Source organism: Phytoactinopolyspora mesophila (assembly GCF_010122465.1).
GTDB classification, from domain to species: Bacteria; Actinomycetota; Actinomycetes; order Jiangellales; family Jiangellaceae; genus Phytoactinopolyspora; species Phytoactinopolyspora mesophila.
Genome location: NZ_WLZY01000009.1, coordinates 57,672 through 115,342 on the forward strand (window position 1 = coordinate 57,672; position 57,671 = coordinate 115,342).

Here is a 57,671-nt window from a genome sequence, read left to right on the forward strand (position 1 = left end):
GGGACGGTCTCGGCGACGTCGTCGAGGGCGGCATCGATATCGGCGCGGGCTCGCGCCACCTGCTCCGAGGTGGGCGGATCGTCGGCGAAACAACGCTCGGTGAGCCGGACCGAGCCGATGTCGACGCTGCGCGCCGCCTCCGGCTCTTCGGTTCCGTGCACGAACTCCGTCGAGCCCCCGCCGATGTCGACGACAAGATAAGGACCGGGCACTTCGGAGCCCAGGTCACGGGTCGCTCCGGTGAACGACAGCCAGGCCTCCTCATCACCCGACACGACCTCGGGATCGACACCCAGCACCGACCGGACACCTTCGACGAACACGTCGGCGTTCGCGGCATCGCGGGTGGCGCTTGTGGCGACCATCCGGACCTTCTCGACTCCCCAGTCGTCGATGACCTGGACGTACTCGCGCAAGGCGACGATGGTGCGCTCCAACGCCTGCTCCCCCAACCGACCGGTGCGATCCACGTCCTGCCCGAGCCGGACGATCCGCATCTGCCGGTCCAGATCATGCTGGCCGCCGTCGCCGGGATCGAGTTCGGTGACCAGCAACCGGATCGAATTGGTACCGCAATCGAGCGCCGCCACCCGCCTCATGCCGGACGCCAGGTGCATGTCTCGGCTGTCCAGGGCTTGTCGAGGGTGGCCATCCGCTCCAGGGTCAGGTCGCCCAGGGGGTTGACGCCGGGGCCCACCGCGAGACTGTGCGCGGCCAGCACGTGCAGGCATTTCACTCGGGACGGCATTCCGCCGCCCGACACGCCGGCGATCTCCTCGACGTGCCCGATGTGCTCACGCCTGGCCAGGTAGTCGTCATGCGCGGCCCGGTATGCCTCCGCCAGTTCGGCGTCCGCGGCCAGTAGCCCAGCCATCTCGGTCATCACGCTCACCGACTCGAGTGTCGACGCGGCCGCAACCGCCCGCGGGCAGGTCAAATAGAAGAGCGTCGGAAACGGGGTGCCGTCGGGCAGCCGGGGCTCGGTCTCGACCACGGTTGGGTGCCCGGAGCCGCACCGGTGGGCCACCGCCCGCACGCCGCGCAGCGGACGTCCCAACTGCTCCCGCAGGATGTCGGAGTCCTCAGTGGTCAGAGTCGACAACGTCACCAGGCTGGCCCTCTCGCGTCGTGCGGGCGTGGGGGGCAAAAGCCGCCGCCCATGGTGCGGCTGGGCATCGAAACGCGAGGAACGAGCGTTTCGCGGGCGAGGGCGGTGGCTTTTTGCCCCCGACGCCCAAACCCCGCACTCACGGTAGGTCCTCGTCGGGAATGTCGTCGGCCGCCTGCAGGGAGCTCCACAGCCGCTCATGCCATGCGCCGTCCCCGGCCGGGGGAAGCCCTTCGGGTCCTGGATCGTCCTCTTCGTCGTCGCCGGGGTGAACCACCACGTAGCCCTGTTCCCCCGGCATCACGAAACCAAGGCGCTCACGGGCCTGGATGGCCACATAGGCGGGGTCGTCCCAGAGTTCGAGCTCGACCTCCAACTGCTCGACCTGTTCTCGCAGCTCGACCGCTTCCTGCTCCAACGCGCTGCGCTCGTTGTGTTGCTCATACCACGTCCGTAACGGATAGGCATACGACACGAGAAGGACAGCTAGCACCAGGGTCAGGACCGCCGCCCGTCCCGTGATCGACGGTTTGCCACCGGGTGCTCGCGGCCGGGGCGGCGGTGGCGGCGGTGGGCCGATGCGGTTCTCGTCGCCGGAACTCTCGACACCTGCTCGCCGCCGCACCGTTTCCCGGCCCGGCCGCGGCCCGCCACGGGTGGTCCGGGTGGCCGGGCGCCGCTTCGTCCCGGCGCTGCCCGCGGGGCGAGCGCCGGGAGAACGACGAGAACCAGGCACAGCTACTTATTAAACCGCGGGAAAGCCGCAGAACCGGCGTAACGCGCGGCGTCGTCGAGCTCTTCTTCGATCCGCAGCAACTGGTTGTACTTGGCGACCCGCTCGGAGCGAGCCGGCGCCCCGGTCTTGATCTGCCCCGCATTGGTGGCCACCGCGATGTCGGCGATGGTGGTGTCCTCGGTCTCACCGGAACGGTGGCTGATCATGCTCGCGTAGCCGGCCCGGGTAGCCATGGCGACCGCATCAAGCGTCTCTGTCAGCGTGCCGATCTGGTTGACCTTGACCAGCAGGGCATTGGCGGCTCCGTCGCTGATGCCCCGGCTCAACCGCTCCGGGTTGGTGACGAACAGGTCGTCACCAACGATCTGCACCCGGCCGCCGAGCGCCTCGTTCAAGGTCACCCAACCGCTCCAGTCGTCTTCTGCCAGCGGGTCCTCGATGGAGACGAGCGGGTAGTCAGCGACAAGCTGGCCGTAGTACTCGCTCATCTGCTCGGCGGACTTCGACTCGCCCTCGAAGGTGTAGCCGCTCTCGCTGAAGAACTCCGTGGCGGCGACGTCGAGAGCGAGCGCCACCTGCGAACCGGCGGTGAATCCGGCCTGTTCGATGGCTTGCAGGATCAGATCGAGCGCAGCGCGGTTGCTTGGCAGGTCGGGCGCGAAACCGCCTTCGTCGCCGAGGCCGGTCGCCAGGCCCTTCTCCTTCAGCACCTTCTTCAGCGCGTGGTAGACCTCGGCACCCCACTGCAGTGCGTCCCGGAATGTCTCGGCACCGATAGGCGCGATCATGAACTCTTGGATGTCAACGTTGCTGTCCGCGTGCGCACCACCGTTGAGGATGTTCATCATCGGCACCGGCAACAGATGCGCGTTGGGGCCGCCCAGGTACCTGAAGAGCGGCAGATCGGCAGACTTGGCGGCGGCCTTGGCGATGGCAAGAGACACGCCCAAGATCGCATTGGCCCCGTACTTGGCCTTGTTCGGGGTGCCGTCGAGATCGTTCATCTCCTGGTCGACGAGCCGCTGGTCGCTGGCGTCGAATCCGAGAAGCTGCGGAGCCAGATCGTCCATGACGGCCACAACCGCCTTCTCGACCCCCTTGCCGAGATAGCGCTGTTTGTCGCCGTCGCGCAGCTCGACCGCCTCGAACTGGCCAGTGGAGGCACCGGACGGGACAGCGGCTCGCGAGAGCGTGCCATCGTCGAGTGCGACCTCGACCTCGATAGTGGGGTTGCCGCGCGAGTCGAGAATCTCGCGGGCTCCGATCGCTTCAATCGTGGCCACGTCTTTCTCCTGATGTCGGGGATGTCTGGGTGCCCGCGGGGCACGCAAGGCGCGATGGTGACGACGTCGTCACGGCGCTGTTACTCCTGGAAGCTTAAGGGGTAGCCCGGACGGGACGCCGATCGGCATGCCCGCTGGGTGAGTGCCGTTCCGCGGAGTCGGAGCGCAGGCCACGGCACACCTCCTCAATCTTCCTCGTCACGCTCGTCAGCGATGATCCGCAGGTTTTCCGCCAGGGAACTCAGCCGCTGGCTCATGGTCTGCACGATACCCTCTGCCTCGTCGGCCAGCCTCCCGGCGAAATCGCCGTTCTCCAGCTGGCTCGAGAGTTCACGCTCCACCGGCACGACAAGTTCGTCGACATCATCGGCCAGTTCCCGGAGCCGCTCGGCTTCGTCCATGCCAGGGATCGTATCTGGATACCGTTCTTGCCGATAAGCTCAAGACGGACCGCATCGTGGCATGATCAACCGGGACGGCCAAGCATGGGCAAGGTAGCGATCGATCCGGACGGAGCCGATGAACTCGCTCGCCGGTTGGAGGACCTGTCGGAAGCGATCGGTGACGCACGATCCACGGCGTGGTCGCTTCGAGTGCGGTGGCGCATGCTCAGCACCTGGCAGGACCAGCAGTGGGCCAACGGGCTGGCCGGCCGGCTGCGCACGGCCGCGGCCATCGTGCGCGGCGACGACAACCTGCCGTCGAACTGGCCGCAGATTGCCGCCCAGTACGACCTCGCTGACCATATCGAGCTGGCCGACCTCGAAAGAGAGCTGAGCAACCACGCCGAGATGGAGCTCGACCAGCTGGAGCACCTGCTGGAACTGGCCCGCGAGGCCGAGATCCCACCGGCCGACTATGCCGAAGCGCTGCAGGACTATTGGGATCGACGCGCGCTCGAGCGCGCCGGCATTGATCCGGACGAGTGGGACCCTTCACTCGGCGCCGACGCGCAGGCCGACATCATCGAGCGGGTCTATGTGTACTACGCCGAGGTCTACGGTGAGGACAACGACCTGATCTGGGCCGGTATGGCGAACATGATCGGGCCGTCCTTCGCTGCCGGCTTCTTCGATCTGGCCGAGTTCCGGGACATCGCTCAACGGGTTCGCGGCAGGGCTGCTCTGAGCTCCTTCCTTCCCGCCACACCGTTCTGGAGCAGGATCTCGGGAACACTCCTCGCAGAAGCCGCCGACATGACCGATCAGGAACTCGCGTACTACGAAACCACGTTTCTGCAAATGCAGAAGGACATCTTCTTCGACCTGGCGCCCGTTCACGAGGCCTACCTCAGTGGCGGCATCGAAGCGGTCGAGGAAATGCGCGCGGCCGGCATCATCGACCAGGATGTGTACAACGCCTGGGAAGACATCAGCTCGGGCGACCCCGCCCTCGTCGAACAGGGCAATGAAGCGCTGCTGCTCCGGGAGCAGCGCGACATCATCGACGACTACTACCAGGACATGTACAACCGATTCCCGAGCGGCCCGGTGGTCACCCAGTTCATGACCTGGATCGGCGCCCCGTCCATTCCTGGCGCCAAGAGTTATCCGGAGGTCTTCGACTGGTCCGGGAACATCGCGCACTTCGAGGACCGATGGGATCTGATCCAGCAAGACACCTTGCCCGCATTCCTCGATCTATGGCGCGACGACCGTGAGCGCACCAACGACATCATCTCGTCACCGGTGGGTCCGCGCATCGACGAACAGCGTATGAAGGAACGTTTCCCGCCGCTCGGCTGGATTCTCGACGGTCCGCCGATCGGGATTTCGCTTCCCGACGTCCCGGGCTTCGACCCGAGCTTTCCCTCCCCCATCGATTTTCTCTTTCCCCGCCTGCCTTGGTAGCCACGGACCACCGGATGCCCACTCGCCAGATTCGCGCGCGCCGCAGCCGATGGGCTGCTTCGGCACTCCTGCTGATCATCCTCTTGGGAGCATGTATGAACGACGACGACCGCAGCGGCGACTACGCCTTCGACGTGGTCAGAACCGATCGGCACGAGCTGGATCTGCGGACTCCGCCGACCCGTGAGGCCGTGGGGATCAGCGAGGACAGCACCGGGGTATCGGTCGCGGCCGACGACGAAGCATCCCGGGTAATCCACGCCCATGTCTTGCTGCCCGACGGCGTCGAGCTGGATCTCGAGCCGTACCGGCTGGTCGTGGAGCCGCGTGCTGGTTCGGCACGCCCACAGGGCCTGACTACCCGCACGGCCCCGCCGGCGCGGGCCAACCTGATGTTTACCTTCGAGACGGTGGACGAGGCGAGCGCGTTCTTGAGTGAACTGGCCGCGCAGCTTGGCGAGCACCGCGGCACACTCACCGACGACTACATCGAGCGGACCAGCCAGATCCTCGCCACCGGCGAACGCCCGCACCCATTGATCGCCTCCGCCGAGATCGGCTACCTGACGTTGTCCGTCCGCCCACGAGCCGGTTCGTCCGCCGGAGGGCGTAGCACCGCACACATCACGTTCAACTGGTCAGCGATGCCCGACGACTGACCGGCTCAGTCGGATGGAGTCTCTTCATGGTGTGGTGGGCATCAGCGAGGGAGGTCGACGGCGAAGCCCCTCCGACCGAGTCTGCTGGGCAAGAAGTGGCTCCATCCGACTGAGCCGCCATATCCGTCAGGGACGAGGGCTGACGCTGTAGACCTCTACGGCGCCGAGGCCGCGCACCATCGTCGGCGGCAGGGCGCGCAGCGCAACGCTGGGCTCGTTCTCCAATGCCATCGCGGTGGCCATGTCGACGAGGACGGAGTTCCGTTCGGCCACCGTGGTCAAGCGAGCCGCGAGGTTGGTCGGAGTGCCGAACACGTCGCCCAGCCGGGCCACCACCGGTCCGGTGGCGATGCCGACGCGGATATCCGGCAACGCGGGGTTGAGGCCGATCTGTTCCACCAGCTGGCAGCCGATGTTCGCCGCTATGCGCGCGTCGTCCGCAACGAAGACGACTTCATCGCCAAGCGTTTTGACCACCCGGCCGCCTTGACCGAAGATGACGTCGTTCGTGGTCGCCTCGAACTCTTCGACGAGCTTGCCGAGCGCCTCGACGCTCAGTCCGCGCGACAACCGGGTGAAAGACACCAGGTCGGCAAAGCCGACCGAGGCGGGGGCGGCCAGCAGCGGAGCCTCGCCCATCTCAGCGATGGCCATCAGCCGGTTCACCGACGACGCGAGCTTGCGTCGCCAGGCATAGATCAGCAGCCGTTCGAACTCCGGTAGCAATTGCTGAGCCATCCGGTACGCCGAGCCGAGCCTGCTGTGCCGGCTCTCACCGTTGGCCACCGACTCCTCGATGATCTCGGCGAGCGTCTCTACGTGCCACTCGGCCAGCCGTCCGGTCATCCGGCCCAGCGCGCGGACCATCTGCACCGCGGTGGCGTCGTTCACCACCTTGGACTCCACCAGATCGACGACGGCACGCAGCGCTTCCAGATCCCACACGGTGAAAGCGGCCTCGCCGCCGACGTCGGGAAAGCCCAGCGCCCGCCAGTACTTGTCGACCTCGGCCACGGTCAGCCCGACAGCCTCAGCTACCTGTTCACGCGTGTACCTGCGCGACGCGCCCAGAAGCAGCCGTTCCATGTCGTCCGGGGTGAGCCGATCTCGGGTCACGGATGATCGGTCTCCCCGCCTGGCTCCGCCTCGTCCCGGGACCAGCTGGCGTCATGCGCTTCGGACACCAGCTCGCTCAACCGCAGCTGCACACTGTGAACACGTGGGACGTCGTGCAACTTGATCTGGCCTTCCTCACTCGCGGCCGACACAATGAGCGTGCCGCACCGCAAGATCCGGTCGAGCAGCCCCTGCTCGAATGCCGCGTCGTTGATCCGGCGCAGCGGGATGTTCCGGCCGGTGCGCCGGATAATGCCGGCACGGGTGATGAGCCGGAAGTTGGTGACGGTGAACGTCGTGGTCAGCCACGTAAGGAACGGCCGCAGCGACCAGTAGAGAATGACGAACACACCGACGATGACCAATGCCCACCGCCCGACGGTGGGGCCCGTGGTGTCGTCGTCGGGCAGGATGCCGAGGCCGAACCCCACGGCCGCGCCGGTCACGAGCAGCACCGCGACCGGGACTAATAGTGCCTTGACGTGTGTACGCAGGTGGTGCTCGACGATCTCACCTTCGCTGAGGTGCTTCTGCGGAAAGGCCATACGCGCATCCTGACACAACCAGGGGCTCTTACACGGGGCGCAGGTGCACAATGTCGCCGGCGCCTATCACCCGCCGCTCGGTGCCCGTCTGCAAGACCAGACGCCCGGTGTCGTCGATGTCTGCCGCGACGCCCTCGGCGGCGTCGGAACCAGGAAACTCTACGCGCACCTGACGACCGAGGGTGGCGCAACGCTGCCGATATGCCGGGGCGATCCCGGCAGCGGGATCGCCACGGTGATCGTGCCACTCGGCATAACGTTCGGCGAGCCGATCGCCGAGCGCTTCCAGCATCTCCGCCGGTTGAATGCCGGCCGCGCCCTCGAGAAACAGTGATGTCGCGGTCGGCGGCAGCTGGTCACGCCGCTGCGTGACATTCAGGCCGATCCCGGCAACAGCGGCAGCACCCTGCGGCGTGTCGACCCGTTCGACCAGGATGCCGGCCAGTTTGCGCTCGTCGACCAGGACGTCGTTGGGCCATTTGAGCTTCGCCCCCACGCCGGTGAGCCCGACCACCGCGTCAACCGCGGCGACCCCGACCAGCAGCGGCAGCCACGGCCACCGCTCGACTGGCACGTCGCGAGGACGGAGCAGGAAGGACACCGCGAGGCTGGATCCGGGCGGGGCCTCCCAGGTACGGTCCAGCCGTCCCCGGCCGGTGCGCTGGTATCCGGCGACGACGGCGGTGCCTTCGGCGGCGCCGGAACGCGCGAGTTCCGCGACGTCGACATTGGTGGAGCCCGTCTCCTCGACCCGCCGCACCTGCCACATGGCTTCTCCTAGCTACCTACGCTCGGTGATCATGAGCAGATTTCCGCCCTAATCCGCGATGATCGTGTGCGCATTCGGGTCACCATAGCGACACAAACTCTCTCACGATCACTGCGCGGCGGTGCGGAAATCTGCTCATGATCACGGCGTAGGCGGGCGCGCTCAACCGGTGTTCTGCAGCCCCGCGGCGACGCCGTTGACGCTGATCTGCAACAGCCGGCGGCTGGCTGCTTCGTCGGCAGTCTCCGTGTCCTCGCCCCGGCGCAGCGTCCGCAACGCGCGCACCTGCAAATACGAGAGCGCGTCGACATAAGGGTTGCGCAGCGCCACCGCGCGGCCGAGAACTCGACGATCCTCCAGGAGCCGGGAGTGCCCCGTCACATTGAGGACCCACTCGATGGCCAGCGCGTGTTCGGCCAGGATCATCTCCGTCAGCTCGGGTCGTTCGCCCAGTTCGAGGTAACGCGCGGCGATCCGGCGATCGGTCTTGGCCAGAGACATCTCGACGTTCTCGAGCATCACGGTGAACAGCGGCCATTCATCCCGGGCCCGCCGCAGCAGGTCCAGGTCGCCCACCGCGGCCAGCCCCGAACCGAGGCCGTACCAGCCGGGCAGGTTGACCCTGGTCTGCGCCCAGGAGAACACCCACGGAATCGCCCGGAGGTCATCGAGCGACGAGACGGTCAGGCCACGACGGGCCGGGCGGGAGCCGAGCGGCAGCGAGCCGACCTCCTCGAGCGGGGTGACCCGGGCGAACCACTCCGGGAACCCTTCGGTGTGCACCAGCGCGTGGTAGGCGTCTTTGGCGGCAGCGTCAAGGGTGGAGGCCACATCGGCGAACTCCACAGCGGCGTTGCGGGCGCGTTCTTCGACCTCCGGGGTGGAAGCAAGCAACACGGCGGAGGCCACCTGCTCGATGTGCCGGCGGGCAATCGCCGGATTCCCGTACCGCGCGAAGATGACCTCACCTTGTTCGGTGAGCTTGAGCCGGCCGTCCACGGATCCTGGCGCCTGGGCCAGCACCGCCCGGTTCGCCGGGCCGCCGCCACGCCCGAGCGCACCACCACGACCGTGGAACAAGGTCAGGGTGATCTTGTGCCGGGCGGCCCACTCGGCGAGTCTGGACTGCGCGTCGTACAGCTTCAGCGTGGCCGACACCGGGCCGACGTCCTTCGCGGAGTCGGAGTATCCGAGCATGACCTCGAGGCGATTCCCGGTCTCTTCCAGCCTGGCCTGAGTCTCGGGCAGGTCGAGGACACCTTCGAGCACCTGGACCGATGCTTCGAGGTCGGCGCCGGTCTCGAAGAGCGGGACGACGTCGAGCGCCAGCGCCCGCCCGTCCAGCGCATACCTGGCCAGCTCATGGACAGCAGCGATGTCGGCGGCGGACTGGGTGAATGAGACGACGTACCGGCGGCAGGCGTCGGCGCCGAACCGGGCCTGGATCTGAGCCATGACCCGGATGGTGGCCAGTACCTCTTGAGTCTGGTCGGACAGCTCACCACCGGCACGAACCTCCTCCAGCGCCGCGCGATGCACCGCGCTGTGCTGGCGGATCTCCAGCTCAGCCAGGTGGAAGCCGAACGACTCGACTTGCCAAACCAGACTCTGGAGCTCGCCGTACGCCTGCCGCAGCGCTCCAGACTGCACGAGGCTCGCCTGGATCATGCGCAGTTCCTCGAGCAGTTCGTCGGCATTGGAGTAGCCGAGGTCGGCGTCACGGCGCCGGGTGGCGGCCAGCCGGGCGGCGGCGTAGAGCAGTGCAATGCGATGCGGCTCGTTCGGGGAGCGTTCAGCAAGCTCCGCGTAGAGTTCCGGCTGGGCGGCCTCGGCGTCGCCCAGGATCCGGGTGATCTCTGGCGACGGAGGCGTCGATGCGGCGTCGAGTGTCAGCCCACGCCCCACCCGTGCGCAGGCGGTCTCCAGCGCGGCCAGCACGTGATCGGACTGAATCGCGATCGCCTGGCGGGTGATGGAGCTGGTGACAAAGGGGTTGCCGTCGCGGTCTCCCCCGATCCACGAGCCCAGCCGGACAAACGCCGGCACCCGGGGCGCGCGCATTTCCTGATCGTCGCCGAGCGCGGCGTCGGCGCGCCGGTAGACCTGTGGCACGACGTGGAACAGCACGTCGTCGAAGGCCGACATGGCGGTGCGGACCTCGTCGAGCGGTCCCGGACGGCGGGCCCGCAGCGGGGCCGTGCGCCACAGGACGTCGACGTGCTCGAGAAGCAGCCGTTGCGTCTCGGCGGCCTCGGACATGCCCAGCCGGGAATCGTCGCGTCGTTCCAGAAGCTCCGCGATCTGGCGGATCGCATTGACGACGGCGCGGCGGCGCGCCTCCGTGGGGTGGGCGGTCAGCACCGGCCGGAATTCGAGGCTGCCGAGCATCCCGTTCGCTTGGTCGGCGCCGGCCAGCGCGGCGATCTCGGCTACGGCCTGGGACATCGCACCCGACAGCGGCCGATCAGCGGCATCACCGGCGCGCAGCGCACGGATCCGGTGGTATTCCTCGGCCGCGTTCACCAGATGGAAGTAGACCGTGAACGCCCGGGCGACTTCTTCGCACCGATCCATCGGCCAGGAGCTCACGAGCCGTTCGGCCTGGCTAGCGGCGTCGTCAGCGACTGTCAGGTCTTCATGATGCGAGGCGATGACCAGCTCGCGGAGACGCTCGACGTCGTCGAGTAGACCCGCGCCACCGTACTCGCGAAGGACTTGCCCGAGGGCTTCGCCGAGGACGCGTACGTCGGCGCGAAGAGCGTCGGGCATCTCGAAGCGGGCAGCCTCACGGGACCCCGTTGCGGTAGGAGACACGTTGACTAGCGTAAGACCAGGGGGAGCACAGCCCGGAAACCGCCCGCCTTGCGAGATTGCCGGGCCCGGCTGGACACGGCTGATCGCGTCCGCGCCAGTCGCCCGGCCTGGCTGCTGAAGACGTTATGGTCAGCTGGTGAACGTACACAGGACCGGCCCCGCGCACCTCGCGCGACGCCGGCTCATGACGGTGATCACCGCTACTCTCGCTGCCGCCGCGGTCACGCTGGTGGGTTGTGGTTCCGATGACGACGGCGGTCAAGCGGGCGGGACCAGCCTCCAGCAAGCGCTCAGCCGGGTCTCGGCGACGGACGCGACAGTCACCTACATCGAGTTCGGCGACGCCGAACGGATACGTGAGGCATCGGGCGGCTCGTTCAAGGGTGTGTGGGGCAGCCTGGACGGATGGGGGTCTTCCACCCTGGCCCAGTATCGCCGCCAGGTTCCAGAGGTGTTGGGGATCGACCCGGAGGCGGCGCAGATGTACCTCACCGTGGGCCAACCACCAGAAACGGTCACATTGCTCCAGGGTGGTCAGGACGCCGAGGCGATCACGTCGGCGAGCACGGCTTCCGGGTGGACGGGTGAGGACACTCTGACGCTGGAGATGGACCCCACCCAGCCGATCAGCATCTCCTCCCCACACATCCGTCCGCTGGCGGACGACGTCGTCGTGGGTGGCACAGCCGCCGACCTGGGTGTCGTCGACGCCGATGGCGAAGACACCACCCTTGCCGGGGCACCAGTCGTCGGTGAGCTCGCCGATTGCCTGGGCGACGTCTTCGCCGCGTATTTCATCGACTCCGAGGCGTACCCGACAGCGTTGGGGGTGCGCCCAGCCGAGGACGACCCGGAGTCGCCGGTGAGCATCATGTGCGTGCTGACCCCCTCCGTGAGCGACGCGGAGCGCCTCGCCGAGGAGATCCCGTCGACGGTGGCCGAAGGCGATATGCCTTCGCAGGGAAGGCCGTACGCCATTATGTTCGAAGCGGCCGAGGCGGAGATCCTCGACGGCGAACACGTGGTGAGGGTGGAACTGGAGCATACCGACGGGGCGCTCGCCAACGTCATCTTCCAGATGGTTTTCAAGCGCGACCTGCCGGTGGTCTCCCTGGGCGACCCGGCCGCCGAACTCTCGGACGACGATACGCCCTGAGCCCAAGCGGTACGAGCGGTCGGCACACGCTCCCGATTCCCCATCGATCCACCCGCCGGTAGTGCGCCGACGAGGGACCGTGCCCTAAAGTCCGCCCATGTGCATATGCGGATATGTCCGGCGTCTACCCCATCGCCGGCGCCAGTGGTCACTCCCGATCGGCCTGACCACCCTTGCGCTCGTTCTCACCGCCTGCTCCGGATCGGACACCGGCGGAACAAGCACTGACGACGGGCACAGCGCCCTGGAACGCTCGCTCGGCCGGATCCAAGCGACCGAGTCAAGTGCTCAGTACATCGAATTCGCCGACCTACAGATGCTGGACGAGGTGTCAGGAGACTCCTTCAGCTGGACGTGGAGCAGCCTTGACGGCTGGGGCTCCTCGATCGTCGGGCCTTATGGGCGCCAACTGCCGTCAGTGGTCGGCGTGGACCTGAACGACGCCGGCTCCATCCTCGCGATCAGCACTTCACCGAGCGCGTTCATGCTGGTGGAGGGCGGCCAGGATGAAGACGAGGTCTTGACTACGGCTAACAGCTCAGGATGGTCCGGCGAGGACATCCTGATCGCCGAGGAGAATCTGCGACAGCCGTTGGCCAACTACATCCCGCAGATCAAAGCCACCGGGGCCGATGCGGTGCTGGGCGACAGTGAGGCCGACCTCTCACTGGTCGATGCCGACGACTCCAGCCTGGCCGACGATCCCGTCATCGAAGATCTCGCCGCCTGCCTCGGCGACGTCGTCGTCGGCTTGATCACTCACGGCGACGACTACTCCGAAGATGACACACCCGCGCTCGCAGCCGGTGTGCGCCAGGACGCCGACCACCCGGAGGCGCCCGTCAGCATCCTCTGTGTGCAAGCCGGCTCCGCCAGCGATGCCGAACAGATCGCCGGGTCGATCGACGAGGCGCTGTCGTCCGGGGTTCACCCCCGCAGCGGTCGATCGTATTCCACCTACTTCCAGGACTCCGACGTCAGTCTCGTCAACGGAGGGAGCACGGTGAAGATGGTGGTGAGCAATACCCCCGAGGCGTTCGCCAGCACCATCCTGCAGATGACCCAGGGACGCATGCTGCCCGGCGTCAACTCGACCGGCTGACCCGTCTACCCTGCAGGGGGAGCATCGAACGGAGGGATTCATGACCGCGACGGAAGACGGGCCGGACATTCATACCACCGCGGGGAAGCTCGCTGACCTCCAGAACCGGATCGAAGAAGCCGTGCACGCCGGATCCGCTCGCGCGGTGGAGAAGCAGCACGCGCGCGGGAAGCACACGGCCCGCGAACGGATCACGATGCTGGTGGACGAGGGCTCGTTCGTGGAGTTCGACGAGCTGGCCCGGCACCGGTCTACTGCGTTCGGGTTGGAGAAGAACCGGCCCTACGGCGACGGCGTGGTCACCGGCATCGGCACGGTGAACGGGCGCCAGATCGCCGTCTTCAGCCAGGACGTCACCGTCTTCGGCGGCAGTCTGGGCCAGGTCTACGGCGAGAAGATTGTCAAGATCATCGACTTCGCGCTGAAGACCGGCTGCCCGTTGATCGGTATCAACGAAGGCGGTGGGGCGCGGATCCAGGAGGGCGTCGTCTCCCTCGGGCTCTACGGCGAGATTTTCCGCCGCAATACCCATGCCTCCGGCGTCATCCCGCAGATTTCCCTCATCATGGGCGCGGCCGCGGGTGGGCATGTGTACTCTCCAGCGCTCACCGATTTCACCGTCATGGTGGACCAGACCTCCCAGATGTTCATCACGGGTCCGGATGTCATCAAGACCGTCACCGGTGAAGACGTCAGCATGGAAGAGCTGGGTGGTGCGCACACACACAACACGAAGAGCGGCAACGCTCACTACATGGGTTCGGATGAGACCGACGCCATCGACTACGTCAAGGCGCTGTTGTCCTACCTGCCGCAGAACAACCTCGACGAACCGCCGACGTTCGAGGTCTCCGAGCCGGTGTATGAGATCACCGACCACGACCGTTCCCTCGACACGTTGATCCCGGACAGCCCCAACCAGCCGTACGACATACACCGGGTGATCGAGACCGTCCTCGACGACGACGAATTCCTGGAGGTGCAGCCGCTGTTCGCGGCGAACATCGTCGTGGGATTCGGACGTATCGGCGGGCATTCGGTCGGCATCGTGGCCAACCAGCCCATGCACCTGGCCGGCACCCTCGACATCGACGCCTCGGAGAAGGCCGCGCGATTCGTCCGGACCTGTGACGCGTTCAACGTCCCGGTGCTCACCTTCGTCGATGTTCCTGGTTTCCTGCCCGGCACTGCCCAGGAGTGGGACGGCATCATCCGCCGCGGCGCCAAACTGATCTACGCCTATGCCGAGGCAACCGTCCCTCTGGTCACGGTGATCACCCGCAAAGCGTACGGCGGCGCCTACGACGTCATGGGCTCCAAGCATCTAGGTGCCGACGTCAACTTCGCCTGGCCAACAGCCCAAATCGCGGTCATGGGCGCTCAGGGTGCGGTCAACATCCTCTACCGGCGAGAGCTGGCCGAGTCCGACGACCCCGACACCCGGCGGGCCGAGCTGATCACCGAGTACGAGGACACCCTCGCCAACCCCTATGTCGCCGCCGAGCGGGGCTACGTGGATGCCGTCATCGAGCCGTCGCGCACCCGGTCCGCCGTGGCGCAGGCGCTGCGTGCGCTGCGCACCAAGCGGGAGACCCTGCCGCCCAAGAAACACGGCAACATCCCGTTGTGATCAGCCAGCACAACGCCATCACGTTCGAACCAGGAGGGCCAACCATGTCCGATACCGCCCCGGGCGGCCTCGGCACCCGTGACCGCGCGACGAGTGCGGGCTCGGGGTCGGACCAGCCGTTTCACCGGCGGCTGTCGCCCGGCGCCTGGTTCCGGGTCGTCGCCATCGCCGAGGCGATCTCGTGGGCCGGTCTGCTGATCGGCATGCTGTTCAAATACGTGATCAGCGACACCGAGATCGGCGTCACCATCTTCGGCCCGATTCACGGCATCGTGTTCATCATCTACGTGCTCGTCACGCTGCTCGTTTTCCGCCCGTTGCGCTGGGGGCCGTGGACCACCGTGTGGGCGCTGGCGGCGAGTGTCCCGCCGCTCACAACCCTGGTCTTCGAGCGGTGGGCGGTGCGCACCGGCCGGCTGAGCCCCGAGCTGCGCCATTCGTGATGATCATTGTGCTCCTTTCGGCGTTATAGCACCCACAAGCGCACAATGATCTTGAAGCCTGGCCTAGAATTCCGCCCATGAGCGACGAGAGCATGCCGCTGGTGCGGGTCATCAAGGGACACCCGACCGACGACGAGCTCGCCGCCGTCGTGACGGTCGTCTCGGCCAAAGCGGCTGCCGCGGCTGACCAGCCTGCGCCGGCCCGGCCGTCGACCTGGGCGGCGTACTGGCGTACCGTCCGCGCTCCGCTGAAACCCGGCCCGGGAGCGTGGCGGGCCAGCGCGCTCCCCCACTAGCGACAAGCGACACAATTCGGATGCCCGGCTGGGCGCCGACCAGTAAGGTGCCGCCATGAGTGAAAGCCCCCAGACGGCGCCCGGCCACCCCGAGGCACCCACTGTCGACTCGATCGCCGATCAATACGTGGACGAGCTCATCCGGCTCGACCCCTACGAGGCCACGTTCGCCGGCGTGACCGGCCACGATGCCGAATCCACTGACTATTCACCGGACGGCTACGCCGAACGGCTCGCGCTCACCAAGCGCACCTTGACCGCATTGGACCACGCCGTGGCGCGAGACGAACGCGAACGCGTGGCCGGAGAGGCGCTCCGGGAGCGCCTGGAGATGACGATCGCCACTGAGGAACTCGGGCTCGATCGCTCTCTACGCAACATCGCCAGTCCGGTGCATTCGGTCCGCGAGGTTTTCGACCTGATGGCCACCGAGACCGACGAACACTGGGCGGCACTCACCTCCCGGCTGCGCGACGTACCCGCGTCCCTGGACAAATACCGGCACACTCTCGAGGCCGATATCGCCGCCGGTTTGCTCCCTGCTCGCCGCCAGGTCGAGGCGGTCATCACGCAGCTCAACCGGGTGGCGGCGGAAGGATTCTTTACCGATCTGGTGCGTCCAGCTCCAGCGGCTGGGCGGGCTGAGCTCGAAAAGCTGGCTGCCGCCGCCGCTGAAGCCTATGCCCGCTTCGCGAGCTACCTGGGTTCAGACATCCACGGCCGCGCCCGCGTCGACGACCACGTCGGACGTGATGCGTACCAGGTGGCCAGCCGGTACTTTCTCGGCGCGAGCATCGATCTCGACGAGACCTACGAATGGGGCCTCGCCGAGCTCAACCGCATCGAGGGCGAGATGGCCGAGGTGTCGCGTCAGATCGTCCCGGGCGGCTCGGTCGACGATGCCGTGGCCGCGCTCGACGCCGACCCGGACCGCACCATCCAGGGCGCGGAGGCGTTCCGGCGGTGGATGCAGGAGCTGTCCGACCGCACCGTCGCCGAGCTGAACGGTACCCACTTCGACATCCCGGAGCCGATCCGCACGCTGGAATGCATGATCGCGCCCACCCAGGACGGCGTCATGTACTACACCGGCCCGAGCGAGGACTTCTCCCGGCCGGGCCGCATGTGGTGGTCCGTGCCGGAAGGCATGGACACGTTCTCCACGTGGAAGGAGAAGACCACGGTCTTCCACGAAGGAGTGCCCGGCCATCATCTTCAGATCGCCCAGGTCGCGTACCGGCGTGAGGTGCTGAACCGGTGGCAGCGACTGTTCTGCTGGATCTCCGGCCACGGCGAGGGCTGGGCACTTTATGCCGAGCATTTGATGGGCGAACTCGGGTACCTCGACGACCCCGCTGACCGGCTCGGCATGCTTGACGCGCAGGCGTTGCGCGCGGCCAGGGTCGTCATCGACATCGGAGTCCACCTCCAGCTCGACATTCCCGACGAGATCGTGCGCCGGGACGGGCTCCCGGCGGGGCCGTGGAATGCCGATGCCGCCTACGAGTTCCTCACCCGGCATACCCGGGAGTCGCCCGAGGTCGCTCGGTTCGAGATCATCCGGTATCTCGGATGGCCGGGCCAGGCACCGTCGTACAAGGTGGGGGAACGCATCTGGATGGCCGCGCGCCAGGACGCGCAGAAACGTCAGGGCGACGCCTTCGACCTGAAGGCGTTCCACCGGGCCGCGCTCGACCTCGGCACACTGGGTCTCGACCCGCTCCAGGACGCACTCGCCCGGCTCTGACCCGCCCCCATCCGGTGATCATGAGCAGAAATCCGCACCCCGCCCCCGTGATCATGAGCGGATTCCGGACGCTATAGCGACGTTATCGCGCTCACGATCACGGGGTTGGGGGCAGGAATCGGCTCATGATCACGGGGACAAAGTTCGCGAACCCGGACGCGGATGAGAACTATGTGGATCGTCCGACGCAACCGGGGCGAATAAAGGTGATCAACTTCGGTAGAGTGTGGGCGCGTGACGCGTTTGCTGCTCGCTTCGACTTCCCCGGCCCGGCTGGCCACCCTTCGCTCAGCCGGCATCGAGCCGGTGGTTCATCCACCAGGTGTCGACGAAGACGCCTTCCTCGCCGAGGCTCAGACCCGTTTCGGCCCTCTCACACCGGTCGACGTCGCCCTGACGCTTGCCCGGGCCAAGTCGGAGGCGGTAAGCGCCACCGCCTCCGGAGACATCCTGGTACTCGGCTGTGATTCCGTGCTCGAGTTCGACAAGCAACACTTCGGCAAGCCGGCCAGCCCGGACGAAGCAATCCAGCGATGGCAGCTGATGCGCAACAAGACCGGTGTCCTGCACACCGGTCATTGGCTGGTCGACGTCCGCCCCACCGTGGCCGGCGGCACCGGTGGCGCCATCGGCTCGAGTGCTTCGACTCGAGTGCATTTCGCGGATCTCAGCGACGCCGAGATCCGCGCGTATGTCGCCACCGGTGAGCCGCTGCGAGTAGCCGGCGCGTTCACCATCGACGGTCTCGGCGGACCGTTCGTGTCCAGCTTGGAGGGCGACCACCACAACGTGATCGGCCTGTCCCTCCCCCTGCTACGCAACCTGCTGGCCGACCTCGGCGTCGCCATCACCGACCTCTGGCGCTGATGCGCCCAAACGCGCCGCTCTCCCGCGTCAGGTGGCCGGCAGGCCGCCGCGCGCGATCACGTCGCGGTACCAGTAGGCGGAGTCCTTCCAGGTGCGCTGCCCGGTGTCGTAGTCGACCCGGATGATTCCGAATCGCCGGTCATAACCGTACGACCACTCGAAGTTGTCCATGAGCGACCACGCGAAGTACCCACGCACGTCGGCGCCATCGTCCATCGCCGCACCCACGGCGTCGATGTGGTCATGCAGGTAGCTGATCCGCTTCGGGTCGTGAATCGAACCGTCGTCGGCTACAACATCCTCAAACGCAGCACCGTTCTCGGTCACCATCTGCGGCAGGTCGGGGTACTCCCGGTGGATACGCACCAGCAGCTCGGTCATTCCTGAGGCGTCGATATTCCAGCCCATCGCGGTATAAGGCCCAGGCGGACGGACGAACTCCACGTCGGAGGCGCCCACCCACGGAGATCCCGCGGCGTTGCCGTGGCCGTCGGCGGCGCCTGGATCCCCGGTGCCGTCCCAGCGGCGGACCAGGTTGGTCGAGTAATAGTTCACGCCGAGCACGTCGAGCGGAATCTGGATCGTGGCGGTGTCACCGTCTCGCACGAACGACCAATCGGTGACGTGCGCGGTGTCTTCCCACAGGTCGGCCGGGTAACGGCCATCGAGCAGCGGACCGAGGAAGGCCCGGTTGGCCAGGGCGTCGATCTTTCGCACCGCATCCACATCGGCCACGCTGGAGGGATCCACCGGACGGGCGACGTGCAGGTTCAAGGTGATGGATACCTGCGCCCCCGGCAAGACCGACCGAATCGCCCGCCCAGCCAGGCCGTGCCCGAGATTGAGGTGGTGGACAGCCGCCAACGCCGCGGCAGGCTCGGTCCGGCCCGGAGCGTGCACACCTGAGGCATAGCCGAGATAAGCCGAACACCACGGCTCGTTGAGAGTCGTCCACAGGTGGATCCGGTCTCCCAGCTGACGGGCCATCTGTTCGGCGTACTCCTCGAACCGGTAGGCGGTGTCCCGGCTCGGCCACCCGCCCGCGTCTTCCAGCTCCTGGGGAAGATCCCAGTGGTACAGCGTGGCGACCGGCTTGATGCCGCGTTCCAGCAGCCCGTCGACAAGTCGCGAGTAGAAGTCGATGCCCTTCTGGTTGAAGGAACCGCTCCCACCCGGCTGCACCCGCGGCCAGGCGATCGAGAACCGGTAGGCATCCAGACCGAGCGCCGCGATGTGCTCGAGGTCCTCCGGAAGCCGGTGGTAATGGTCGCAGGCGACATCGCCGGTGTCTCCGTTGAGCGTCTTACCCGGCGTGTGAGAGAAGGTGTCCCAGATCGACGGACCCCGCCCGTCCTCCGCGGCAGCACCCTCGATCTGGTACGACGCGGTGGCCGAGCCCCAGACGAAGTCCTCAGGAAACCGGCGCGGGTTCTTGGCGTTCATATACGAATGTGCTCCTTCGGCGTATTGATGATCACAGGGTCAGAGTCAGCTCGTCCGTGCCCACGGGAGCCTCGGCAACGCTGTCGTGCCCCACAAGCACAGCATTCCATCGTGTGGGAGCGTTCCCGAACTCGGCCCGGATGGTCACCGCGCGCCCGGACCGGCTGACGTGGAATCGTGCCCGCTCGCCACCATCGGCGCCCGGCAGCATCACAACAGAATCGTGTCCGTCGGCGATCTCATAGAGATGCAATGTCACACCGTCGGCGTAATCGTAGTCGGGGTGGTCGTCGACAGCGCCGAGCGGGAGCACGCTGTCCGGACGGACAAGAAGCGGCACACTCTCGAAGCCGTGTGCCTCCCGCACCCATCGCGGGCCCGTCACCTTGCTGCCGTCCAGCAACGACGTCCAGGTGCCCTCCGGCACGTAGTACGAGACCTCGCCGGACTGCGACATGACCGGCGCCACCAGCAACCGGTCGCCGAACATGTACTGCAGCTCCAGGTGGCTGGTGGCAGGGTCGCCGGGGAACTCCAGCGCCATCGGCCGCATCATCGGGGTGCCGTGTTCCTGGACCTCCCGCATCGCCGAGGCCAGGTAGGGCATCAGACGCATCTTCAGCTTCGTGAACGCCCGCAGCACATCCACGGCTTCGTCGTCGAACGCCCACGGCACCCGGTACGAACTGGAGCCGTGCAGCCGGCTGTGGGACGAGAGCATGCCGAAAGCACACCACCGCTTGAAGACGGCCGGATCCGGGGTGTTCTCGAAGCCACCGATGTCGTGGCTCCAGTAACCGAAGCCGGACATCGCCAGGGACAGCCCGCCACGTAGGTTCTCGGCCATCGCGGCGAAGGTCGAGTCGCAGTCTCCGCCCCAATGGACGGGGAACTGTTGCCCGCCGACGGTGGCTGACCGGGCGAAGACCACCGCTTCTCCGTCGCCATTGCGCTCCCGTAGCACGTCGAAGACGGTCTGGTTGTACATCTGCGTGTAGTAGTTGTGCATCCGGGTCGGATCCGAGCCGTCATCCCACACGACGTCTGTCGGCACCCGCTCACCGAAGTCGGTTTTGAAGGAGTCGACCCCCATGTCCATCAGGCGGCGCAGGTGGGCGGCGTACCAATCCCGCGCGTCCGGATTGGTGAAGTCTACGAGCGCCATGCCGGCCTGCCACATGTCCCACTGCCACACCGAGCCGTCCGGGCGCCGTACCAAGTAACCCTTGGCCTTACCCTCCTCGAAAAGGCGGGAACGCTGGGCGATGTAGGGGTTGATCCAGAGACATATCTTCAGCCCGCGTGCCTTGAGCCGCTCCAGCATGCCCTCGGGGTCAGGGAAGGTACGGGGATGCCACTCGAAGTCGGACCAGTGAAACTCCCGCATCCAGAAACAATCGAAGTGAAAGACACTCAGCGGGATGTCCCGCTCGGCCATACCGTCGATGAACGACGACACCGTGGCCTCGTCGTACTCGGTCGTGAACGACGTCGACAGCCACAGTCCGTAGGACCACGCCGGAACTCGAGGGGGGCGGCCGGTCAGCTCGGTGTACCGGCGCAGAATCTCCTTGGGCGTCGGCCCGTAGATGACGAAGTACTCCAGCTCGTGACCCTCGACGCTGAACTGCGTCCGGGACACGATCTCCGAGGCGATCTCGTAAGACACCAGGCCGGGATGGTTGACGAACACCCCGTATCCGGCGTTTGTCAGGTGAAAGGGCACGTTCTTGTATGCCTGCTCGCTGGCCGTGCCGCCGTCGTTGTTCCAGATGTCGACCGACTGCCCGTTCTTCACAAACGGACCGAACCGCTCGCCGAGCCCGTACACGGTGTCGCCCGGGCTCAGGTCGAGCCGCTCGACGACGTGGTGGCGGCCGTCGCCGGTGGTCATGAACCCCATACCGTCCGGGCCTGACGACGTCAGCAGCCGGTCACCCGCGGCGAACTCGACCCGCCACCGCTCGCCTCGACGCACCCGCGCGGTGAGCCCGCCGGTGGTGAGCTCCGCGACGTCGTCGTCGATGTGTACCGACACATCCGGATCACCCGCACCCGGAAGCTCAAAATGCGGCCCCCGGTCAACGCCTCCGGCGTGGTGGGTCAGGCGGACCGAGACCACTCCTGCCATCGGAGAGGAGAAGCGCACTGTGGCCAGTGGACGATTCAGCGTGTCACCGCGGTGCCGGATGTGCCGCGTCGGAGCGTACGCGGTGAATCCGGCGTCACTGGGTTCCACGTCGTACGCCTCGGCCGGGTGCAACGCCTGGACACCGGGGCGCAGGCCCCAGTAGCCATCAGTGAACTTCAACGTGCTTGTCCTTTCGAAGAGCGTGCTTACTTGACGGCACCAGCGGTGATGCCGCGCGCTAGGGTGCGCTGGAAGATGAGGAAGAAGATCACCGCCGGGATCACGCCGAGCAGCGCCGCCGCGCTGGTGGTGGTCGCGTCCATGAGCCGCTCCCCCTGCAGTACGCCGAGGGCGACGGGGACGGTCTGGCGATCGTTGGAGATTAGGAAGATCAGTGGGATGAAGAACTCATTCCACGTCCAGATGAAGAAGAAGACGAACAGCACCGACAGGGTTGGCCGGCTGATCGGGAACACGACCCGCCAGAGCACCTGCCATTTCGACGCGCCGTCGAGTGCGGCCGCCTCCAGCAGTTCTTTGGGGAACGTGCCGAACACCGAGGCGAGCAGGTAGGTGCCGAAGGCACTCTGAATCACCGTGAAGATCAAGATCACGGCCAGCTGGGTGTTGTAGAGGCCCACCTGGTTCGACATGTAGTACAGCGGGTAGATCAAGGCCTCGTGCGGGAGCATGTTCGCGATGAGGAAGAGCACGATGATGCTCAGCCGGCCTTTGACCCGGCCGATGCCCAGCGCGTAGGCGTTGAACAGCGACACCACCACGGCCAGGACCGCCACCGAACCGGCGATCATGAACGAGTTCCACAGCTTCTGGCCGAAGTTGACCTGCTTCCAGAAGTTGATCATGCCGTCGAGATACAGCTCCGTGGGCAGTGCCAACGGACCAGCGGTGGAATACTCGGCCGGCGATTTGAAGGCGTTGAGCAGGATGATCGCGAACGGGAACAGCACCACCGCGGCACCGGCGATCAACAACGCGAGGACCAGCCAGCGCGTCGCCCCGCGATGATGCCGGTCCGCCCGTTTCGGCAAACTCTCGACCGGCGCGGCGGCCCGTGGCTCGGCCTGTGTCGGGGTCATCAGCCGCGCTCCTTCCGCTCGCTGCGTGCCTGGAATCGGATGAAGACGATGCTCAGCACGATGATGATCAGGGTGAGGACGGTGGAGATCGCCGCGCCGTACCCGACGTTCGCCCGCTCGAAGAAGTTCTGATAAGCGAAGTACGACGGCACGTTGGTGGCATCGCCCGGCCCACCCCGGGTCAGCACGAACACCGGGCCGAACACCTTCATAGCGGCGATGGTGCACGTCAGCGCGACCACGAACGTCTCGGGCTTGATCTGCGGGATGGTGATCGCCCGGAACCTGCGGAACCACCCGGCACCGTCGATCTCCGCGGCTTCGTACAGCTCGGGGTCGACCCGCTGCAGCGCAGCCATGAAGATCACCACCGGGTAGCCGATCTGAACCCACACCATGATCGCCATCACGCTCGGCAAGGCCGTGCTCGGATCACCCAGCCAGTTCTGAGCCAGGTCACCGAGCCCGACAGCCTCGAGGATGTTGTTCAGAGCACCGTTCTGCGGGCGCAGGATCCAGCCCATGACGATTCCCGCGATGGCTACCGGCAAAATCTGCGGCAGGTAATAGAGCGCGCGCAGGGTGCTGGCTGCCCGCCCGCCGAAACGTTTGCCGATCACATCGAAGAGCACGGAGGCCAGCAGGAGACCGACACTGGTGGGGATGATCACCATCGCGATGATCATGGCGATGGAGTTCCGGAACGACGCCCAGAAGGTGTCGTCGGCGAACAGGCGGGTGTAGTTGTCGAACCCGATCCAGGCGATGTCACCGACGCCCGGCCAGCTCGCGAAGCTCAGTCCCACGTTCATCACGAACGGGACCACGATGATCACGGAGAACAGCAAGCCGCCCGGAAGAAGGTAAAGCCAGTACACCGGGCTCTTGCCCGTGACCCGGCCGCCTTGTGGCGGCCGGGTTCGTTGCTGCGTGGGTGTAGACATCAGCGACAGAACGGCTACTAGTTAGGAACGTTGTCGAGGCCAGATTCGTAGGCAAGCTGCAGTTGTTCCAGCACCTCCGCCGGCGTCGCGTTCTGGTTGATCAACTGCTGGAGCGCACCCACGAGGTCGTCGTAGAAGCCCGGCACCGGCCAGTCCGGGTAGAAGGCCAGTCCGTCGGCGTCGCTGATCTCGTTGAACACCGTGATCAGCTCTTCGCTCTTCTCGTCGGTGATGTCATCAGGGTCCGCGTCGACCGGCACTCCGCCATTGTTGCCGAGCAGCGCCTGGATCTCCGGCCGCATCGTGATCTCGATGAACTGGTAGGCGAGGTCCTTGTTCTCCGAGGCCGTGGGGACAACCCAGAGGTTCCCGCTCGAGCCGGGGTGCAGATCCGAGCCTGGGAAGGTGTCGATGCTCCAGTCGAAGCCGTCGATCTCGTCGACGAACCGGCCGTACCACCACGAGCCCGAGTACAGCATCGGGTAGTCGCCGGCGATGAAGGCGGTGCCCATGTCTTCGGCGGACAGACCGGCGGAGTAATCACCGATGTAACCTGCCTGGACCCACTCACTGAACGTCTCGGCGCCGTAGCTCAGCGCCGCGCCGGAGAAGTCCACCGGGTTCTCGTACAGCTGGTAGTCGTTCACGAACTGCCGGTCGGCCTGGCTGAGCGCGAGTTCGTAGAACAACTGACCGGCTGGGTACTCCGCGCCGGACATCGCCAGGGGCGTCACGTCGTTGGCGACGAACTCGTCCATCGCGGCCACGAGGTCATCGTAGGTCTCCGGGATGGCGACGCCGTGCTCCGCGAAGAGGTCCTCGTTGAAATAGAGCATGACGAACTCGCCGTAGTTCGGAATGCCGTACCAGGCACCGTCGCCCATCACGCCGTTCTCGTCGTACCGGGCGGTGGTCTGCACGCTGGGCGCGAGTTGCTCGTCCCAGCCGTACTCCGCCACGGCGTCGGAGATGTCGGTCAGCAGCCCCTGGGAGGCGAGCAGGCCGGCACTCGCGTTGCCCTTGTTGTATTCGAGGATGTCCGGCGCCTCGGAGGTGTTGAGAACCATGTTGGCGGTCTGCCGGATCTGCTCGAAGGACTTCTCCTCGAACTCGACCGTCGCACCAGTCTCTTCCTCGAAGATGCGCATGGCCTCGTCCCAGGCGATGCCCATAGCGCTGTTCTCACCCTCGTAGTGCCACAGGCTCAATGTGCCGCCAGAAGTGGCCTGGCCGCCGTCGTCGCCGGTGGCCTGGCCGCCGTTGTCGTCGCCACCGCACGCGGCAAGAACCAGCGCACTCGCGGCCACAAGGCCGGCAGCCTGCAAGGATCGGGTTGTTCGCATGGTGTCGTCACTCCCTGATTCGTTATGACGGGTTGGCTGTTCTTGGTCTTCGGTACGGCGCTCGGTCCGGGGGCACGCCGGTAGTGGCCTGCAGGTCGAGCCTGCAGGGGACGAGCTCGTGCAAGATCGCGCGGTCGCCGCTCTCGATCCGATCGATCAGCGATGTCACCCCGAGCCGCCCCAGTTCGGGACCGGGCGCGGACATCGTCGTCAACCGGGGATGGCTCAACGCCCCCACTCGGGGCGAGGACACGATCGACAAGACCGAGATGTCGTCCGGGATCCGCCGGCCGCTTTCCAGTAGTTCGGCGACAGCACCCAATGTCGCCGAGTCGTTCATCGTCACCAGCGCGGTGATCTCCGGGTTGGTGTCGAACAGCTCGTTCACCGCGGCCCGCCCGGCATCCGCGGAGTCGTCACAGTGGTAGATGACCGTGCCCAGACCATGCTCGGCCATGTACCGGCTGAACGCTTCCCCGACCCGGACAGTCGGCCCGTACCCGGCGTCATGGCTGGTCTTGGAATGGCTGAGCAGCGCGATGTGCCGGTGCCCGAGCCCGACGATGTGCTCAAGAGCGTCGCGGACCGTGGCCTCGAAGTCGATGTCCGCGTAATCGAGTGCCTCGGAGTCAGCCGTGCGCCCGATCAGCGTGAACGGCGTACGGCTCTCCCGGAGCAGGCCTACCCGGGGGTCGTCCAGGCGGACCTCCATGACCAGCACGCCATCGGCCAGGTGCTGGTGGATGAGCGCGCGGGTCTCCCCGACCTCGTCGTCGCCGATAGGCCACAACACCAGGTGGTATCCACGCTCCCGGGCGGTCTCGGCCGCAGCCGTGACGAACTCGAGCGCCGTGCCGGACAGCCCGCGTTCGATGGACGGGAAGAGCATCGCGATGATGCGCGTCCGGCGGCTGGCCAGACTCCGCGCGATCGCATTCGGCTGGTAGCCGAGCTCGTCCATGGCGACCTGGACCCGCGCCCGCGTCTTCTCGGAGACCGGCCGCGCACCGGTCAGCGCGTAAGACACCGTGCTGACAGAGACACCGGCGAGCTTCGCTACGTCATGCATCGTGGCCATCCGGTCCCCCTCCCAGTACGAGCCTTCAGGTCAATTCGAAGCGCTTAGTCGAAACGATTAGTCGAAGCGCTTCGAGTGGACACTATGTTTCGCCCATGTGCCGCCTCGCGTCAAGTGCGGCCGAAGTTACGAATTGGTCTCAGGGTTGAAATCGGCGGTTGCGCGGCCCTGCCGCGCAACCACGCACCTCATCGGTGATCGTCAGTGCCTTGTGGTCGCTGCTAGGTGATCAACAGGGCGTTGTGGTGGTGCTTTGGGGACCACAACGTACTGTCGATCACCGATGAGGGGCTTGCCGCGGCTCAGACTGGCGGGACGCCGTGGCGGCGGTCGGAGAAGCTCCGGTCCTTGTGCGCCGCCGCCGCCAGCCGGGCAACGAGTTCGTCGCGCAGCCGATCCGGCTCGATGATGGCATCGATGACGAGATCCGACGCCAGCCGCAGAATGTCGATGTCGGCCTCGTATTCGAGGCGAAGCCCTTCGACGTAGGCCGCCCGTTCGGCTTCGTCTTCAATGGCGGCGATCTTGTTGAAGTAGACCGCGTTGATCGCCGCTTCCGGGCCCATCACCGCGATCTTGGCCGTGGGCAACGCCAAGCAGGCATCCGGGCCGAACCCCGGCCCGCACATCGCGTACAGCCCAGCCCCATACGCCTTGCGCACGATCACCGAGACCGTCGGCACCGTCGCCTCAGACACAGCGGTGATCATCTTGGCACCGTGCCGGATGATGCCCTGTCGCTCCACGGCGGACCCGATCATGAATCCGGGCACGTCAGCCAGGTAAATCAACGGGATATTGAAGGCATCGCACAGCAAGATGAATCGAGCGGCCTTGTCCGCGGAATCGACGAACAGAACCCCGCCCTTGACCGCCGGCTGGTTGGCGACGACGCCGACGACCTGCCCCTCCAGAAGACCGAATCCGGTCACGAGCTCGCTCGCGAACAACGGCTTAAGCTCGAAGAAGGAATCCTGATCCAGGATCGAGGCGATCACCTCGTGGATGTCATAGCCGATCGCGTCGTCTGCCGGGACGAGATCGGCGGTGAAATCCCGGGCCGGCGCTCCGGAGGCATAGGACGGCGGGTGGCTGCGCCACGAGGACGGGAGGTACGAGAAGAACACCTTCGCCTGTTCGATGGCGTCGGGGTCGTCCACAGCGAGGTTGTCGCCGCAGCCAGACACGGTGGCGTGCATCCGCGCGCCACCCATCTCCTCCAGGGTGACGCGCTCGCCGACGACCATCTCGGCCATCCGCGGCGACCCGAGATACATCGAGGCGTTGCCCTCGACCATGATGACGACGTCACAGAACGACGGGATGTACGCGCCGCCGGCCGCGCTGGGGCCGAACAAGCAACAGATCTGCGGAACTTTCCCGGACAGCGCGACCTGGTTGTGGAAGATCCGGCCGGCCCCGCGGCGCCCTGGGAACAGCTGTACCTGATCAGTGATCCGGGCTCCTGCGGAGTCGATGAACCAGAACACTGGTAGCTCGTCCCGCAGGGCCAGTTCGGTGACCCGGACGATCTTCTCCACCGTGCGCGCGCCCCAGGAGCCGGCCTTCACCGTGGGGTCGTTGGCGACGACGAGCGCCGGGCGCCCCTCGACAAGCCCTCGCCCAGTCACCACGCCGTCGGCAGGAAGCCCATTGGCCTGTGCATTGGCTAGTTGACCATCTTCAACGAACGTGCCCTCGTCGAAGAGCAACGCCAGGCGGTCTCGCACATAGAGCTTTCCCTGGGACGCCAGCTTGGCGGCGGCCGCTTCCGTTGGCTTCAGGGTCGCCTCGTGGGCCGCCGCGACATCGGCGGCGTGGTCCTCGGCCACGGTCAGCTGCCTCCTCTACTCGACCGGCAGGCCCATGCCCCGGGCAATGAGCAGCCGCTGGATCTCGCTGGTTCCCTCACCGATCTCCAGAATCTTCGCGTCACGGTAGAAACGAGCGACCGGGTACTCCTCCATAAAACCGTATCCACCATGCACTTGGGTGGCGATGCGAGTGGCGGTGACCGCGGACTCGGTGGAGTACAGCTTCGCGACGGCTGCGGCCTGCTTCACCGCCGCGCGGGGCGCGCCGTTGTCACGCAACGCCGCCGCCTTGTAGGTGAGCAACTGTGCCGCCTCGGCCATGACCTGCAGATCCGCGATCTGGAACGCCACCGCCTGCTTGCTGCCGATGGGCACCCCGAATGCGGTTCTCTCGTTCGCGTAGGGCACTGAGGCATCGACCATCGCCCGGATGCACCCGACAGCGAGCGCGGCGATGGCGATCCGGCCGTCGTCGAGCGTGGCCAGGAACTGGCCGAACCCCTCGCCTCGGGTGCCGAGCAAGTGGTCCGCAGGCACGCGAGCACCGCTGAACGTCAACGGATGTGTGTCGGATGCGTGCCAGCCGAGCTTGTCGTAAGCCGGTTCAACCGTGAAGCCCGGTGTCCCCGAGGGAACGATGATCGCTGATATCTCCGGGTGCCCAGACGCGGTCTGCCCGGTCCGGGCGGTGACCGTCACACACGAAGTGATCTCCGTGCCGGAGTTGGTGATGAACTGCTTGGCGCCATCGATGACCCATTCGTCGCCGTCCAAGACGGCTTTGGTCGACGTCGCGCCGGCGTCCGAGCCCGAACCGGGCTCCGTCAGCCCGAATCCGGCTAGCGCACGGCCGGCTACGAGGTCAGGGAGCCAGTATTGCTTCTGCTCGGCCGTCCCGTACGCGAGGATCGGTGTGATGCCCAGCCCGACAGCGGCCTCGAGGGTGATTCCCAAGGACTGATCTACCCGCCCGATCTCTTCGATGGCCACACACAGGCTGGTGAGATCACCTCCGGCACCGCCGTACTCCTCCGGCGCGGTCAGGCCGAACAGCCCGAGTTGACCCATGGCGCGCACCACGTCCACCGGGAAGTGATGTTCCCGGTCCCATTCTGCTGCGTACGGGCCGATCTCCGCCTCAGCGAAGTCCCGGACCACCGTGCGGAACGTCTGGTGCTCCGCGGAGAGCTCGAACGCCATTTGGCCTCACCTCGAATCCTTGACGTTTACGTTAACGTAAACTAGGACCGCACCGCCAGAGCTCCCGTCCATGTGACGAGTCTGACGACACGATGGAACGCGACCCAGGAGAGGAGCGACCGCCATGGGCGAGCGCACGTGGACCATCACTGAGCTCGCCGCCGAGTTCGGGGTCACTTCGCGGACCATCCGCTTCTACGAGGAGCAAGGGCTGCTGACCCCGACGCGCGAGGGCACCCGGCGAGTCTTCGACAACGGCGATCGGGTCCGGCTCGAGCTCGTGCTGCGTGGCAAGCGGCTCGGCTTCACCCTGGCGGAGATCAAGAAGATCGTCGGAATGTACGCCACCGGCGCCGGCGAGCGGGGCCAGCTCATCTATCTCCTCCAGCAGATCTCGCAACGCCGGGCCGAGCTGGAGGCCAGGCTCCAGGACATCTCGGCCATCCTGTCCGAGTTCGACGAGCTGGAGCGGCGCTGCCGAGCCGATCTCATGCGCCTTCAAGCGTCCGAGGTATGAGATGAGCCAAGAGCGCCGGTTGCGGTTCGATTGAGTCCCATGTTCATGGCCGTTTGTCGACACCGACAACGACACCAACTGACGGCGGCGGCTAGCCTGTAGCGCAGCCAGTGGAAGGAGATGTCGTGAAACGCAGCGTCACCAAAGTACTGATCGCCAACCGCGGCGAGATCGCCGTACGGGTGGTCCGGGCTTGCGCCGACGCAGGGATTCAAAGCGTCGCCGTCTACGCTGCCTCCGATCGCGACGCGCCCCACTCAAGGCTCGCCGACGAGGCCTACAGCCTCGATGGCGAAACGAGCACCGAGACCTACCTCGACATCCAGAAGATCGTGGACATCGCCGCCCGTTCAGGCGCGGACGCCGTCCACCCCGGATACGGCTTCCTGGCCGAGAACGCCCAGTTCGCGCAGGCTGTTCTCGACGCGGGCCTGACCTGGATCGGGCCGCCTCCAGCGGCCATCAACGCCCTCGGCGACAAAGTCAGTGCCAGACACATCGCCCAGCGCGCCGGCGCTCCCCTCGTGGCCGGAACCCCCGATCCGGTGTCCGGTGCCGATGAAGTCGTCGCGTTCGCCCAAGAACACGGCCTGCCAGTGGCCATCAAAGCGGCGTTCGGCGGCGGAGGACGCGGGCTGAAGGTCGCCCGCACACTGGAGGAGATTCCCGACCTCTTCGATTCCGCCGTGCGCGAGGCGGTCGCATCGTTCGGCCGGGGTGAGTGCTTCGTCGAGCGCTACCTCGACCGCCCCCGTCACGTCGAGACCCAGTGCCTGGCCGACGAGCACGGCAACGTCGTGGTGATCTCGACGCGGGACTGTTCGCTGCAACGCCGGCACCAGAAACTGGTCGAGGAGGCCCCCGCGCCTTTTCTCAGCGACGCCCAGACCGCCGAGCTGTACCGGGCGTCCAAGGCGATCCTGCGAGAGGCCGGCTATGTGGGGGCGGGCACCTGCGAGTTCCTTGTCGGCGCCGACGGAACCATTTCGTTCCTCGAGGTCAACACCAGGCTGCAGGTCGAGCACCCGGTCAGCGAAGAGGTCACCGGCATCGACCTGGTACGGGAGATGTTCCGTATCGCCGAGGGAGCAGAGCTCGGGTACGACGACCCACCGGTGCGCGGGCACTCCATCGAATTTCGCATCAATGGGGAAGATCCCGGGCGCAACTTCCTGCCCACCCCTGGCCCTGTGACCACGTTCCAGCCTCCGTCCGGGCCCGGCGTGCGGCTGGACGCCGGTGTCGAGCAAGGCAGCGTGATCGGGCAGAACTTCGACTCGCTGCTGGCCAAGCTCATCGTCACCGGCACCGACCGCACACAGGCGATAGAGCGCGCCCGTCGAGCTCTCGCTGAGTTCCACGTAGAAGGGCTGGCGACAGCGATTCCCTTCCATCGCGCCGTGCTCGAGGACAACGCGTTCGCACCCGCCGCTCCGGACAAGCCGTTCCAGGTTCACACTCGGTGGATCGAGACCGAGTGGGAGAACACGGTCGAGCCGTATTCGGCCCCCGCGGCAAGTGCCGAGGAGACGCCGGAGCGGGAGCGCGTCACAGTGGAGGTCGGCGGCAAACGGCTGGAGGTCGTCCTGCCGGCGGGCCTCGGCGCGTCGGCGGCTGGAAACACCGCCGCCCGCAAGCCGCTGCGGCGGCAGTCCGGATCAGCAGGCTCGTCTGCCGCCAGCAGCGACACACTGGTCTCGCCGATGCAAGGCACCATCATCAAGGTGGTGGCCGAGGATGGACAGCAGGTCGCCGTGGGTGATGTCATCGTCGTACTCGAAGCGATGAAGATGGAACAACCGCTCACCGCCCACAAGGCCGGCCAGGTCACCGGCCTGACCGCCACCATCGGCGCTACCGTCGCCAACGGCACCGCCATCTGCACCATCACCGACCAGTGACGGACTCGAGCCGTCGGGCCGGGCATGCTCACCGGCGCACGAGACCAACGCGGAAGACTCCGCAGGTGCGTGACGTTGTGCCTCTCGGATGACCGCCGTCTTCGACAAGGAGTACTGATGCCCGCCCTGTCCGACCACGCCCGCTCGCTGTTCTCCCGGCCGATTCTCGGCTGGGCTACCGCGGTCCGCCCCGACGGGACGCCCCACAACTCCGTGGTCTGGCTGGATGTCGAGGACGACGACACCGTCGTGTTCAACACCGCGATCGATCGCGCCAAAGAGCGCTATCTCCGGGCGAATCCCAAGGTCTCGCTCAGCGTTTCTGATCCGGACCAGACCTTCAGCTGGGCAAGCGTCAGCGGCACCGCCACCTTCACCACTGAGGACGGTGACGAAGTGATCAACCGGTTGTCGCACAAGTACGACGGCAAAGACTTCCGCGAACTCAAGGAGGGCGAGCGACGCGTCACTGTGCGGGTGAAGGTGGAACACCTCGTCGAGCAGTCGGCTCCCTGACCCTCCGGTCTTCTCCTCCGGTCGCTTCGCGGCCTTACCTCCACGCGAACACCAGACAGCTCAGCTCATAGCCGAACGGTGCCAGCTACGGGCCATGGCGTGAACGGTGTGTGCGTCGGCCACGCCGTCTGCCGGCAGCCCGCTCGCGTGCTGGAACGCCGCGACGGCGCGCGTGGTAGAGGCGTTCGCCGTGCCGGTGGCCGCACCAGCGTCGAGCCGGCCGAGCGCGACCAGGATTCGCTGTACGGAACCCGGGTCGGCCTCGGGCGTGCGCCAGGCTCCTGGCAGGCGGATGGGCGGCAGGCAGACAATCGCGTTCGCAGCGGTGCGTATCGTGGCCGAGGCACGCCGAAACCAGTGTGTGGACGGCTGCCGCTCGGCCGGGACAACCGGGATGGCATGGGTGGTGGCCATGATGTCCTCCTCGTGGTTCTGCGGATACCGTCAATGCTGCTCGCTTCGCCCGCCGAATACGTCTGTCCGGCGGATGATCCTGCAGGTCAGTACCGTCTGGCCAGGGGATGACGCCGCAATGCCAGGCCTCGGCCGGGAGGCTGAGGCAACCCCGAATGCTGGTTCGGGGTCGTCCCTGAACACGTCGAGAGTCACCGGAGAGCGTTGCTCTACTCGCCCCTTCGAACACTGGGTGACGGGAGCGCCAACTGTTGGCGTTTCCGGCACACCGTCGAGGACGGATGGTGTGGCCCCCGTGCGTGCGACCTGGCGGCCTCCACGACCGTCGTGGAGCCTGGTGCCGGGCTCTTCAGACGTGAGCCCGAGTAGCTGGCTGTCGGGCGACAGTGTGATGTCGATCATCGGACGGACCAGACGTAGCACGCGATCATCAAGAAGTGGATGATGGAGGTATGTCGAACGCGTGGGACGAAGCAGGGCAGGCACTGCGGAATTCGCACCTCTACGTCCATCCCGACGCTGAGGCCGAACTCGACGCGGCGGGCCGCCCGTTCTCGGCTGCCGATCAAGACGAGGCCCGTTCGCTTCTCGACAACGCGGCTACACCTATTTGGGTAGCTGTGCTTCCCGTTGGTTCGGTCGATGCTGGAGCATCCGTCCGGGATCTGGCCAACCGCGTCGGCCAGCCAGGCACCTACATGGCCGTCTTGAGCGACGGTCGCGTGGATGCCCGCTCGACTGACCTCGACGGCGTCTCGGGCGCAGCCCAGGATGCTTCCCGAATCTCCGACGACATGCTGGGCCTCGTGGAGAACACGATCAACCGGGTCGAAGGACTTGCTGAAGGCGGGAACGGAACCGGCACGGGTGCGGGCGGACCCGGGACACGTGGCGGAGGTGGTTTCCTCCCGCTCGCGATCCTGGCGGCGGCCGGAGGTGGTGGCTTCCTGCTCTACCGGCGCAACAAGCGCAACCGGGAGCGGACTGAACTCGAGCAGGTTCGTGGCGCGCTCGACGAAGACATCACGATGTACGGCGAGCGGCTGTCCGAACTGGACCTGGATGTCCGTACCGACTCCGCCGTGCCGATCGAAGCCCGGCAAGAGTACGGGCGTGCGTTGGACCTCTACGAAAACGCGAAGATGTATGCCGACCGCGCGGAGAAGGCAGAGGATCTCAGAGGGGTCACCAACGCCCTGGAGGAGGGCCGCTGGCTGCTGGGATGCGTCCAAGCCCGAATCAACGGCGAGCCGCTCCCCGACCGTCGCGCACCATGCTTCTTCGACCCCGGTCACGGCCCGTCAGTCGAGGACGTCTCCTGGGCCCCGCCCGGAGGTGTCCCGCGCCCCGTGCCGGCATGCGCCAATGACGCGATCCGGATCAAACAGGGCTTCGACCCAGATGTGCGCCTGGTACATGTCGGAGACGGCGAACGCCGTCCCTACTGGGAAGCCGGTCCCGCGTACAGCGGCTGGGCAGCCGGATACTTCGGTGCCGTCTTACCAGCCATGATGGTCGGCACCATGCTCGGCACCACCATGGCCGCGCCGATGGCCTACGGCGCGGGTGGTGCCGGAGAAGGTGGTGGCGACTTCGGCGGCGGCTTCGACGACGGAGGCGGCGGCGACTTCGGCGGCGGCTTCGGAGACGGCGGTGGAGGCGACTTCGGCGGCGGCTTCGGAGACTTCGGCCTCTAATCGAACGGCTCTTGATCCGCGCGCCGGCACGCCACCGTAGCGTCTGAGGATGCGTGACTGGAGGCTGACCGTGTTCGCCGTCGTCATCAGCGTCGGTGCACTCTCCGGCTGCCAGACCGAAACCGAGAGGTGAACGCGTCCCGCGCACCTGCCGGACCAGCGCCGTGTCGTGTTGTGCAGCCCAGCAACCACGGCCACGCCGACACGATAGCGTCTGAGCATGCATAGTCGAGCTCCCGTCGTCCTTGTCGTCAGCATCGCCGCCGGCCTTCTCGCCGGTTGCTTCGGCGACGACTCGTCAACCGAGTCCGAGGGATTGCCGCAGCTCGAAGACGATCGAATCATCCGCGTACTCGGCAACGACACCGGCAGGTCCATGAGCGGGACCGAGCGCGCACCAGACACCAACTTGAACCGCCCCACCTACATCACACCGGGGCCGGACGGCACCCTGGTGGGCATGCAGAGTGATCCACCGGTCCCGTTCACGCTGGAACCCGACGGCACCGCTACCGCGCTGCAGAACGAGAACAACGACCTCGCTCTACACGGCCATCCGCTTGCTGCGGTGGTGCGTGACACTCACCTCTTTGTACTGACCAGCGCCGCAGACGGTGCTCGCTTCGCCACCGTCGACCTGCCCGACGGCACCGTCGAGGACGTCATCCTCCTGGACACCATGGAAATCGACTACACGCCAACCATGGAGCGCGCAACCCTGCTCGACCTCCCGGACGGTCTGTACCTGCAGTGGCATGAGCACTGGTGGAGGATGGACGAGAATGCGGACGGTCAGCCAGCGCTCGCGGACCCGATCCCAGCTCCGGTGCCAGACACCCTCGTCAGCGCCCGCACCACCGACGGTGTGCTCGCCCTGACCGAGACCGAACTCATCCAACTCGATGAATCACTCGGCGTGATCAATCGGCACCCCTGGCAGCTTCCCGACGGCCGCGACGGCGACGTGGTCACATCCATCGTCTCCGACGGCCACGGGGGTGCCTACGCCACTTCTATAGGACAGCAAGACTCACCACGCCAAGGCACTGGAGCGGTACTGCACATCACACCCGAGACGGTCACCGTACTCGCCTTCCGAGGCAGCCCGCCCGAGGACGGCGAGTACGGCTGCGACGACGCCGATGTGGCCGCACAAGACGCCATGCTCCTGGCACCGGCGTCGCTGGCCGTCTGGGAGGAGCGGCTCATGGTCGCCGATTACGGGTGCCACAGCATCCTCCAGCTGCCGCTGCCCACCGCCGATGACGATGGCTAATCGCGCCGGGACCGGCTGCAGCGCGCCGCGGGCCGTACTCAGACCCCGGCCGACTCCTGCTCCATGCGCTGGGCGTTGTTCCGGCATTCCTCGATCGCTTCGCTCAGTGGATCACCTAGAGCCCTCAGTACGTCGCCAGTGAGCCCTTCGAGCTCGGTCATCCACTCCTCCGCCGACTTACCCTCCCACGTCTCGTCCGTGGCCAGCTCCGCCACGGCGTCGATCGCCTCTCTGATCTCCCGAGCTGCGGTATATACCCCGCTCATGGACTCATTGCATTCCTGGACGAATGGAATCGCCATAGCGTGCTCCTACTCCGGCTCGTTGAATCGGTGGTCGTCAGGCGCAAACCGCATCGTCGCGTCCCTGAACCCGTCCGGCGCGTTGCCAGCCAGATCTGCAAGTGGCTCCGGAAGCTGGCTCCACCAATAGTCGAACGCGGCCTGCTCTTCGGCGTTGCGCGGGGAAATGACCCCGCTGTGAACGAAGGACGCATCTTCGGGCAGTGGGTAAGCACCGGAGTTCACAAAGCCCTGAGCCACGTGCGTGCGCATGTCGGCGATGTCGGCTCGCATGTGGTACTGGGTATCGCGGTCGACCTGAGCGGCCGCATCCGTTGGGAAGAGACTATCCATGGCCACGCCTCCAGCAAGCTCTGCCAGGGACCGGGCGAACTCGATCGGCTCCGATCCAAGCGGTATAGCACCTACGATCCCGCTGGTGATGTCGAAGTAGGTTCGCGCCTGCTCGTTGGCCGCGTCCTGCATTTCGGCCTCGCTGAACTCCTGGTTCGCGAAGACGATCGACACCATGCCGTTCAAGTAGCCGAACTGCGTCAGCATGTCTGACTCATCCGGGTGCTCGGACAAGATCTGCGCGGCACCCTGAAGCTGCCCCTGAATCGCGCCGCGGAACGCGCCTGCGGCCTGCGGGTCGGTCATGAAGACACTCATGTATCCGTTCATGATCGCCGTGTTGGTCTGCAGGACGTAAGCGCCGTCCTCGAAAAGCGTTGTGTGCACGTCGACATCGGGTTGCCCGGTGGATCGGGCCATGTCCGGGGCATATGCGGACGCCACGACCGACATCGCTTGTGCCAGCGACGGCGGCACGTCGGGGAGCTGTTCCCGGTCGTAGTCGCTACGCTCGCGCTGGCTGAGGTCATAACCAGCCTGGAAGATGTTCGCCGCGGCCTCAGCCGACAGTTCGCCATGGTCCTCGCCACGATCGAGCGCCGCTGCCTGGAGAACGCTGGCGGCCGGGCCGGAGTCGTCGTGATTCATCGGACCGGCGGTCTGCCAGTCGTAGTCGATCAGCGCCTGGGCGTTTTCCAAGCCGTTCTCACCGGTCAGCAGCAGCCGGCTGGCCTGGTCGTTCTCCCCTGTCCGGGACAGGATGGCTGACACCGGGTCGTATTCCCGCATCAAGCCGATGCCCTCGGAGGCATCCTCATGGTTGTTGGTGAGATAACTGATGTTGATGCCGAGCTCGGCCCACCACGCGTCGTCGCTCTGGACCCAACCGCCGGAGACATAGCCAGCACCGGTGGTCATCGGCTCGCTGTAGTGCGGGCGAGGAGGCTCGTTGCTGGCCCGCCATTCCAATGCGGCCTCGGCGGCGTCGGCCAGGAATTGCGAGCCGTATTCGTCGCCGGCCGGACCGTAGTTCATCATCAGGCCAGTAGACAAGGTGTTGTCCGGATCGAGCAGCGAAGCCATCGAGCTGTCGCTGAGATTGATCTCGCCTTCCTCGTGATATTTTGTAGCCGCCGCAACGCCGGTGGCGTACCAACCCAGGTACTCCTGGGCCTCCCCGGACAACGGCACCCCTTCGGCGATGAGCTGCTTGTTGAACGTGTCCAGGACGTCGGCTCCACCATGGGCGAAGAACGCCTCGAGGTACGCGGGATCGTCGGCGTGGGCTTCCATCGCCTCGGCAGCCTCGCGCTGGACTTGCGCGAGCCGTTCGGGGTCGTCAGTGTCGGCATGCTTGGCGAAGTTCCAGGCGTCCTTCCTGCCCTCTTCGGCCAGGATGGCGTCGTCGATATCCCATGGGACCGACCGCCAGTACGCCTGCTCATTTCCAGGGGTGGTGATCACGGGGTCGTACTTGTACGTTGCGGCGAGGTCGGCCCGATTGAGCATCGGCCCCCACTCGTCGTCCAGCCATTCGGCCAGCGACGTCAACGGCTTGCCGTCAAATGTGCCGCCCCAGCCGGAGATCCGGCTGGTGATGGTTGGCGTTTCGTCCCGCAATGCCTCGGCTGCATCCCTCAACGCGTTAGCCAGCCGCCGCAGACGGCCAGGGTCAACAAACACATACTCCGTCATCAATGCTCCCTTGCCGCCACGCTCGAAATCTTGGTCCAGAGTAAGCGCCGCGACTTCGGAGCGGTACTCGTCATCTAGTTTCCGGGGCGACCAGCTCTTCAGGGATCAGTTCCGCTGGCGCAGGCGGCGGGCGGCTTCGGCGATCGAGCCGGACAACGACGGGTAGACGGTGAAGGAACGGGCCAGCTGATCAACGGTCAGCGACGCCTCGACCGCCAGCGAGATCGGATGGATCAGCTCGCTGGCACGCGGCGCGACCACGACGCCTCCCACGACGATCCCCGTGCCCGGCCGGCAAAAAATCTTCACAAAGCCATCGGAGATGCCCTGCATCTTGGCCCGGGCGTTGGTGGCGAGCGGCAGTTTGACCGCTCGGGCATCGATCTCTCCGGAGTCGACAGCGGCCTGGCTCCAGCCGACGGTGGCGATCTCGGGATCGGTGAAGACGTTGGCCGCGACAGTCTTGAGGTCGAGCGGATGTACAGCGTCGCCCAGCGCGTGCCACATGGCAGTGCGGCCCTGCATGGCAGCCACCGAAGCCAGCATGAGGATCCCGGTGCAGTCACCGGCGGCGTAGACACCGCGGCCGGACGTCCGCGACACTCGATCGACACTGATGAAGCCGTGATCGTCGAGCTCGACGCCGCACTCCTCCAAACCGAGATCCTCGGTGTTGGGCACGGAGCCGACAGCCATGAGGCAGTGCGAGCCCTCGACGGTCCGCCCGTCGGACAACGTCACCACCACGCCCTCGCCGGAGCGCTGCACCGAGGCAGCCCGCGAGCGGGACAGTACGGTCAGCCCACGGCGAGCGAAGACGTCTTCCAGGACCCGCGCGGCGTCGGCGTCTTCTCCAGGCAGGACCCGGTCTCGGGAGGAAACGAGCACGACGTCGGACCCGAGCGCGTTGTAGGCGCTGGCGAACTCCGCTCCCGTGACACCGGACCCGACCACGATCAGCCGCTCCGGCAGTTCATCGAGGTCGTACACCTGCTCCCAGGTCAAGATCCGTTCGCCGTCCGGCTGTGCGTCTGGCAGGATGCGCGGCCGCGCCCCTGTGGCAAGCAGGGCGACGTCGGCGGTCAGCTCTTCGCTGCCGCCCTCGGCCAGGTCGACGACGACCCGGTCCCCCGGCGCCAGCCGACCGGTGCCGCGCACGATCCGGACACCCGCGCGTTCTACGCTGGCCGCGGTGTCCGAGGACTGAGCTTCAGCCAGCCGCCGGACCCGCGCGTTGACCCGCTTCAGGTCGACCCGGACTGCGTCGTCGCCCAGTGCGATACCCAGCTCGCTGGATTCGGCGGCATCGGAGGCGACTTCAGCGGTGGCGATCAGCGTCTTGCTGGGCACGCAGTCGGTCAGCACAGTCGAGCCGCCGATCCCGTCCCGGTCGACGAGCGTCACATCCGCGCCGAGCTGGGCCGCCACCAACGCAGCCTCGTATCCGCCAGGGCCGCCACCGAGAATCGCCACACGTGTCACAACCGCCATTCTCGCGTATCCGTGATACGAGCCGCACTGCGGTTGTCCGCAGGCCCACATGGCACGCTGGATACACGCTGGAAGGCGCTTACCCTCACGGTTCGGCGTGTACCCGCCGTGCCATGCACCCGCATGCGGGCGAGGCCGCGACGGAAGCCGGCACCACATGCTCGACCCCAAAGCCGTCGAAGCAGCGGTGCGATGAGGCGTTGGTGATTGCTGGCTGGGTTCGGACGGGCATCGGCGAGCGAGGCACGAGCGAGTCCGCGGGCGGAGCCAGCAATCACCAACGCCTCATCGCACCGCTCCTACATGACGGCACCCAACTGCCACGGCGCGAACTCTTCGTCGCCGAAGCCGAGCACCTCGCTGGCCGTCTGCTCGCCCGACGCCGTGGCCAGGATGCGTTCGAAGATCTGCCGGCCCATCTGCTCGACGGTGAGTTCACCGTCGGCGATGACACCGCAGTTGATGTCCATGTCTTCCGACATGCGCCGGTACATCTCCGAGTTGGTGGCCAGCTTCAAGCTCGGGACCGGTTTGCAGCCGTAGACCGAGCCGCGCCCGGTGGTGAAGCAGACGACGTTGGCCCCGCCGGCGACCATCCCGGTGACCGACACGGGATCGTAGCCGGGGGTGTCCATGAACACGAGACCTTTGGCGGTCACCGGCTCGGCGAACAGGCGCACGTCGCGCAATGGCGTTGAACCGGCCTTGGCCACGGCGCCGAGCGACTTCTCGAGGATGGTGCTGATGCCGCCTTCCTTGTTTCCCGGCGACGGGTTGTTGTCCAGGCTGCCGCCGTGTTTCGCGGTGTATTCGCGCCACCACGCGATCCGGTCCAGGAGCCGGGCCGCGACGTCGTCGTCGACCGCACGCTGCGCGAGCAGGTGCTCGGCGCCGTAGATCTCGGGAGTCTCGCCGAGAACGGCGGTGCCGCCCTGGGCGACGAGTAGGTCGGCGGCGACGCCCAGCGCCGGATTGGCGGTGATGCCGGAGTGTCCGTCCGAGCCGCCGCATTCGAGTCCGAGAATCAGCTTGGAGGCCGGCACCGGCTCTCGTTCGATATCCATCATGGCCAGCAGCGACTCAACGCCTTCCACGCCCGCTCGCACCGCGGCCGCGGTCCCGCCGGCGTCTTGGATCGTCATGCTCCTGATCGGCGTCGTCGTCGGCAACTCGAGCTCGGCGATCTGATTGACCTCGCAGCCGAGCCCCACCACCACCAGGCCCCCGAAGTTCGGGTGTTTCGCATACCCGGACAAGGTGCGTTTGAGGAGTTCGAGCCCGGCGCCGTCGGAAGCCAGCCCGCACCCGGTCTGGTGGGTGATGGCGACGACGCCGTCCACACTCGGGTGCGCAGCCAGCATCCCGGACATCCGGACCCGCTCGGCGACGAGTTTGGCCACTGTGGCCGAGCAGTTCACCGAGGTGATGATCCCGACGTAGTTGCGGGTGGCCACTCGGCCGTCGGCGCGCACGATGCCCTGGAAAGTCTCAGGCTGCACCGGCTCCGGCGCGGGGACCGTGCCCGTCGTCACCGCCGAGTTTTCGGTGTCAGCGAAACCCACGTTGTGCACGTGGACGTGCTCTCCCGCCTGGATGGCCCGGGTGGCGTAACCGATTACCTGACCGTATTTGTGGATCGGGGCGCCGTCTGCGATAGGCACAGCGGCGATCTTGTGCCCGGGCGGGACTGCCTCGCGGGTGACGACGGGGCCGCCGCCAGAGTCTGGGACGGGCACCGCCACGCCCGGCCCCAAGCCGTCGAGTGTCACCACGACAGAGTCGTCAGGGCGTAGGCGAAGCAAACGGGGACCAGCGGGCATCCAGGCACTCCTCTCGAGAAACCGGTTCCCCACGCAGCCTACAGCACCCCATTCGCTGGCCGCAGGACGTAGCCCAGTGTCCTGCCCACCGAGGCCCCAGGCGCACGCTCCGCAGGACGCAAGCCAACGTCCTGCAGGTCGGGGTCCGCTGCGCACGCGGTAGCGTCATCCCCGTGCCTGAGAACACATCGCCCCACGAACTCGCCCGCGCAGCCGCTCACCAGCTGGCGACGGTGACCGGCATCGACAATCACCACGTTGCGCTCGTCCTCGGTTCAGGCTGGGGCGGAGCAGCCGACCTGATCGGCGAAACCGTCGCCGAGATACCCGCCACCGAGCTTCCGGGATTCACCCCGCCGGCTGTCGAGGGACACATCGGCACTATCCGATCCATTCGCATCTCCGGCGCGGAGCCCGCCGCGCCGGACGCCGCGAAGTACGCGCTCGTACTAGGTGCCCGAACGCACCTTTACGAGGGACATGGGGTGCGCGCCGTCGTACACGGCATCCGCACCGCGGCGGCCGCCGGGGTGTCGACGCTGGTCCTCACCAACGGCTGCGGCGGGTTGCGTCCGGAATGGGCTCCGGGAACTCCGGTCTTGATCAGCGATCACATCAACCTCACGGCTACGTCGCCGCTCGAGGGCGCCACCTTCGTCGACCTGACCGACCTTTACTCTTCACGGCTGCGTGTCCTGGCCCGCGAGGTGGACTCCACCCTCGACGAGGGCGTCTACGTCCAGTTCCGCGGACCGCATTACGAGACACCTGCCGAGATCCAGTTCACGAAGCGAATCGGTGGTGATCTGGTCGGGATGTCCACCGCCCTCGAAGCCATCGCCGCACGCGAGGCGGGCGTCGAAGTGCTCGGTATATCGCTGATCACCAACATGGCGGCTGGCATCAGCCCCGAACCACTCAGCCACGCTGAGGTCATCGAGACCGGTCGCGCGGCCGCGCCGCGCATCAGCGCGCTGCTGGCCCAGATCACCGCCCACGTCACACGATGATCATGAACACTAATTGGCCAATACGGTCTCTTAGTGTTCATGATCATGGAGTGCTGGCAGGATGACGCGATGAACGATGTGCTCTACGAAGCCCAGACCTGGCTGGCTGACGACCCCGATCCAGCCACCCGGGCAGAACTGCGCACGCTGATCGAACAGGCCGATCGAGGCGACGCGGACGCACTCGCCGAACTCGGCGACCGCTTCTCCGGCTTCCTCGTGTTCGGCACGGCCGGCCTGCGCGGCGCGTTGGGTGCCGGGCCGAACCGGATGAACCGTTCGGTGGTCATCCGCGCGGCCGCCGGACTCGCCGGATACCTCAATGCGATGCGGGAGCCGGTCACCGGCGGGCGGCACCGGGTTGTCATCGGGTACGACGCACGTCACGGCTCACACACATTCGCCATGGACAGCGCCGCGGTGATGACGGGCGCTGGGATCGAAACGCTCGTCATGCCGCGGCCGCTACCTACCCCCGTTCTGGCCTTCGCGGTGCGCAAACTGAACGCCGACGCCGGGATCATGGTGACCGCGAGCCACAATCCGCCGCAGGACAATGGCTACAAGGTGTATCTCGGCGGACACGATGGTGGCTCACAGATCGTCGCCCCGATCGACGCGGAGATCGCCTCCTACATCCACGACGTGCATTTCACCGCCCACATCCGCCGGGCCAGCGACGGTTGGACCGAGGTCGGCGAGGACGTCATAGGCGCCTATGTCAACGCTGCCGCCGCCGTGGTCGATTCTCCACAGCAAACCCGGAACCTGCGCATCGTGCACACCTCATTACATGGCGTCGGTGGCACGAGTGTCGCCGACGCACTCGCCCGGGCTGGTTTCAGTGACGTCCATCCGGTACCGGAGCAGGCCGAGCCCGACCCGGACTTCCCCACCGTCGCCTTTCCCAACCCGGAGGAACCTGGGGCAATCGATCTGGCGCTCGCGCTGGCCGAGCAGACCGACGCCGACATCGTGCTTGCCAACGACCCCGACGCCGACCGGCTAGCCGTCGCGATCCCCGCCCGGGAGGCTACTCCCGACCGCCCCCGCTGGCAGATGCTGCACGGCGACGAGGTCGGTGCGCTCTTGGGGCTGCACCTGGCCCGCAAGGCCGGCGGCACAACACCTGGCACGTTCGTCAGCACCATCGTGTCCTCGAGACTGCTCGGCCGGATCGCGGAGTCTCACCGAATCGCGCATGTGGAGACGCTGACCGGATTCAAATGGATCTCCCGTGTGCCTGGCCTCGCGTTCGGCTACGAAGAAGCGCTGGGCTACTGCGTCGACCCCGAATCGGTACGCGACAAAGACGGCATCTCGGCGGCGGTGCTCCTTGCCGAGCTCGCAGCCGACACACTCGCCGCCGGTTCGACGCTGTGGGATGTCCTCGACGAACTGGCCCGCACACACGGCGTGCACGCCACGGATCAGCTTTCGTTCCGGGTTGAAGACCTGAAGATGATCACCGATGCGATGCGATGGCTGCGCCGGCACCCACCGCCTGAACTCGGCGGCGCGGCGGTCACGGCCAGGCACGACCTCCGCGAAGCCGCCACCGGCTTGCCGCCCACTGACGGACTGCGCTATCTCACCGCGGACGGCTCACGGGTGATCGTTCGCCCCAGCGGCACCGAACCGAAGCTCAAGTGCTACTTGGAAGCGGTGGTGGACGTCGTGGACGACGACGTGGCCGCGGCCCGGGCCATCGCCGCAGCACGGCTCACAGCGCTGCGCACAGACGTCGCCCAAGCGCTGCGCCTTTAGCGGGGGGAACCTTCCACCCTCCACCTTCCACCCTGCGCCCTCCACGTTGATCATGGGCGGATGCAACCTTTCGGAGCGCGAAAAGGCGTCACTCGCCCATGATCAACGGGTGGGGGCACATCGCTGCCGGACTGCGGCCGGAACTGGCCGGCGCCTAGACTCGGCAAGATGACTGTGCTGGATGAGGTGCGCATTGCGGACGTGACGTCGTCGGAGGCAGCGCTGCGGCGGTTTCTGCACGGGCTGCCCGGAGTCGATCAGGTCGGAGCCGAAGCCCGGGCAGCCGGGCTCGCGACGCGCTCGATCAAGACCACAGCCAAGGCGTTCGCCATCGATCTCGCGATATCGATGATCGACCTCACGACGCTGGAAGGCCAGGACACCCGGGGCAAGGTCCGCGCTCTGTGCGCCAAGGCGCAGCATCCGGACCCATCGGATCCGAGTGTCCCTCAGGTGGCCGCCATCTGTGTGTATCCCGACCTGGTCGCCACCGCCAAAGAGGCCCTGGGCAGCAGCGGCATCAAGGTAGCCAGTGTCGCCACCGCGTTCCCGGCCGGTCGCACCAGCCTGGATGTCAAGCAGGCCGACACCCGCGACGCCGTCGCCGCGGGCGCGGACGAAGTCGACATGGTGATCGACCGCGGAGCGTTCCTTTCCGGGCGGTACGGCCAGGTGTTCGACGAGATCGTCACGGTCAAGGAAGCCTGCGGGCAGGCGCACCTCAAGGTAATCCTGGAGACCGGTGAACTCGCCACGTTCGACAACGTCCGCCGCGCCTCGTGGCTGGCGATGCTGGCCGGCGCCGACTTCATCAAGACCAGCACCGGCAAGGTCGCACCAGCGGCAACACTGCCGGTCACGCTCGTGATGCTCGAGGCTGTGCGCGACTTCCGCGAAGCCACCGGCCGGCAGGTCGGCGTGAAACCGGCTGGCGGGATCCGGACTACCAAGGACGCCGTCCGGTACCTGGTGCTCGTGAACGAGACCGCCGGTGAAGACTGGCTCAGCCCCGACTGGTTCCGTATTGGCGCCTCCAGCCTGCTGAACGATCTTCTGATGCAACGCCAGAAGATGGCCACCGGGCGCTACGCCGGGCCGGACTACTTCACCCTCGACTAGCCAGCCGCCGCCCTCGTCGGAACGGTAGCCTGGGGTGTTATGGCCAAGTTCGAGTACGCACCGGCGCCGGAATCGCGTGCCGTCGTCGACATCAGGAGCTCTTACGGACTGTTCATCAACGGCAAGTTCGTCGACCCCGCTGATGGCACGTCGTTCAAGTCGGTCAACCCGGCCACCGAAGAGGTTCTGGCCGAGATCGCCGAGGCGGGCGAAACCGACATCGATCGTGCGGTCGCGGCTGCACGTGCCGCATACGCGAAGACCTGGTCGTCAATGTCCGGCCGCGACCGCGGCAAATACTTGTTCCGCATCGCGCGGCTGATCCAGGAACGCTCGCGCGAGCTGGCGGTGCTGGAGTCCATCGACAACGGCAAGCCGATCCGCGAATCGCGCGACGTGGACATCCCGCTCGTCGCGGCCTATTTCTTCTACTACGCAGGCTGGGCGGACAAACTGGAGTACGCCGGGTACGGCCCAGATCCGCGCCCCTATGGAGTCGCGGCGCAGGTCATTCCCTGGAACTTCCCGCTGCTGATGCTTGCGTGGAAGATCGCTCCGGCCTTGGCCACCGGCAACACCGTCGTCCTCAAGCCGGCCGAGACCACGCCGCTCACCGCCCTGCTCTTCGCCGAGATCTGTCAGCAGGCCGACCTTCCGCCCGGGGTGGTGAACATCATCACCGGTGCGGGCGCCACCGGACGTGCGCTCGTCGAACACGGCGACGTCGACAAGGTCGCCTTCACCGGTTCTACCGAGGTCGGCAAGGCGATTGCCCGCAGTGTCGCCGGAACCGCCAAGAAGGCGACGCTGGAGCTGGGCGGCAAGGCGGCGAACATCATCTTCGACGACGCGCCTGTCGACCAAGCCATCGAGGGCATCGTCAACGGCATCTTCTTCAACCAGGGACACGTCTGCTGTGCCGGCTCCCGGCTGCTCGTCCAGGAGTCGGTGTACGACGACGTCCTGGCCAGCCTCAAGCGTCGCCTGGCCACACTCCGGGTCGGCGATCCGCTGGACAAGAACACCGACGTCGGCGCCATCAACTCCGCCGAGCAGCTGGAGCGGGTCCGCACACTGTCCGACGTCGGCGAAAGTGAAGGAGCCGAACGTTGGTCACCAGCCTGCGACCTGCCGGATCGCGGCTTCTGGTTCCCGCCCACCGTCTTCACCGGGGTTTCCCAGGCACACCGCATCGCCCGCGAGGAGATCTTCGGGCCGGTCCTGTCCGTACTGACCTTCCGCACTCCCGCCGAGGCGGTCGAGAAGGCGAACAACACGCCGTTCGGGCTCTCCGCCGGGGTCTGGACCGACAAGGGTTCGCGCATCCTGTGGATGTCGCAGCAGCTCCGCGCCGGGGTGGTATGGGCCAACACGTTCAACCGCTTCGACCCGACATCGCCGTTCGGCGGTTACAAGGAATCGGGGTACGGCCGTGAGGGCGGCCGCCACGGGCTCGGAGCGTATCTGGTGTCGAGCGAGCGGAGTGGCCGGTGACGCGAGGAACGAGCGGCGCCGCCCGCGCAGCAAGCGAGCAGCCATGATCAAGTGCGCGTTACACCCCCCATTGGGCGCACAGAACGCACTTGATCTTGAACAGGGAGTCCACCGATGAGCGAACGACTGACCGTGAAGAAGACGTACAAGCTGTACATCGGCGGGAAGTTTCCCCGCTCGGAGTCCGGGCGGTCCTACCAGGTCACCGACGCCAAGGACCGATTCCTGGCCAATGCCGCCTGGGCGTCTCGCAAGGACGCTCGCGACGCGGTGGCGGCGGCCCGCAAGGCGCTGCCCGGATGGTCCGGCGCCACGGCGTACAACCGAGGACAGGTGCTGTACCGGGTGGCGGAGGTCATGGAAGGCCGCCGGGGACAGTTCGTGGACGAGGTGTCCGCCGGTGAGGGCTTGAGCCGAAGCAAAGCCGAGCGCGCCGTCGACGAAGCTATCGACAGGTGGGTCTGGTACGCCGGTTGGACGGACAAGATCGCCCAGGTGGTGGGGTCCAGCAACCCGGTGGCCGGGCCGTACTTCGACTTCTCGGTGCCGGAACCGACGGGTGTCGTGGCGGTGCTCGCGCCGCAGCGTTCGTCACTGCTCGGACTGGTGTCGGTGGTGGCGCCGGTGCTCGCGGGCGGGAACACCGCCGTGGTGACGTCGTCGTTCGAGCGGCCGCTGCCGGCCATCACCTTGAGCGAGGTACTGGCGACGTCCGATGTGCCGGGCGGCGTCGTCAACATCCTCACGGGACAGGTGGGTGACACCGCGCCATGGCTGGCGGCGCACATGGACGTCAACGCCATCGACCTGGCCGGCGCCGCGGGCGACGACGAGCACGCCGCGCAGCTGGAGCTGGCCGCGGCCGAGAACCTCAAGCGGGTGGTGCGCACGCCGTCGTCTGAGCCTGACTGGATGGCCCTGCCCGGACTGGATCGCATCACGTCGTTCCTGGAGACCAAGACCGTCTGGCACCCGGTGGGGATCTAACCCGCCATCGGCGCCGCCCGTATCGGCCACACCGGGCGGCTGCCACTCGCCTGTTCGCTCGCGCTGCCTGACTCCAAGATCTGCTATCGCCCGGCGATGTCTGGCACGAGAGGGAGCAGCAACTCGACCGTGTTGGCGGTCGGAGAATTGTCCTGCGGGTTCGTGACGTAGTGCTCGACGACCGGATCGTCGGAGAGCTGACGGCCGCTGTGGGGTACCCAGTGCCCGAAGAGCCAGTTGTATGTGTCGGGCATGTCCGCATAGGCACCGACGTGCGTGAGCGCAGCGTACGGGCCGCCTCGTATCGCGAAGTACTCGACGTCGACCGCATCGGGCGACAACGGTTCCAGCTCGCCGGTAAGTCCGGGCGGCCGGGTCGCACACGCCATCGCCTCCAGGTCCGCTTCCGCCGTTCGGGTCGGGTCCGAGAGGTACACGCCGTACATCTCCTGATCGGCAAGGTCGTGGCCGTGAGCCGCGAGCCAAATTCGCAGGTCGTGGAATGTCCGATCGATCGTTAGATAGGAGCCGCGGTGTCGTGCCGCGATGCACTTGACCGGCGGCAGCGCCCGCACATCCGCCTCGAAGGCTTGGGGATCCATGTGGGCGCGAGCCAGGCGAAGATCGACGTGCGTTCCACTATCGCGGTACTGGGCCGGGGTGGTCCCCGTTGCGGCCCTGAACGCTCGGGTGAAGGATGAAAGGTCCGGATAGCCGCACTCGCGCCCGATCCGGCGAACGGGCATCGTGCCCGAGACCAACAGGGATACCGCCCGCTGGAGGCGCACCCTCTTGACGAGCGCGGGCAGGGACTCACCGAACGCCGACACGAAGATTCGGTGCCAGTGCCTCGGGGAGAACCCGGCGACTTCGGCGAGCCTGACCAGGTCCAAGGGCTCATCCAGGTGGTCATAGATGTGGGTGAGGACCGCGTCGAATCGCTCTTCGTACTCGATCCACGTTCGAACCTGGGTCATCGCAGCCTAACCAGTTGCGCCCGCGTGCACCATGCCACCTCGCCGCTCATGGTAGCTGAATGCGAGCTCGATCATGATCCGGAGCTCGGCGAGCGGCAACGGACCTCCCGGGTCCAGGAGCACCGCCCTGCGGCCTCTGAAGTCCATGCGCGCGGCGAAGCTCCGGAACTCTTGAATGAGCGACGTTCGGCAATGGACCAGCAGTGCAGGCACGCCAGGGCCGTGCTCACCGAGTCGAATCGCCGTCCCGACCCCGTCGCGTAGAGGACGGTATGCGGGCTGCCCCCACGCCAGGTACTCACGCACGCCGCCCGTCGCCGGAAGCTCCATGACGGTCGTGAAGATCAACTCGCGCACCGACAGCAGCGCGTCGCGTACAGGAGCGGCGAGTTGCCCGTAGGCCGTTGCCACCTCGGGGCGGCACGGCCCGGAAATCTCGTTGCCGGCACTCATCGGGCAGCCGGCATCGGGGCGACGTTTCGGCGATTCCGTCTCTTCATGTCAGTTCACGCCGAGGTTGACGGAGACTGAGCCGTCGGCTCCGTACCGCTCGTATTCGCAGATGAACGTCTTGCGCGCATCGTCGTAGTCCCAGGCCGCTTTCCAGGCTTCCAGAACGCGTGCAGGATCACGGTCGGGGACGGCGAATTCAAGTCGCTCCGAAGCGGGGACCGAGGTCATTGTCATACCTTCCGGAATTATCGTCGAGGGATCGACAGCCACCCCGATGATGAAGGTGAACCAGCCCTCTCTGCTGCGACCAGCGTGCTCGAGGTTGGTGTAAACGGCGTAGACGTCGTCGGCGAGGCGTCCCGGCACGGCGCTGAGGGCGTCGTCGGTCAGGACCTTCTTCCACAGCGCCGGGATATCGGCAGCCGACGCGGCACCGTTGGTACGGATCCCGTCGCCGAGGACGGTGAAAGTCTCTGCGCGAAACTGCCGGGGAGTGATCGTCATGACTTCATCGTAAAGAGGCAGCGATGTGCAATACGTGCCATGTACGTGGCCGCGCGTGTGATCAGCGGCGGCGGTTGCGCGGATGGTTGCGCGCCGTGCGCTCGTTTCCCCGCTTGTAGTTGCCGGTCCAGCGAGCCATCACCTGTTGGGGGTCGCCGCCGCTGACCTCGTCGAGGAACTCTTGCGCACGCATGGCACGCAGTCTGGTCACGTCGCGGCCTTGGTGGCTGATGACGATGCTCCCGTCCGCGTACTCGGCGTAGTCGAATCCCTCCGGAGCACCCATGGACGAAGGTTATTCACCACCGCCTGGGCAGCAAAGCCATTTTCGCCACCAGCACGGGCGTCCCACCGCTCTACTTGTCCTCTACCTCCGAACCCGTGGGCTCGAGATCCGGCAGCTGTTCCCCGAACGGCGCACGCAGCTCAGGCTGCCCGCACTCGCCTTCGTCATCGCTGCCCGACAGTCTGGGGTAGACGTGTGCTCCCCAGGGGCTCGGCACCGTGAAGTCCACGCCCCTTGCATCGTCGTCACAGGCGATCCACGGCACCTCGACAGGGGTCCCGTCTTGGTCGAACAGCCGGACGCCGGTGAGCAGCTCACCGTCCGGACCGTACGGGAAAATGTTCGTCACCTGCCCGTCACCGCCTTGCGACCATTCATCGTCGGGAGCGACCGCCGGCTCGGAGACGTCGTCGACGGGGTGTTCCTCGTCCCAGCCGCCGTGGCCCTCGTCCCATTCGTCATCTGCGTAGCTGACGTACTCCACAACGGTCGTCCTGTCCGAATCGACGGCCGACGACAAAGCGACCGCACCGAGCACGACAGCAACGGTGTTCACGACCCCGAGCGCCACCCGGCGACCGCCCAGGAGTGGCTGCCGGCTGGTGCGCAGCCCGAGCCAGACCGAACCGACGACACCGACCAGGAAGACCGCCAGGCCGAGACTCATCGTGCTGGCGTACCCGACAGCCGCGCCCAGGGCTGCCGCCCGCGCTGCCCACCAGGCCGGGCGCAGCGACCGGGTGTACTCGAGTGCGGGTTCGCCCCACGGTTGCTGACCGAGCCACCGCTCAGCCCGCAACACGTGTGCGCTACCCGGGATGCCGCGCAGCTCCGCGTCGCGGTCCTCGGCCCCCAGCACAAGCGCCATGACGCATGCCACCGCGGCGATCGAGCTGATCAGCGACAGGGCAAGCCAGCCGGCCGTCTCGGGCCCGACGAACAAGATTCCGGCGACGCCGACCACCGCGCAGACAACCGCCGAGGTAGCCGCCACCGCCGCCAGAAAGCGCACCGCCCGCCTGATGGTCCCGGCCCGCGGCGACCGCGCGCTGAGGTCGGCCATTCCGGCCGCCGCGCGGAGCTCGGCCGCGTACTGGACGGGCGTCCCGAGGCGAGCGGTCAGCGTCTCCCAGGACAACCCCTCACCCAGTTCAGCGCCGACGGCGGCGAGATGCTCGCCCAGGTCAGCGGTCATCTCGGACAGCTCTTCCGGGTCGAGATCACCGAGCTGCTCGACGACCGCGTGTGTATACGCGGCGATGACGGGATGGATGCTCTCACGATCAGTGTTCACGCTGCCTCCTTGCCCTGGTCACCCAGCAACCCTGCCATGGTGCCGACGAATTCGTGCCATGTCTTGCCGGAGCGCCGGAGCATGTCCCGGCCGACACCGTTCAGGCTGTAGTACTTCCGATGTGGCCCCTCCACGGACGGCACCAGGTACGTGGTGAGTGCGCCGGACCGGTAGAGGCGGCGCAGCGTCCCATAGACCGAGGCATCGGCGACCTCGTCGAGCCCGGCCGCACGTAGCCGGCGCACGACGTCATACCCGTAGCCGTCGGAATCCCGGAGGACGGCCAGCACTGCGAGGTCGAGTACGCCCTTGAGGAGCTGGGTGGTGTCCATCGTTGCCCTCCCAGATACGTTCTGATGTGTAGTACTAAGGTATGCACAGTACTACACGCCGCATTCCAATACAGGCCGACACGCGCCGATCCACCTGATCAAATCCGCACACTTGGTCAAGACGGTCTCTGACCGACCAAGCCGGCTGCCTATGCACAGTGTCCTGGCGAACAAGGCAGTCCCTGGAACGTCCAGTAACATACGCGACACATATGCGCGTACTGGTCGTCGAAGATGACAACAGCTTTGCCGATGCGCTGAGCACGGCTCTGCGCCGGCACGGCCATGACGTGGTGCGCGCGGAATCCGGCGAACAGGCCTTGGCCGCACCGGCGTCCGACCTCGTGCTCCTCGACCTCGGCCTGCCGGACATCGACGGCATCCAGGTGCTGCGCCGCATCCGCGAACGCAGCCAGGTAGGTGTCATCGCCATCACGGCGCGCGGAGAGGAATCGCAGCGTGTCCTGGGCCTGCGCAACGGCGCCGACGATTACCTCGTCAAGCCGTTCGGCATGGCAGAGCTTTCGGCCCGAATGGACGCCGTGCGACGACGGATCGGCGCCCAGGCACCGCCCAGCCAACGGCTCCGGCTCGGCCCCATCGAAATCGACCTTTCCGAACGCACTGTCTTCTGCGGCAACACATCGGTCACCCTGACGCGCAAAGAATTCGATCTGCTCGCCGCTCTGGTCCGGGCCGGCGGAACGGTGCTCACCCGCGAGGACATCATGACCCAGGTGTGGCAGACCAGCTGGCACGGCGTGGCGCGAACGCTGGAAGTCCACGTCGCCAGCCTGCGGGCCAAACTCGGCGCGCCAGAGCTGATCCAGACCGTACGGGGCGTCGGATACCGCCTGGCCGTCGTGCCCGCCACGGCCGGCACGGACTGATCAGGGCGCCGACATGCGCCGCCGGCTGCTCTTCGCCTACCTGCTGATGCTGGCCGCCGTTCTCGTGGCCGTCGCCGTGCCCTACGCGACGTCAACCGCCACCCGTGACACACAGGCGGTCTTCATCGATCAGCTCAACGACACCGCCCGGTTCGCCTCTCTCGCCGAACCGGCATTGCGGTCGGGCGAAACCGTCATGCTGGCGGCGGAGCTGACCCGCTACGACGAGCTGTACACCGTCGGCGCGGCCGTACTGGACATCAACCGCGAGGTGATCACTGCCTCTCGCGAGGAGTTGCCTCTCTCGGATGACGCCGTTCAGACCAAGATCGACGCCGGCTTGTCCGGCGAGCGCTCCGGCATCGACCAGGTGGTCTGGCCGTGGGAACGGGAACCGCTGGTGCTGGTTGAACCAGTGGGCCGGGGCGGCGAAGTGATCGGAGTCGCGCTCACGGTCGCCGACACCGAGGAGCTCCGCGCGCAGATCCTCCGCCAGTGGTCGCTGCTGGCCACCATCGCCGTCGTGGCCCTGGGACTGGCCACCCTGGCGGCCGTCGGCCTGGCCCGCTGGACGCTGCGCCCGGTGCACGACCTCGACAGCGTTGCGCACGACATCAGCGCCGGCACACTCGACGCCCGGGTTCCGGAGGACGAAGGGCCGGCGGAGTTGCGGCGGCTGGCCAGCTCGTTCAACACCATGGCCGACACGGTGACCGGTGCGCTGACCCGGCAGCGTGCCTTCGTCTCGCATGCCAGCCATCAGCTGCGCACGCCGCTGGGCGTACTCCGCCTTAGGCTGGAGAATCTCGTGGACCATTTGCGGCCCAGCGGCGAACGTGAGCATCGACTGGCGATGGCCGAGACAGCCCGGCTGGCCGGCATTCTGTCCGGGCTGCTGGCGCTGGCCAGAGCGGAGGGGACCGAGCTCGATCTCGCGGCGGTCGACCTCGACGCGGTCGTCCAGGAGCGGGTCACCGCGTGGGAGCCGATGACCGCCACGCACAACGTTCGCCTGCTCCGGGCCGGAGGAGCCGATGCTCTGGTGCTAGCCGCCCCGGAGGCTCTCGAACAGGTCCTGGATGCGCTGATCGACAATGCGCTGAAGTTCGGCTCGCCCGATGGGGAGATCACCATCGGCACCGCGTTGTCCGACGACGGCCGGGCGGAGATCCACGTGACCGACGACGGCCCGGGGCTGGACGAGGAGGAACGCGCGCACGCCACCGAACGGTTCTGGCGTAGCCCGGCGCACCAGAACACCCCCGGCTCCGGCCTCGGCCTGGCGATCGTGCACGAGCTGATCAGCGCATGCGGCGGCGACTTGGCCCTGCTTCATGCCGAGCCACACGGCCTCGACGCCAGGATCCGGCTCCGGATCAGCCCGACCGGGCCGCCCGGTAATACCGAATCGCCCCTGCATGCAGCTCTACCGGATACGTCGAGAAGGCCGCCCGAAGGTTCAGCCGACGGGCCTCCTGATGCGCCCGTGCCAGTTCGTCCCGGGCGTTGAACAGCAGCGCTGTCAGCTCATACGCCAGCGACTCGTCCATGTCCTCGCGCACGACCAGGTAGTTCGGCACTCCGATGGTCGTCGTCGTTTCCAGCCCGTACATCGACCGGGGAATGCTGCGTTCGGAGTACAGCTCACCGAAGCGCTCACGCATCTGGGGTACCTGTTCGGACAGGTCGATGAGCCGGATGCGCTCAGCGTCGGCGAGCTCGCTGATCGCGGCCGTAGGGAGCCCGGCGGAGAAGAAGAACGCGCTGATCTCACCGGCGGCGAGCGCAACGGCTGACTCGTCGATGTTCAGCCGATGGCGCATGATGTCGGATGCCGGGTCCATAGCAGCCACCTCGAGTAGCCGGTCGACGATCACCTCGGTACCGGACCCAGCCGCTCCGGTCGAGACGGGGTGTCCGCGCAGATCATCCAGGGACCAGATGTCGGACTCGGCCGCCACCACGAAATGCACGTAGTTGTCGTACAGGCGAGCCAGGGCGCGCACGGGCTGGGGTTCGCCGAATGGGTCGTCGCCGTTCACCGCCAATGACACCGAGTCGGCCAGGCTGAACGCGACTTCGGCGTCGCCGCCGACCACCATGCGGATGTTGTCCAGCGACGCGGCGGTCTCGAGCACCTCCGGGCTCAGATCGGGCAGATGCGCGCGCACGGCGTCGGCCATGCCGTGTCCGTAGTCGAAATACACCCCGCCCGGCCCACCGGTAGCGATCCGAAGGTCGCCGGACGGTCCCGGTTCCGAACACGCCGCCAACCCCACCAGCAAGGCAGCGCCCGCGCTGAGAGTGGCTAAGAACCCGCGCGAATAGGGGCGGCTCCCTATTCGCGCGGGTTCCAAGAGCCGTTTCATGCCACGTGACCCTAGTGACTATCCGGCACGAAGCACTAGGCCAGCGAAGCTCAAACCTTCCTCAACTCTGCCGTCATCACCGGCTACAAACGCCCACATCTGCCGATACCGTCCGTGGCGTCGCCGTGACCCGGGTCACTCCACACGACGCTCAACGACGAGAAGGAGCACCCATGCAACCCCGATCTTTCACCGCCGCGCTGGCCGCCGTCGCCGGGTCCGCGCTGATTCTCACCGCATGTTCCCAACCGGCCGACCAGAGCAGTGACGAAGACTCCGGCAGCCTTTCCATCGCCACGGGCACCACCTCCGGCATCTACTACCCGGTTGGCGGGGCTATGTCAGAGATCATCAACGGCGAACTCGACGACGTCAGCGCCAGCGCGGAGGCGACGGGCGCGTCGGTCGAGAACCTGCGGCTGCTCAACAGCGGCGACAGCGACCTGGCCATCGTCCAGGGCGACGCCGCCTACCAGGCCTTCCACGGCGCGGGCGAGTTCGAGGACGGCGCGATCGAGAACCAGAGCCTGATGGTGCTGTATCCGAACGTGTACCACGCGGTGTCCCTGGAGTCGATTCATGAGAATCTCGAGCTCAACTGCTTCAGCGACATCGCCGGTCACCGCTTCTCCGTGGGCGCACCGGGAAGCGGAAACGAGCTCGCCACCAATCTCGTCTTCGACGCGTTGGGCATGTCCCCTGACTCGGACATATCCCGGCAGCGCTACGCCTACGCCGAGACTGCCCGAGCGCTTCGCGACGGCCAGGTCGACGCGGGCTCCTGGGTGGTCGGCGAAGGCCACGGCTCACTGGGAGAACTCGAAGCCACGAACCCCATCCACCTGATCCCCATCTGCGACGACGAAGTCAGCCAGGTGACCGACGAGCACCCGTTCTACACACCGCACACGATCGACGCGGGCACGTATTCGACCGTGACCGACGACGTACAGACCATCGCGTTGTGGAACATCGTGGCCGTCAGCCCGGACATGTCCGAAGAGCGCGGCTACGAACTGGCGAAGACGCTCTACGAGAACGTCGGCTCGATCAACCAGGTCTACGCCGCCGGCGAGGAGTACCTGAACCTGGAGACGCTCGAGTTCAGCCCAGTCCCGCTGCATCCGGGGGTGATCAAGTACGCCGAGGAACAGGGCGTGACGATCCCGGATGAGCTCCGGCCGTAGGCAGGACCACGTCGTGGCATGCCGAACTCGCGGCGGCGCTCAGACCATCGTGACGTGCGCCGTGACCTGTGCCGCTGTTTGCGCGACGGCCTGTTCCTCGTCAGGCCCGCCCGGCAGCGACGACGAGCCGAACCGGCTGTCGATCGCGACGGGGACCACCTCCGGCATCTACTACCCGGTAGGTGGAGCGATGTCGGAGATCATCAACGGCGAGATCGACGGGCTGAGCGCCAGCGTGGAAGCCACTGGGGCGTCGGTCGAGAACATGCGACTGCTCGGCCGCGGCGACAGCGACCTGGCCATCGCCCAAGGAGACGTCGTCTATCAGGCTTACCACGCCAATGGCGAGTTCACCGGGGACGCCATTGAATCGCAGAGCCTGATGGTGCTGTACCCGAACGTCTACCACGCGGTTTCGCTGGCGTCGGTTCATGCGGACATCGGGCTCGACTGCTTCGGCGACATCGCCGGCCATCGCTTCTCCGTCGGGGCAGCCGGCAGCGGCAACGAACTCGCCACCAACCTCGTCTTCGACGCGTTGGACCTCTCACCGGAGTCCGACATCACCCGGGAGCAGTACGCCTACGCCGACACCGCACGGGCATTGCTCGAGGGCGAGATCGAGGCGGGCTCGTGGGTGGTCGGAGAGGAACACGCCTCGCTGAGCGAACTCGAGGCAACCTCCCCGATCCACCTGATCCCGGTCTGCGACGACGAACGCGAGCAGGTCACGCGGCGACATCCCTTCTATCGGACACACACGATCCGGGCGGGTACATACGCAACGGTGGAGCACGACGTGCTGACCATCGCGTTGTGGAACGTCGTGGCCGTCAGCCCGGAGATGTCCGAGGAACGAGGCTACGAACTCGCCAAGACCTTGTACGAGAACGTCGATGCCATCAGCCAGGTGTACGACAGCGGCGCTCGCTACCTGACGCTGGCCTCGCTACGCAACAGTCCGGTTCCGTTGCATCCCGGGCTGGTGAGGTACGCCGAGGAACAAGGCTTCACGGTTCCCGAGGAACTCAAGCCGGGCACCGGCGGATGACCAGCGACGTGTGCTCCGCTCGCCCCCGCGCACGATCTGCCGTCGCGGCCGCGGCGCTCATCGTCGTCACCGCAATCATTGCGCTGGTCCTGCCGGTCTGGCCGGTGCTCACCGTCGGCCCCGACGACGGACCGGTCCAATATCTGCCCCTGCGCGACGGCGAGCCGTTCGCGGTGAGTTTCGTGCATTCACTCGATCACCTGCCGGTCGAGGACTGGTATCACGTCGACGACGGTCACATCGTCCAAGACTCCACCAGGCTGCAACAGTTCGGCGCCGGCATGGGACACATCGCCGGCATCGGCCGTGGGCAGGACGCCGGCGAATGGTGGGAGATCACCGGCATGAACCGCCACATCGGGGAGCTGTTGATCCGGGCCGGTAGCGAAAGCGTCGACCACCGCCTTCACCACGCCGAACAGATCATCCCCTTGTCACAGTGCTGGGCCGGGCAACGGGTCACCGTCCGTCCGGACCGGCTCTCAACCCTGCACCGTGCCGCCCTGTGGTTTCAGTCACCGGGGTGCGCGGCGTGAAAACCCGGGCCGACCGGAGTCTCGAAACCGAGGAGAGCGGCATGAGCCTCAGCACACCAGCGGACCAGCACGCTGAAACGGCCGAACCGGACGGCCGAGATGCGCCGCTGTGGCGGCAGCTGGGAACCGCCCGCTGGGGCGACGGTCCGGTGGGGGTCGTCGCCGCCTACGCCGTCCTGCTCATCGCCATCGGCTTGGGCTGCTTCCAGCTGTACACCGCCATCAGCCTGGATCTTGATGCGTTCCTGCAGCGTGTCCTGCACCTGATGTTCGTGCTGG

At 66.6% G+C, this 57,671-nt stretch carries 53 protein-coding genes and 1 pseudogene (2 of these 54 cut by a window edge); 25 read left to right on the forward strand and 29 right to left on the reverse strand.

Annotated features, from left to right (window positions below; all coding sequences use genetic code 11):
- The 5 genes from F7O44_RS22820 to F7O44_RS22840 form a co-directional block, all read right to left on the reverse strand.
- Positions 1–599: the 5' portion of a Ppx/GppA phosphatase family protein gene (locus F7O44_RS22820; RefSeq protein ID WP_162452783.1), read on the reverse strand. The gene continues 328 nt to the left of window position 1, outside the view; only the first 599 of its 927 coding nucleotides appear in the window; its start codon is at positions 597–599; its stop codon lies beyond the left edge, outside the window.
- A complete protein-coding gene (locus F7O44_RS22825) occupies positions 596–1,111 on the reverse strand; it encodes a DUF501 domain-containing protein (RefSeq protein WP_425501422.1) in 516 nt (171 codons plus the stop codon). Before F7O44_RS22825 ends, F7O44_RS22820 begins: the two co-directional genes overlap by 4 nt.
- Positions 1,112–1,247: 136 nt before the next feature.
- Positions 1,248–1,844: a septum formation initiator family protein gene (locus tag F7O44_RS32060; RefSeq protein WP_162452619.1), complete on the reverse strand. Its 597-nt coding sequence runs from the start codon at positions 1,842–1,844 to the stop codon at positions 1,248–1,250.
- Positions 1,845–1,846: 2 nt separating this feature from the next.
- Entirely contained in the window at positions 1,847–3,127 is a 1,281-nt protein-coding gene (gene eno, locus F7O44_RS22835; protein ID WP_162452620.1) for a phosphopyruvate hydratase, read from the reverse strand.
- Between the two features lie 185 nt (positions 3,128–3,312).
- Entirely contained in the window at positions 3,313–3,528 is a 216-nt protein-coding gene (locus tag F7O44_RS22840) for a hypothetical protein (RefSeq protein WP_162452621.1), read from the reverse strand.
- An 84-nt stretch (positions 3,529–3,612) separates the two neighbouring features.
- Between F7O44_RS22840 and F7O44_RS22845 the strand changes: the two genes are divergently transcribed.
- Positions 3,613–4,977 carry a hypothetical protein gene (locus F7O44_RS22845; protein WP_162452622.1) on the forward strand — a complete coding sequence of 455 codons (1,365 nt, stop codon included), beginning with the start codon at positions 3,613–3,615 and terminating at the stop codon, positions 4,975–4,977.
- Between the two features lie 95 nt (positions 4,978–5,072).
- Positions 5,073–5,636, forward strand: coding sequence for a hypothetical protein (locus tag F7O44_RS22850; RefSeq protein WP_222851616.1), 564 nt, complete (start codon positions 5,073–5,075; stop codon positions 5,634–5,636).
- Between the two features lie 126 nt (positions 5,637–5,762).
- Here the strand turns inward: F7O44_RS22850 and F7O44_RS32065 are convergent, their stop codons facing one another.
- From F7O44_RS32065 to F7O44_RS22870, 4 genes are all read right to left on the reverse strand, one after another.
- Complete coding sequence (locus F7O44_RS32065; protein ID WP_162452624.1) at positions 5,763–6,752, reverse strand: adenylate/guanylate cyclase domain-containing protein; 990 nt, start codon at positions 6,750–6,752, stop codon at positions 5,763–5,765.
- A complete protein-coding gene (locus F7O44_RS22860; RefSeq protein ID WP_162452625.1) occupies positions 6,749–7,297 on the reverse strand; it encodes a PH domain-containing protein in 549 nt (182 codons plus the stop codon). The genes F7O44_RS32065 and F7O44_RS22860 overlap by 4 nt, the downstream gene beginning before the upstream one ends.
- A gap of 28 nt (positions 7,298–7,325) precedes the next feature.
- A complete protein-coding gene (locus tag F7O44_RS22865) occupies positions 7,326–8,066 on the reverse strand; it encodes a biotin--[acetyl-CoA-carboxylase] ligase (RefSeq protein ID WP_162452626.1) in 741 nt (246 codons plus the stop codon).
- Between the two features lie 162 nt (positions 8,067–8,228).
- Positions 8,229–10,835, reverse strand: a complete 2,607-nt coding sequence (locus F7O44_RS22870) for a phosphoenolpyruvate carboxylase (protein WP_162452784.1) — start codon at positions 10,833–10,835, stop codon at positions 8,229–8,231.
- A 181-nt stretch (positions 10,836–11,016) separates the two neighbouring features.
- Here F7O44_RS22870 and F7O44_RS22875 point away from each other — a divergent pair, with 181 nt between their 5' ends.
- From F7O44_RS22875 to F7O44_RS22905, 7 genes are all read left to right on the forward strand, one after another.
- Complete coding sequence (locus F7O44_RS22875; protein ID WP_162452627.1) at positions 11,017–12,036, forward strand: hypothetical protein; 1,020 nt, start codon at positions 11,017–11,019, stop codon at positions 12,034–12,036.
- Between the two features lie 97 nt (positions 12,037–12,133).
- Positions 12,134–13,138, forward strand: a complete 1,005-nt coding sequence (locus F7O44_RS22880; protein ID WP_162452628.1) for a hypothetical protein — start codon at positions 12,134–12,136, stop codon at positions 13,136–13,138.
- Between the two features lie 40 nt (positions 13,139–13,178).
- Complete coding sequence (locus tag F7O44_RS22885; RefSeq protein ID WP_162452629.1) at positions 13,179–14,768, forward strand: acyl-CoA carboxylase subunit beta; 1,590 nt, start codon at positions 13,179–13,181, stop codon at positions 14,766–14,768.
- A gap of 44 nt (positions 14,769–14,812) precedes the next feature.
- Positions 14,813–15,211: a DUF3817 domain-containing protein gene (locus F7O44_RS22890; protein WP_162452630.1), complete on the forward strand. Its 399-nt coding sequence runs from the start codon at positions 14,813–14,815 to the stop codon at positions 15,209–15,211.
- A 77-nt stretch (positions 15,212–15,288) separates the two neighbouring features.
- The gene (locus F7O44_RS22895; RefSeq protein ID WP_162452631.1) at positions 15,289–15,507 is read left to right on the forward strand and encodes an acyl-CoA carboxylase subunit epsilon; all 219 of its coding nucleotides are present in this window, start codon (positions 15,289–15,291) and stop codon (positions 15,505–15,507) included.
- Between the two features lie 55 nt (positions 15,508–15,562).
- Positions 15,563–17,254 (forward strand): DUF885 domain-containing protein, encoded by a 1,692-nt coding sequence (locus tag F7O44_RS22900; protein WP_162452632.1) that lies wholly within the window; start codon positions 15,563–15,565, stop codon positions 17,252–17,254.
- 234 nt (positions 17,255–17,488) lie between these two features.
- Positions 17,489–18,121 carry a Maf family nucleotide pyrophosphatase gene (locus F7O44_RS22905; RefSeq protein WP_162452633.1) on the forward strand — a complete coding sequence of 211 codons (633 nt, stop codon included), beginning with the start codon at positions 17,489–17,491 and terminating at the stop codon, positions 18,119–18,121.
- A 27-nt stretch (positions 18,122–18,148) separates the two neighbouring features.
- Here F7O44_RS22905 and F7O44_RS22910 read toward each other — a convergent pair whose 3' ends face one another.
- The 8 genes from F7O44_RS22910 to F7O44_RS22945 all read right to left on the reverse strand — a co-directional run bounded on the left by F7O44_RS22910 (position 18,149) and on the right by F7O44_RS22945 (position 29,174).
- Positions 18,149–19,564 carry a GH1 family beta-glucosidase gene (locus F7O44_RS22910; protein WP_162452634.1) on the reverse strand — a complete coding sequence of 472 codons (1,416 nt, stop codon included), beginning with the start codon at positions 19,562–19,564 and terminating at the stop codon, positions 18,149–18,151.
- Between the two features lie 31 nt (positions 19,565–19,595).
- The gene (gene yicI / locus F7O44_RS22915; RefSeq protein ID WP_162452635.1) at positions 19,596–21,875 is read right to left on the reverse strand and encodes an alpha-xylosidase; all 2,280 of its coding nucleotides are present in this window, start codon (positions 21,873–21,875) and stop codon (positions 19,596–19,598) included.
- A 26-nt stretch (positions 21,876–21,901) separates the two neighbouring features.
- Positions 21,902–22,795, reverse strand: coding sequence for a carbohydrate ABC transporter permease (locus tag F7O44_RS22920; protein WP_162452636.1), 894 nt, complete (start codon positions 22,793–22,795; stop codon positions 21,902–21,904).
- Positions 22,795–23,739, reverse strand: a complete 945-nt coding sequence (locus F7O44_RS22925) for a carbohydrate ABC transporter permease (RefSeq protein WP_162452637.1) — start codon at positions 23,737–23,739, stop codon at positions 22,795–22,797. Before F7O44_RS22925 ends, F7O44_RS22920 begins: the two co-directional genes overlap by 1 nt.
- A gap of 17 nt (positions 23,740–23,756) precedes the next feature.
- On the reverse strand, positions 23,757–25,082 hold the full coding sequence (locus F7O44_RS22930) for an ABC transporter substrate-binding protein (RefSeq protein WP_162452638.1): 1,326 nt from the start codon (positions 25,080–25,082) through the stop codon (positions 23,757–23,759).
- A 22-nt stretch (positions 25,083–25,104) separates the two neighbouring features.
- Entirely contained in the window at positions 25,105–26,160 is a 1,056-nt protein-coding gene (locus tag F7O44_RS22935; RefSeq protein WP_162452639.1) for a LacI family DNA-binding transcriptional regulator, read from the reverse strand.
- Positions 26,161–26,462: 302 nt separating this feature from the next.
- The gene (locus F7O44_RS22940) at positions 26,463–27,992 is read right to left on the reverse strand and encodes a carboxyl transferase domain-containing protein (protein WP_162452640.1); all 1,530 of its coding nucleotides are present in this window, start codon (positions 27,990–27,992) and stop codon (positions 26,463–26,465) included.
- Between the two features lie 15 nt (positions 27,993–28,007).
- Positions 28,008–29,174: an acyl-CoA dehydrogenase family protein gene (locus tag F7O44_RS22945; protein WP_162452641.1), complete on the reverse strand. Its 1,167-nt coding sequence runs from the start codon at positions 29,172–29,174 to the stop codon at positions 28,008–28,010.
- 124 nt (positions 29,175–29,298) lie between these two features.
- Between F7O44_RS22945 and F7O44_RS22950 the strand changes: the two genes are divergently transcribed.
- The 3 genes from F7O44_RS22950 (at position 29,299) to F7O44_RS22960 (ending at position 32,108) form a co-directional block, all read left to right on the forward strand.
- Positions 29,299–29,691: a MerR family transcriptional regulator gene (locus F7O44_RS22950; RefSeq protein WP_162452642.1), complete on the forward strand. Its 393-nt coding sequence runs from the start codon at positions 29,299–29,301 to the stop codon at positions 29,689–29,691.
- Between the two features lie 125 nt (positions 29,692–29,816).
- Positions 29,817–31,592, forward strand: a complete 1,776-nt coding sequence (locus F7O44_RS22955) for an ATP-binding protein (protein WP_162452643.1) — start codon at positions 29,817–29,819, stop codon at positions 31,590–31,592.
- A gap of 117 nt (positions 31,593–31,709) precedes the next feature.
- Entirely contained in the window at positions 31,710–32,108 is a 399-nt protein-coding gene (locus F7O44_RS22960) for a PPOX class F420-dependent oxidoreductase (RefSeq protein ID WP_162452644.1), read from the forward strand.
- Between the two features lie 60 nt (positions 32,109–32,168).
- Here F7O44_RS22960 and F7O44_RS22965 read toward each other — a convergent pair whose 3' ends face one another.
- The gene (locus tag F7O44_RS22965) at positions 32,169–32,522 is read right to left on the reverse strand and encodes a peptidoglycan-binding domain-containing protein (protein WP_162452645.1); all 354 of its coding nucleotides are present in this window, start codon (positions 32,520–32,522) and stop codon (positions 32,169–32,171) included.
- Between the two features lie 452 nt (positions 32,523–32,974).
- Here F7O44_RS22965 and F7O44_RS22970 point away from each other — a divergent pair, with 452 nt between their 5' ends.
- Positions 32,975–34,219 carry a hypothetical protein gene (locus F7O44_RS22970; protein ID WP_162452646.1) on the forward strand — a complete coding sequence of 415 codons (1,245 nt, stop codon included), beginning with the start codon at positions 32,975–32,977 and terminating at the stop codon, positions 34,217–34,219.
- Between the two features lie 220 nt (positions 34,220–34,439).
- A complete protein-coding gene (locus F7O44_RS22975; protein ID WP_162452647.1) occupies positions 34,440–35,495 on the forward strand; it encodes a hypothetical protein in 1,056 nt (351 codons plus the stop codon).
- 38 nt (positions 35,496–35,533) lie between these two features.
- On the opposite strand, the gene F7O44_RS22980 is transcribed toward F7O44_RS22975, so the two are convergent.
- The 4 genes from F7O44_RS22980 to F7O44_RS22995 form a co-directional block, all read right to left on the reverse strand.
- Positions 35,534–35,797, reverse strand: a complete 264-nt coding sequence (locus tag F7O44_RS22980; RefSeq protein WP_162452648.1) for a hypothetical protein — start codon at positions 35,795–35,797, stop codon at positions 35,534–35,536.
- Positions 35,798–35,806: 9 nt separating this feature from the next.
- Positions 35,807–37,825: a hypothetical protein gene (locus F7O44_RS22985; protein ID WP_162452649.1), complete on the reverse strand. Its 2,019-nt coding sequence runs from the start codon at positions 37,823–37,825 to the stop codon at positions 35,807–35,809.
- A 105-nt stretch (positions 37,826–37,930) separates the two neighbouring features.
- Positions 37,931–39,316 carry an NAD(P)H-quinone dehydrogenase gene (locus F7O44_RS22990; RefSeq protein WP_162452650.1) on the reverse strand — a complete coding sequence of 462 codons (1,386 nt, stop codon included), beginning with the start codon at positions 39,314–39,316 and terminating at the stop codon, positions 37,931–37,933.
- Positions 39,317–39,615: 299 nt separating this feature from the next.
- Positions 39,616–41,136, reverse strand: coding sequence for a UxaA family hydrolase (locus tag F7O44_RS22995; RefSeq protein ID WP_162452651.1), 1,521 nt, complete (start codon positions 41,134–41,136; stop codon positions 39,616–39,618).
- A gap of 173 nt (positions 41,137–41,309) precedes the next feature.
- Between F7O44_RS22995 and F7O44_RS23000 the strand changes: the two genes are divergently transcribed.
- The 5 genes from F7O44_RS23000 to F7O44_RS23020 all read left to right on the forward strand — a co-directional run bounded on the left by F7O44_RS23000 (position 41,310) and on the right by F7O44_RS23020 (position 47,513).
- On the forward strand, positions 41,310–42,146 hold the full coding sequence (locus tag F7O44_RS23000) for a purine-nucleoside phosphorylase (RefSeq protein WP_343073912.1): 837 nt from the start codon (positions 41,310–41,312) through the stop codon (positions 42,144–42,146).
- 69 nt (positions 42,147–42,215) lie between these two features.
- Positions 42,216–43,913, forward strand: a complete 1,698-nt coding sequence (locus F7O44_RS23005) for a phospho-sugar mutase (RefSeq protein WP_162452652.1) — start codon at positions 42,216–42,218, stop codon at positions 43,911–43,913.
- A 168-nt stretch (positions 43,914–44,081) separates the two neighbouring features.
- A complete protein-coding gene (gene deoC / locus F7O44_RS23010) occupies positions 44,082–45,032 on the forward strand; it encodes a deoxyribose-phosphate aldolase (protein WP_174255974.1) in 951 nt (316 codons plus the stop codon).
- Between the two features lie 39 nt (positions 45,033–45,071).
- Positions 45,072–46,526, forward strand: a complete 1,455-nt coding sequence (locus tag F7O44_RS23015) for an aldehyde dehydrogenase family protein (protein WP_162452653.1) — start codon at positions 45,072–45,074, stop codon at positions 46,524–46,526.
- A 114-nt stretch (positions 46,527–46,640) separates the two neighbouring features.
- Complete coding sequence (locus tag F7O44_RS23020) at positions 46,641–47,513, forward strand: aldehyde dehydrogenase family protein (protein WP_162452654.1); 873 nt, start codon at positions 46,641–46,643, stop codon at positions 47,511–47,513.
- 83 nt (positions 47,514–47,596) lie between these two features.
- On the opposite strand, the gene F7O44_RS23025 is transcribed toward F7O44_RS23020, so the two are convergent.
- From F7O44_RS23025 to F7O44_RS23050, 6 genes are all read right to left on the reverse strand, one after another.
- A complete protein-coding gene (locus F7O44_RS23025) occupies positions 47,597–48,490 on the reverse strand; it encodes an AraC family transcriptional regulator (protein WP_162452655.1) in 894 nt (297 codons plus the stop codon).
- 6 nt (positions 48,491–48,496) lie between these two features.
- Positions 48,497–48,943, reverse strand: a complete 447-nt coding sequence (locus tag F7O44_RS23030) for a DUF1801 domain-containing protein (RefSeq protein WP_162452656.1) — start codon at positions 48,941–48,943, stop codon at positions 48,497–48,499.
- A gap of 48 nt (positions 48,944–48,991) precedes the next feature.
- Positions 48,992–49,447, reverse strand: coding sequence for a GyrI-like domain-containing protein (locus tag F7O44_RS23035; RefSeq protein ID WP_162452657.1), 456 nt, complete (start codon positions 49,445–49,447; stop codon positions 48,992–48,994).
- A 61-nt stretch (positions 49,448–49,508) separates the two neighbouring features.
- The gene (locus F7O44_RS23040; protein WP_162452658.1) at positions 49,509–49,733 is read right to left on the reverse strand and encodes a hypothetical protein; all 225 of its coding nucleotides are present in this window, start codon (positions 49,731–49,733) and stop codon (positions 49,509–49,511) included.
- A 70-nt stretch (positions 49,734–49,803) separates the two neighbouring features.
- Complete coding sequence (locus F7O44_RS29480) at positions 49,804–51,027, reverse strand: hypothetical protein (protein WP_187361580.1); 1,224 nt, start codon at positions 51,025–51,027, stop codon at positions 49,804–49,806.
- Entirely contained in the window at positions 51,024–51,359 is a 336-nt protein-coding gene (locus F7O44_RS23050) for a PadR family transcriptional regulator (protein WP_162452659.1), read from the reverse strand. Before F7O44_RS23050 ends, F7O44_RS29480 begins: the two co-directional genes overlap by 4 nt.
- Positions 51,360–51,571: 212 nt before the next feature.
- On the opposite strand from F7O44_RS23050, the gene F7O44_RS23055 reads away from it, so the two are divergent.
- Together F7O44_RS23055 and F7O44_RS23060 are read left to right on the forward strand one after the other, a co-directional pair.
- Positions 51,572–52,249, forward strand: coding sequence for a response regulator transcription factor (locus tag F7O44_RS23055; protein WP_162452660.1), 678 nt, complete (start codon positions 51,572–51,574; stop codon positions 52,247–52,249).
- A 196-nt stretch (positions 52,250–52,445) separates the two neighbouring features.
- Positions 52,446–53,612 (forward strand): annotated as a pseudogene (locus F7O44_RS23060) (HAMP domain-containing sensor histidine kinase); the annotation flags it as partial.
- A gap of 13 nt (positions 53,613–53,625) precedes the next feature.
- Here F7O44_RS23060 and F7O44_RS30630 read toward each other — a convergent pair.
- Entirely contained in the window at positions 53,626–54,618 is a 993-nt protein-coding gene (locus F7O44_RS30630) for a TAXI family TRAP transporter solute-binding subunit (protein ID WP_162452662.1), read from the reverse strand.
- Positions 54,619–54,791: 173 nt separating this feature from the next.
- Here F7O44_RS30630 and F7O44_RS23070 point away from each other — a divergent pair, with 173 nt between their 5' ends.
- The 4 genes from F7O44_RS23070 to F7O44_RS23085 all read left to right on the forward strand — a co-directional run.
- Positions 54,792–55,805 carry a TAXI family TRAP transporter solute-binding subunit gene (locus F7O44_RS23070; RefSeq protein WP_162452663.1) on the forward strand — a complete coding sequence of 338 codons (1,014 nt, stop codon included), beginning with the start codon at positions 54,792–54,794 and terminating at the stop codon, positions 55,803–55,805.
- Positions 55,806–55,866: 61 nt separating this feature from the next.
- Positions 55,867–56,856: a TAXI family TRAP transporter solute-binding subunit gene (locus F7O44_RS23075; protein WP_425501423.1), complete on the forward strand. Its 990-nt coding sequence runs from the start codon at positions 55,867–55,869 to the stop codon at positions 56,854–56,856.
- Positions 56,853–57,392, forward strand: coding sequence for a DUF1850 domain-containing protein (locus tag F7O44_RS23080; RefSeq protein ID WP_162452665.1), 540 nt, complete (start codon positions 56,853–56,855; stop codon positions 57,390–57,392). The genes F7O44_RS23075 and F7O44_RS23080 overlap by 4 nt, the downstream gene beginning before the upstream one ends.
- Before the next feature lie 41 nt (positions 57,393–57,433).
- On the forward strand, positions 57,434–57,671 hold the beginning of the coding sequence (locus tag F7O44_RS23085) for a TRAP transporter permease (RefSeq protein WP_162452666.1). 1,724 nt of this gene lie beyond the right edge of the window; the window shows 238 of its 1,962 coding nt (coding positions 1–238); its start codon is at positions 57,434–57,436; its stop codon lies off the right edge, out of view.

Bases quoted from the DNA above. Each gene is read 5' to 3' on its own strand.
- F7O44_RS22995 (WP_162452651.1), bottom strand. From the start codon at position 41,136: ATGCCCGCTGGTCCCCGTTTGCTTCGCCTACGCCCTGACGACTCTGTC.
- F7O44_RS22980 (WP_162452648.1), bottom strand. From the start codon at position 35,797: ATGGCGATTCCATTCGTCCAGGAATGCAATGAGTCCATGAGCGGGGTA.
- F7O44_RS23005 (WP_162452652.1), top strand. From the start codon at position 42,216: ATGAACGATGTGCTCTACGAAGCCCAGACCTGGCTGGCTGACGACCCC.
- F7O44_RS22840 (WP_162452621.1), bottom strand. From the start codon at position 3,528: ATGGACGAAGCCGAGCGGCTCCGGGAACTGGCCGATGATGTCGACGAA.
- F7O44_RS22985 (WP_162452649.1), bottom strand. From the start codon at position 37,825: ATGACGGAGTATGTGTTTGTTGACCCTGGCCGTCTGCGGCGGCTGGCT.
- F7O44_RS30630 (WP_162452662.1), bottom strand. From the start codon at position 54,618: ATGAAACGGCTCTTGGAACCCGCGCGAATAGGGAGCCGCCCCTATTCG.
- F7O44_RS22920 (WP_162452636.1), bottom strand. From the start codon at position 22,795: ATGACCCCGACACAGGCCGAGCCACGGGCCGCCGCGCCGGTCGAGAGT.
- F7O44_RS23025 (WP_162452655.1), bottom strand. From the start codon at position 48,490: ATGACCCAGGTTCGAACGTGGATCGAGTACGAAGAGCGATTCGACGCG.
- F7O44_RS22960 (WP_162452644.1), top strand. From the start codon at position 31,710: ATGCCCGCCCTGTCCGACCACGCCCGCTCGCTGTTCTCCCGGCCGATT.
- F7O44_RS22925 (WP_162452637.1), bottom strand. From the start codon at position 23,739: ATGTCTACACCCACGCAGCAACGAACCCGGCCGCCACAAGGCGGCCGG.
- F7O44_RS23070 (WP_162452663.1), top strand. From the start codon at position 54,792: ATGCAACCCCGATCTTTCACCGCCGCGCTGGCCGCCGTCGCCGGGTCC.
- deoC (WP_174255974.1), top strand. From the start codon at position 44,082: ATGACTGTGCTGGATGAGGTGCGCATTGCGGACGTGACGTCGTCGGAG.
- F7O44_RS23030 (WP_162452656.1), bottom strand. From the start codon at position 48,943: ATGAGTGCCGGCAACGAGATTTCCGGGCCGTGCCGCCCCGAGGTGGCA.
- F7O44_RS22885 (WP_162452629.1), top strand. From the start codon at position 13,179: ATGACCGCGACGGAAGACGGGCCGGACATTCATACCACCGCGGGGAAG.
- F7O44_RS22850 (WP_222851616.1), top strand. From the start codon at position 5,073: ATGAACGACGACGACCGCAGCGGCGACTACGCCTTCGACGTGGTCAGA.
- F7O44_RS22950 (WP_162452642.1), top strand. From the start codon at position 29,299: ATGGGCGAGCGCACGTGGACCATCACTGAGCTCGCCGCCGAGTTCGGG.
- F7O44_RS23020 (WP_162452654.1), top strand. From the start codon at position 46,641: ATGAGCGAACGACTGACCGTGAAGAAGACGTACAAGCTGTACATCGGC.
- F7O44_RS23050 (WP_162452659.1), bottom strand. From the start codon at position 51,359: ATGGACACCACCCAGCTCCTCAAGGGCGTACTCGACCTCGCAGTGCTG.
- F7O44_RS22895 (WP_162452631.1), top strand. From the start codon at position 15,289: ATGAGCGACGAGAGCATGCCGCTGGTGCGGGTCATCAAGGGACACCCG.
- F7O44_RS22890 (WP_162452630.1), top strand. From the start codon at position 14,813: ATGTCCGATACCGCCCCGGGCGGCCTCGGCACCCGTGACCGCGCGACG.
- F7O44_RS22910 (WP_162452634.1), bottom strand. From the start codon at position 19,564: ATGAACGCCAAGAACCCGCGCCGGTTTCCTGAGGACTTCGTCTGGGGC.
- F7O44_RS22945 (WP_162452641.1), bottom strand. From the start codon at position 29,174: ATGGCGTTCGAGCTCTCCGCGGAGCACCAGACGTTCCGCACGGTGGTC.
- F7O44_RS23055 (WP_162452660.1), top strand. From the start codon at position 51,572: ATGCGCGTACTGGTCGTCGAAGATGACAACAGCTTTGCCGATGCGCTG.
- F7O44_RS23040 (WP_162452658.1), bottom strand. From the start codon at position 49,733: ATGGGTGCTCCGGAGGGATTCGACTACGCCGAGTACGCGGACGGGAGC.
- F7O44_RS22860 (WP_162452625.1), bottom strand. From the start codon at position 7,297: ATGGCCTTTCCGCAGAAGCACCTCAGCGAAGGTGAGATCGTCGAGCAC.
- F7O44_RS22970 (WP_162452646.1), top strand. From the start codon at position 32,975: ATGTCGAACGCGTGGGACGAAGCAGGGCAGGCACTGCGGAATTCGCAC.
- F7O44_RS22935 (WP_162452639.1), bottom strand. From the start codon at position 26,160: ATGGCCACGATGCATGACGTAGCGAAGCTCGCCGGTGTCTCTGTCAGC.
- F7O44_RS22965 (WP_162452645.1), bottom strand. From the start codon at position 32,522: ATGGCCACCACCCATGCCATCCCGGTTGTCCCGGCCGAGCGGCAGCCG.
- F7O44_RS22930 (WP_162452638.1), bottom strand. From the start codon at position 25,082: ATGCGAACAACCCGATCCTTGCAGGCTGCCGGCCTTGTGGCCGCGAGT.
- F7O44_RS23015 (WP_162452653.1), top strand. From the start codon at position 45,072: ATGGCCAAGTTCGAGTACGCACCGGCGCCGGAATCGCGTGCCGTCGTC.
- F7O44_RS22865 (WP_162452626.1), bottom strand. From the start codon at position 8,066: ATGTGGCAGGTGCGGCGGGTCGAGGAGACGGGCTCCACCAATGTCGAC.
- F7O44_RS22880 (WP_162452628.1), top strand. From the start codon at position 12,134: ATGTGCATATGCGGATATGTCCGGCGTCTACCCCATCGCCGGCGCCAG.
- F7O44_RS23080 (WP_162452665.1), top strand. From the start codon at position 56,853: ATGACCAGCGACGTGTGCTCCGCTCGCCCCCGCGCACGATCTGCCGTC.
- F7O44_RS23035 (WP_162452657.1), bottom strand. From the start codon at position 49,447: ATGACGATCACTCCCCGGCAGTTTCGCGCAGAGACTTTCACCGTCCTC.
- F7O44_RS22870 (WP_162452784.1), bottom strand. From the start codon at position 10,835: ATGCCCGACGCTCTTCGCGCCGACGTACGCGTCCTCGGCGAAGCCCTC.
- F7O44_RS22900 (WP_162452632.1), top strand. From the start codon at position 15,563: ATGAGTGAAAGCCCCCAGACGGCGCCCGGCCACCCCGAGGCACCCACT.
- F7O44_RS22975 (WP_162452647.1), top strand. From the start codon at position 34,440: ATGCATAGTCGAGCTCCCGTCGTCCTTGTCGTCAGCATCGCCGCCGGC.
- F7O44_RS22845 (WP_162452622.1), top strand. From the start codon at position 3,613: ATGGGCAAGGTAGCGATCGATCCGGACGGAGCCGATGAACTCGCTCGC.
- F7O44_RS22990 (WP_162452650.1), bottom strand. From the start codon at position 39,316: ATGGCGGTTGTGACACGTGTGGCGATTCTCGGTGGCGGCCCTGGCGGA.